Consider the following 57,671-nt stretch of genomic DNA (forward strand, 5'->3'; position numbering starts at 1 on the left):
CTACCTTCGCTTCATTCATCAGCTCTACTTCCGTATTGAATATGGTCTTCTGGGCCGTCAGCTTTACTTTGTCGCCTACATGCAGCCCTGTTGGTTGACTCGGATAGACGTAGATCCCGGCAGTTCCATCTTGCATGTAGAAGCCGGAACCGCCGAAGATGCCCGGCTCCGATGTCACAATTCCCTGGACGGTCACATACGTGTTATCACTTACTTTTCTTGCTTCAGATAGGGTCGTCAGGTCTGGAATGGGTACCTCAGGCGTTCCTTTTCCTGTACCATAGGATCCCGCTTTGTATGTAGCTGGATCATACCATTTGTATCCGGCTGCCGGACTTCCCCAAGGCTCGGTTCCTGGAATTTCAACAGATGTTACCGGGTTCTCCAGACCGCTAGCCAGTAATGGTGTAGGGGAATCAAGTGTAATGCCTTTATTCTCGAATGTTGTGTAATCCTCTTGGACAGCCAGCCATTTCACTGTCTGTACTAGGAAGACATTGTTCTGCCCTTCGCTCTTGAATCCATCGTAAGTGGTTTTCTTCGACCCATTATCTTCGCGTACATATCGTGGTGTGATATCTTCAACGGGCGAGGAATCCCCGATGAACGCTGCTTTCCCCTTCTCGAGCTTCGAGATCGCTGCGAACGGTCCTTCATCTACTCCGCCGCCTTTATATACGCCGCCATTCGGGAAGTTTACTGGATCGCTTTTCTCAACGGCATTATTCCAACCTGACGTTGTTTTCGGAATATAGACAAGCCCTTTGACACGTGTCGGATCCATCACGACCATCGTCGATCCTGCATGCATCTCGACATCATTAACGCCTGCCGTAATACCGAAGGATTGATCATATTTGACCGTATCGGTCTTCGTGAAGTCGCCTAATGCATTGTAACGGAACCGAACACCGAAGTTCTGACCGAGCCAATCGGTGCTTGTCACCCCTTGCATGGCTCCGGATGCGACTTCTGCTGTATTCATCCCTTTCGTCGGATTGCTATAAGCGCCACGACGATAACCGTTCATGACTTCAGAGGAATCCCAGCGGTTCAAATTCCGGTCGGCATTATAATGGTCTGAGATGAAGAAGATACTGCCGCCTTCCTTCACATATTGGAGCATCGCATCTTGCTCGGAAGATTTGAATGGGATATTCGCTTCGCCAATAATAAACACGTTGTACTGCTTCAGTTTATTCAGCGTAATTGTAGGGGTATCATATGCTTGCGAGGAGTAAGGAATGGTTCGTTCGAGTGCGTCAACTTGGAAGCCGGCAGACTTTAGTCCGTCAGCGAAATCCGAGAAAGCGCCATCGATGACCCAATCTGCTGCCCCGGCTGTCTGCGCATGGGATTGGTCGAATAGCACTTTTTTACCTGTCCCATCCGGCAGGGTTGTCGGGACACCGATGTTCTCGCTTCCTGGATCGGTCGGGTTAGGATTTCCACCGCCTGGCGTGCCGTCCAGTACGAAGCTCGTAGGACTTTTTACGCCATTCATACCACTATATGACGTTAGTGTGCCCGTCACTTGTACTTTTTTGCCGACATGTGTCGGGTTGCTCTTCAGACCGTATTCGCTTCGGTAACTCGCAGTAATCTGAACATCGATCAGTTTGGTTTTATCCGTCTCACTCGCCGTATCCGCAATTAAGAAGTTGAGATCATCCTGAAAATTAGAAAAAATGGGCTTGGAATTATAGACTTCACCTACGATATACCCTTCCACCGTCGCCGTCTCGCCATTGTTATTCTTCGCAATAGCCTCTGCAACGCTGATCGCCGAGGCAGCCGATGCTGTCCCTGACATGAAGTAAAACGCATTGCCGATTAACATCGAGAGTGCTAAGAAAATTACGCTAAGCCTTCTCATGTTCCTTCTGTTCCTCATCTTCCCTTGTCCCTTCCTTCATCTCAAATTAGTGGTTACAACGTCATTACTGTAGCATGTCTTGGTGTTTTGTAGTGTTAATGTTATGTAAAATATTGCCATAATCAGACACAAAAACAGAGGTTGTTGGTAGATACAATGGCAACCTCTGCTTGGCAATTCGTTGATTATATGACGTCTAGGACGTGTTTATGACCAGGAGGATGCGCGTTACGCTTGTGATATCACCTTCCATTATTTTTCGTTGTTCTACGATTCGCCATGTCAGATATAGATGTGATATAGGACATTGAAATTGACCAATGGAGGGTACAAAGAATGATGAAGAAAACAATGGCAATCGTGATGACCATGCTCATCGCAGCGAGCCTTGCTGCTTGCGGATCCAAGGATTCAAGCGCTTCCTATGTGCCGAAGGAGCTGAATGTTCAATTCGTTCCATCACAGAATGCTGATACGTTAGAATCCAAAACCAAACCGCTTGAGAAGCTGCTTGGTGACAGACTCGGAATTCCTGTGCACGTGACGGTATCGCCGGATTACAACACCATTGTCGAAGCCATGTCTTCCAAACAGGTCGATGTCGGCTTCTTGCCTCCGAACGCATACGTACTTGCCCACGATAATAAAAAAGCCGCAGATCTCCTCCTCCAAGCTCAGCGTTTTGGTGTCGAAGATGCGACAGGGAAAGCAACAACAGAGAAAGTGGATTTCTACAAAGCGATGATTGTGGTGCCAAAGGATTCACCGATCAAAACATTGGAGGATTTAAAAGGCAAAAAAATCGGCTGGCAAAATGTCACTTCCTCAGCGGGATACGTCTATCCTGCAGCAGAACTGAAAAAAGCCGGTGTCGACCCGGATAAAGACGTAACCGGCATTACGATCAAAGGCCATGATGCGGCATTAATGGCGTTATTGAACGGTCAGGTGGATGCTGTTGCGAATTTCCAAGACGCGCGGAATACCGTACTTAACGATGTGCCAGACATTTTTGAGAAGACACGCGTGCTGCATTACACAGCTAAGATACCAAATGATACAGTCTGCGTACGCAACGATATGGATCAAAGCTGGAGAGACAAAATCAGTCAAGCGTTTATCGATATTACGAATGATGCCGAAGGAGCCAAAATTATTAAAGACATTTACACCCATGTCGGTTATGTCAAAGGCGATGATAACAACTTTGATTCCGTACGTGAATATGCAAAGGCTGTAGGGCAAGAAATTAAGTAATCAGAGAGAGAGTTGGATATGTATGATTCAATTCCGCAATGTATCGAAAACCTATCCGAACGGTACCCTAGGCCTTCGCCACATTAATCTTGACATCAAGGAAGGCGAGCTTGTCGTCATCGTCGGTTCATCCGGAGCAGGGAAATCTACCCTGCTTCGGTCTATTAACCGATTGCATGATATAACCGAAGGCGAGATTCTTGTCGACGGCAAATCGATCACTTCTGCAAAAGACAAAGATCTGCGCCTGATCCGCCGGGATATCGGCATGATCTTTCAGAACTTTAACCTCATCAAACGTGCAACCGTCCTAAGTAATGTGCTATCAGGGCGGGTGGCCTATCATTCGACCTTCCGGACGATGCTCGGAATGTTCCCGCGAGAAGATATCGAACTCTCCCTACACGCCCTTGATCGGGTTAATATTCGGGAGAAAGCATACATCCGTGCCGATCAACTCTCCGGCGGCCAACAGCAGCGGGTATCCATCGCACGGGCTCTGGCACAGGAAGCGAAGATTATTCTTGCCGATGAGCCTGTCGCGTCGCTTGATCCTCTGACAACCCGTCAGGTCATGGATGATCTGAAGCGCATTAATCAAGAGATGCGTATTACGACCATCATCAATTTGCACTTTATTGATCTCGCTCGAGAATATGCGACCCGAATCATTGGTCTCCGTGCAGGAGAAGTCGTATTCGATGGTCCCCCTGAACAAGCGACAGACGAAGCCTTCGCAGAAATATACGGGCGATCCATCCGGCATGATGAGCTGTTGGGAGGCGAAGTATGAAGCCCGTTACGCCTGGATTCGGACCGAAATCCCCGCTCGATCAACAGCTTATCCGGGGACGATACAAACGAATCGCAACGTGGTTATTCATCATCGTCGTGCTTATCCTCTGTTCTGTACATATCGATGCGACCCCTTATAAACTGATGATCGGATTGCCGCAAATGGGCAGTCTGCTGCAAGAGATGATTCCTCCCGATTGGAGTTACTTACCGACCATCTGGCAACCGATGATGGAGACCATTCAGATCGCGATCGTAGGAACGACGTTCGGTGGAATCCTAGCGATTCCCGTTGCACTGTTATGTGCTTATAACATGATGCCGAACAAATGGGTGTCGATGCCAATGCGGGTCATCTTGAACTTGGTTCGTACGATCCCCGATTTACTCTTCGCCTCGATCTTCGTTGCCATGTTCGGGATTGGACCCTTCGCCGGCATGCTCGCCCTTCTTTTCTTCTCATTCGGAATCATTGCCAAGCTAACATTTGAATCCATTGAGGCCATCGATCCCGGCCCACTCGAAGCCATGACAGCTGTAGGCGCGAATCGCCTGCAAGTGATCAAGTTCGGCGTCGTTCCGCAAGCGTTTCCATACTTTGTCTCGTATTTTCTCTATACGTTTGAGGTGAATATTCGCGCCGCTTCGGTGCTTGGCTTGGTTGGCGCCGGCGGAATTGGCATCTTGCTTGATCGTGCTCTCGGACTCTTCCGTTACGATCGCGCAGCGATGATCATTTTATTTACACTCGTGATTGTTCTTGCTATTGATTATGGCAGTACGAGAATTCGGAGGAGCTTGCTATGAGAGACACAAGAGCCTTAAAACCTATGAGCGCCAGGCTTCGTAACGGGTTGATCATCATTGTCGTTCTTGCCGTCTATTATTGGGCATTTCAAGGTATGAACTTTGAAGGCGTTCAATCGACGACGAAGACGGTCTTGCTCTCCATTATCGATGGATTTCTGCATCCGGACTGGTCCTATGTCTATATCCCGGAAGGGGAAGATTTACTGCGTGGATTATTAGATACATTAATCATTTCGATCCTCGGTACATTTGTATCTGCTATCTTATGTATTCCTTTTGCTTTCTGGGCTTCGACGAATATGAGCAGACAGCTTGCCGTATCCGGCAGCGGTAAAATTCTGCTCAGCTTCATCCGTGTCTTTCCGGAGATTATCGTCGCTATTCTTTTCATCAAGGCTGTAGGACCGGGAGCATTCGCAGGCGTGCTCGCACTTGGCATCCATTCGATCGGGATGCTCGCCAAATTGTATTCCGAGACCATCGAGAGCATTGATCGCGGGCCTCAAGAGGCCCTGCTTGCCTGTGGTGCGAATCGCTTGCAAGTGCTGCGGTATGCGGTGATCCCGCAGGTTATTCCCCAATTCTTGTCCTACTCACTTTACCGATTTGAGATCAATATCCGCTCTGCCACAACGCTGGGTCTGGTCGGTGCAGGCGGGATCGGAACCCCGCTTATCTTTGCCCTGCAAGTAAGGAACTGGAATCGTGTCGGTGTCATTCTCCTTGGGATCGTTATCCTCATCACGCTGACCGATATCATTTCCGGGAAGTTGCGGAAACGGATTATTTAGTTTACTTCTCGAAAAAGGCTTTCGCATATTCTACTGTACCGTGGATATCCGCAAGTCCATCAGGAATGAGCTCGAGCGCCATGAAATGATCATCCGATACTTCGAAAGGCGCTTTAATTCCATATTGACTTGCTTTCTGATACCCGAACTTTGGATAATACTTGTCATGACCTAGAACAACGGAACCCTTATATCCGAGCTTCGCGGCGATGTTGTGGGCCTCCATTATCAGTATTCTCCCAATGCCTCGGCTCTGCATTTCCGGCGATACAGCTAACGGAGCAAGCGCGATCAGCGTATGGTCATCTACCTTGATTTCCGTGAACATGATATGACCCACAATTCGATCCCCATCCACTGCGACGAGGGATAATTCCGGGATGAAGTTGGCGCTTGAGCGTAGTCTGTTCACTAGGTTGTGTTCATCGTGATCCGTGTGCTCTTCACTTCGGAAAGCTGCTTCTACGACGTGATATACGTCATTCCAATCTTGATTTGTTTCATGTCGAATGATGATATTTTCCATCGCCATTAACCACCTTTATCAAATTTTAATTCATCATTACGGCTGGCTTCCAACGCGTTTCATAAATGCTATACAAAGGAAAAGTGGGTATAGTCTTAGACTATACCCACTTTTTATGCGCGATCAGGCATCTATTAGGAATACTCTACTCTGTATCGTTTAGGAGCCATACGGCGCGTCGAACTCGATGATATGGTGATCCACATCTAGAATGTAAATCTGAGCGAATCCTGCTACACTCTCCGGTCGTGCCTCATAGGGGATCCCTGCTTGCTCCAGCCATGCGACAGTATCACGGTAACTCTTCACCCACACTGCGAAGTGACTATCTTGGGTATGGATTGGCCCCTCACGCAACGTCTCTCCTTTAGGGCATTCAATCAAATGCAGCTGTTGATCACCGATTGCATACCAAGCCCCTTTGGACTGAAAAGGCGGGCGGGCGATTTCGCGTAGCTGCAGCACCTCCGAATAAAAATGTTTAGCTAGCTGTAAATCGCGTACGGCGAGACTTACATGATGAATGTTCAAATATTCAATCATTACATGTTCCCCTTTCTTTGGCATCATTTTACACAATATCTTATCGATCTTACCTTGATTCGTAATCGTTTACAATGCTTCGCGCGACGAAATCATGCTCAGAATGGAATGATTTCACAGCGGATGGAGCACATTAACACCATCTTACAATGAGAGGCGTTCACGATGAAATCTGGCACGAAATCCGTAACTTTTTTTCAAGCCTGCATGGTTATGGTTCTATCGACGGGGTTACTTAACCACGTAAATATTATACCTCTCCTGCTTCAATGCGCTGGGAATGATGGTTGGATAAGCATACTCCTTACGCTATGTATCGCTTTATTATGGATGCCCGTCTTCCTCTATGTCATGGAGCATAAAGGAACAAAGCCTATTTATTCCTGGCTGAAGGAACAATCCGGCGCGTTCATTGCTTGGGTCATTGTAGGCATTCTGCTCGTGTATTTGTTCTCCATTGCATTCGTCACCTTAAAAGATACAACGGATTGGACGAACACATCCTATCTAACCAAAACGCCTGTCTTTATGCTGGCAACCATCTTGATCATTATTTGCTCCCTTGCAGCATTAGCCGGGATTCGTTCGATTGCCATATGTGCTGGAGCCTTGCTGCCGCTCGTTATTATTCTTGGTTATTTCGTCATGGGATCGAACTTTCAATATAAAGACTATAGCTTAGTCCTGCCTATCCTCGAGAATGGTATCATTCCCGTTCTGCGCGGCATGTTCTACCCCGGTGCAGGGATGGTTGAGCTGTTCATGTTTTTCTTATTGCAGCACCATCTCTCCACGAAGGCAACGTATCGGGGTCTGGCCATTCTGGCAATTTGTCTGGCGGGACTTACGATTGGACCTTATCTTGGGTCCATCGCGAATTTTGGTCGTGAAATTGCCATCGATCTTCGTTTTCCTGTGTTTGAGCAATGGCGGCTCGTGACGATTGGCAAATATATTAATCATTTGGACTTTCTCTCGATCTACCAGTGGTTGTCAGGTGCATTTATTCGCATTTCGCTTGCGATTTTTTTCATATATGATCTAACGCCGATCCGGAAGAAACTGCCCAAGTTTATATTTTGCGTATCGGTATCTGTTGCATTGATCCTTCTTGTCCAATTTAGTATGAGCGATATGGCGTTCATGAATTGGTTGTACTGGTACTACTATCCGTTCATCACTATAGGCATCGTCGTCTTTTCCTTACTCCTATGGCTGCTGACTCGGATGCATCATGCGAACAGGAGGACGAATCATCATGACCCATCAACGCGATAATAGGCAAGCGCAGGCAAACAACTTAAATCCTACACCTGGTATGCCGTTAACCTATGATAATCTGAGACAGCGCTTAACCAACTGTGCAGATATCGTATACCATTCCCTCGTCTTCGGTACGGATTTAGCAGTCATGGAGATCCATCTGGTATGGTGCGAAGGCGTAACGGATCACACGCAAATCAATCAATTTATTATTCCGAAACTGTATCAGATGCTGCAAGACCACCAATGGACGGAAGCGTTGGAGCATAATCCGTTGCTTGCGCTTACTCGGGTTGATGAATCCAAAGGCGTTCATGAAGTGATCACCAAAATATTCAATGGCTACTTGCTCATTTGTGCGCCGCTTACCAATACGTACTATACACTTGATATCTCCGATGCACCGAATCGCACGCCAGAGGAGTCAAGTACTGAAATCTCGATAAAGGGGCCGAAGGACGGATTTACGGAGAGCTTGATCACCAATCTAGGCTTGATTCGTAAGCGTCTTAAGACCGAATCGCTTAAGATTGAGACGAGTATCCTTGGAAGACGCTCTCAGACGAATATTGCTCTCCTCTATTTGGAGGATGTTGCGAACAAAAAAATGATCGAAACCGTAAAGGAGAAACTATCTTCACTTGATCTAGATTCGGTCATCAGCAGCTCACAGCTAGGTGAAGCTCTTGGTGATTCCAAATTCTCCTTGTTCCCGTTACTCGATTATATCGGAAGACCTGACTATGTCGTGCAAAGCTTGGTTCGAGGCAGGTTTGCTATCGTTGTCGATACCGTTCCCATGGTTCTGATTGGCCCAGCAGACCTCTTATTAGAGCTGAAATCACCAGAGGACGTCCATTTCCCCTATTTCTTCGTTACTTTTCAACGTCTATTACGTGTGATCGGGCTTATCATTTCCATCTTTATCCCTGGATTCTGGTTAGCTTTATGCGCATTCAACGTTGAACAGCTGCCGCTGCCGCTATTAGCCACGGTGACCGTTGCAAGGCTCGGTCTTCCTTTTACAGCCGCGATGGAGTTGATTCTGATGCTTGGATTATTTGAAATATTCCGTGAAGCGGGGGCGCGCTTGCCGAAAGCCGTTGGTCAGACCGTTGCTGTCGTTGGGGGACTTATCGTAGGGGACGCAGCAATTCGGGCGGGCCTAGGTTCGCCAACGATGTTAGTAGTGGCAGCGGTTAATGCCGTTGCTACGTTTACACTCGTGAATCAATCCTTAAGCGGAACGGTTAGCATCTTGAAGTTCGGTGTACTACTTATGTCCAATTTTTTTGGCATGTTCGGGTTCTTCATTTCCCTAATGGGAATTCTGCTGTATTTATCCACCTTGGAGTCCTTCGGCATTCCCTATCTAGCCCCGATATCGCCGCCGTCCTTCCGAGATATGATGAAATCGATTGCCGCTTTTCCGCCTTCTAAGCAAGGAAAGCGCCCCCTCTATATCCATCCGAACGATGAGACGCGGCAAGGTGAAGAATCATGAAGTGGACAAATGGCTTACGAAGTGTATCCATCATCGGGATGTTCTTATTCATCACCATCGTCCTCACTGGTTGCTGGGATAAGAAGAATATTCAAGATATAAATTACGTTGCTGCACTCGGCATTGATTACGTGAATAACAAATATGTCGTCTATTCCCAATCGCTTGACTTTACAATTGTGGCCAAGCAAGAGGGAGCGAAAGCAAAAGAGCATGTACCCGTGTGGATTGGGCGAGGTGAAGGGGAAACGCTGGACTCGGCAGTAAATGACATCTTTACAGCCGCACAGCTGCCCATCATCTGGGAGCATATTAGTGCAATCGTCTTCCACGAACGTGCCTTGAAGCAGGATCTCCGTAAAATGACCGATACGCTGCTTCGATATCATGAAATTCGATTCATGCCTTGGGTGTACGGCACAAGGGAGTCATTGAAGGAATTGTTCGCAGCACCGAATACATTCAATTTGTCGCCGGTGAATTCCATTCTTCACCAGCCGGAAGATGTATATATGCAGCAATCCTACATCCAACCCATGACGTTAAGAGAAATGTTCATTCATTGGTTACGCCCTGGCTCTACATTGCTCCTGCCTTCCATTTCGATTACCAAGGATCATTGGTTCGAAGATATCAAACCCAGAGAGGCTTATCAGATTGATGGTATATTCGCAATGGAAAATGATCATTTTCATGGCTGGTGGGGTAAAAAAGAAATCTCAGGCCTCCGTTGGGCGATCAAAAATGTCGTACATACTGCCCTACAAATCGAACCGCACAAAAAAACAGTTGCGATGATATCGTTAAATGTGCCAGAGAGCAATATCAAAGTAAAGCTTGTCGGACAAGAACAGACGCCGAAGATCACCATTCGAATCTATATTGACGGATCAATCGAAGAGACGTTAACAGAAATGTCTCCTCATAAAATGGAATTATTGGCTGAAGAAAAAATTCGTAGTGAAGTTCAAAAAACGTTCCGTGATGGCCTACAGAAAAACGTCGATCTATTCTCTCTTCGCAGTGAAATCTACCAGCAACACGTGAAGTATTGGAACCGCCACCAGAAAGGCGAGACCATTCGACTTCACCCGGATATGATCAATCAAGTCGATGTGAGAGTGAAACTCAAGGATGCAGGTATGGTAAAGTTACGGCGTTAATCGTCTCTTCGCAAAAAGAAAGACTTCTGAAGGATTCCCCTTGCAAGGTATCAATCAGAAGTCTTACATATTACTTACTCAATTCATACCAGATGGCGTCCCCGTGCTGGTAATCTGTATTGGACTTGCCCAGGTCCGTATATTTGCGATCGATAGTCAATCCACACTGGTCCACGGTCACGTCGAAATCATTCGGTCCATACAGCTTCAGATGGAAATCCTCCGATTCCGATCGAACATACTGGCCCTCCACATAGAGCTCGTACGTTAGAAGCGAAGATTGAACACGGTTCTCTGGTTCATATACTGAATTACTGCCTTTCAAGACCACTTCGATAGAGCCTTGTTGCACGCTTCTGCCTTCCTGCTCTGAAGCAGATTCCGAATGGGATTTCGTGATCGGAGCGCTCCGATATGCGCGATCCGTCAGTACGCTAAGCACGATACGCCCATCTGGCTTCAGACATTGCTTCATGACCTGCAGAGCCTCCTTAATCATCGATTGATCTGTTAATAAGGAGAATGACCCGGCTGCAATAAAAATGAGATCATATGGCTCTCGATGACGATCAAATCCTGCAAAATCGCACAAATCGATGCGGGAAGCGGCATGCAGGGGTATCAACTTTTCTCTGCATCTAGCAATCATCGCTTCCGATAAGTCGAATCCATCAATCGAATAGCCTCGCTCTGCGAATGGGACAATAAATCGTCCCGAACCGCACATCGGTTCCAAGATCCTCATCCCTGGGCTTGCAAAAGATAATAACAATGCCAATTCATCCGGCGGCGCCGTTGGTTTATCGATATCATAATATAAGGCGCATAGATCGCCGTAGTAATGTTTATCCATTCGTTCAATCCCCCTCTTGTCGTGGCTTGATTGGCACGTAAATGTCCATCACGACATCCTTCAACCCATGGCAGCGCTCATCGTAGAACTCGAAATCCAGCTTAGACTCATCATACCGATAATCGCTGTTTGGGAACCATTCCTCGAAAATGTATTTCCAAGTCGCCTTCACCGCTGTCGATAATGGATCTGCATCGTTGGAAGCCGCTGCATCGATATTATCCACGGGCGGCGTCGTGAAGACAGCATACGCCGCTTCTGGAACATCCCAGGTCATCATGTCAGGTGTCACTTTCGTATAATCTTCAACAATCACGCCTAATAAGTAAATGACGTTCCCGTCATCTGTTGATGGAATGCAGATCCCTACCTCGCCATGGGCTGGCGGGTTCAACTGCGTATACATTTTGTTCTCTAAATTCTCTCCGATATACGTATCCCAATAGGCAGCAATATCACGCGTATACCCACTGGCTACATTGGTTCGAATGCCGTAGCCTGCCACCTTGAAGGCAGGTTTGTGGATGATCTTAGGAATCACTGGATAACCTCCTGTATCTGTCCAAGACTGGTTTGTTGTAAAATTATTGATCTTAATCATATAGACGGAAGGGCTGTAACCAAACTCCTTGCGAAATGCTTTAGAGAATCCGCTAGCCGTCTCGAATCCATAATCGAATGCAATATCGATAATCTTCCGACCATGGAGCAGCTCTCGCTTGGCCTGATTCAATCGTTTCCTGCGAACATAATCCATCAACGGGATTCCTTGAATCATGCTAAATACTCTGCAGAAGTGATATACAGAATATCCGATATGATCTGCGATGGCGTTCGGGTTCAAGTCCTTCTTCAGGTTCAATTCGATATAAGCGATGCTTCGCCGGATATCTTCGTGGTACTTCAATGCATCATCTTTCCTTTCTCCGCGCGGTGATGTCATTTGAGTTTAATTATAGCTGGCAATCCAAGCAGCTGCTGTTCCAATTTTGCTAATCTACACAAAAAAAGAAAGGCTTGAGATCTCAAGCCTTTCTTTTTGGTATAGAACCCCACTTGGTGAGAACGGATTACCGCTTAAGGATATAGTCCGACTTCCGCGATTTGTAGCTCTGCTCCACCGCTGTTTGACGTCACGTTCAACCGATAATATTGGTATGCGGTTGTGCTCGTGACGGAAAATGTCTTCGTCAAATAGCGACTTGCGAATGATTGATTCGAGCGTGTATCGATCGTCGTCCAGTTCGTTCCATCATTAGAACCGAGTAGACTCCAATTCTTTGGATCTCTCGCCTGGAAATCATTCGCAGACGTAATGGAATAAGAAGAAATCGCATGCGACGCGTTGTTGCCGAACTGATACTGAATCCATCCCGTGTTCGCAAAAATGAGCCACTTGGTCGCACTGCTGCCATCAAATGCCTTCTCCTTCTCTTCACCGGAAGGACTATTCGAGGAACTGGCGGAAGCTGTTCCACCCGTCGTGAGCGAACCATTACTTACGGGTGCTAATGCATTGTTGATGGCGGCGGCATAATCTGCCGCTGATCCGCCACTCGGATTATTCAGAATGGCATCATAGTACCAAATGAATCCTCCATTAATATTGGCTGATGCCTTCCAGTTGCTCATGCGACTGTTCACCTGACTCGGCGTATTCCCGCCGCTCGATGTTTTGCTGTCGAGCCCCGGCATGACGATCATACCGAGTTGACTGCTCCATGTTGCCGGATTGTTGCCAGCCCCTCCATCATATACTTGCAGATAAATCCGATCGACAAAGGAACCGAGCTGAGATTTAACGCTCTGCCAATAACTTACGTTCGTATAGGGACATAACGTTATTTTATAACCAAGGTTACCGAGCATGTTGCCGAACGCGACCGAAGAACTCACGTCATAGAGATCCTCGTTGTCGAAGCTGATGCCATCAATGCCAAGCTTACTCTTCAATGCGGAGAAGTTCTTGTACAAAATGCTGCTCGTACCCGTACCTTGAGATGCGACCAGATTCTTAATATTCTCAAAGTCTTTGACCCCCCAAGATCCTACGCTGATCTCAAGGCGTTTCACGGATGTCGGGGCTTGCTTGAGCGTCGCGAGTTCGCTTGGCCATAAGGATTTGCCAACATACGTACCGTTCGAGACAACCAATTGATCATTATAGACGAGATCGCCGTTGCTGTTGACATGAATCGTCCAGAGCATGACCGTCGTAAATCCAGACTGTCGTAGAATATCCATGGTTGGGGTTCCCCCGACATAGAACGGTCCACCGCCATAAATGACAGATTCCGGCGGGGTCTGAGCAGACGCTGTCCATGGAAAAATGCCCAATAGCATCATGCAGCACAAGATCACCAAGAATGGCCTTTTTCTCTTCATGTATTCACCTCGTGTACAAATTTCTTGAATCCCATTTGCGGGACCGAGAGCAATATCATGATATGTGACCTATACATGGTTTAGAATCTCACCCCTGGGACACACGAAGGTCTCTTGAATCACAGATTCATCGGTTCGCGATCATCCCGCCGATCATGGTCCATACCACATCATAGTTCTCATTCAGTAGGACCAAGTCCGCTTCGCAACCAACGTCAATGTGCCCGCTGTGCGACATGCCCAGAATCCGGGCAGGCGTCGTTGAAGCCATCTGTACCGCATCAGTTATCGATATCCCGTTCTCAACCGTTAAGCGCAGCGCTTCATTCATGGTAACCGTACTTGATGCCAATGTCCCGTCCACTAACCTTGCGACGCCTTCTGATACCGTAACCTGATGGCCACCGAATAGGTATTCCCCATCGCCCAGTCCCATCGCTTGCAGTGCATCCGTTATGAGAACCATTCCTTCCGGTCCTTTTATTCGATGCATCAGCCTGACGATTGCAGGATGCAAATGGACTTGATCGACGATCGCCTGCAAGCTGACATGCTCTTCCTCGAAGGCCGCGACGATCAGCCCCGGATCACGATGATGGATAGGGCGCATTCCGTTGAAACAATGCGTCACATGGCTTGCGCCTGCGCCAAAAGCTTCTTTGGCCTCTTCATAGGTCGCATCCGAGTGCGCAACAGCGATGACTACGCCTTGTTCTTTCAAATAAGAGATCAATTCGAGTCCGCCCGGCAGCTCTGGCGCAATCGTCACCATCTTGATAAGCGAGCCTGCTTCTTCGAAAATCAGCTTCATTTCCTCAAGATTCGGATGACGAAGATACTTCTCGTTCTGCATGCCTTTGCGCTTCGGATTCAGGTAGGGTCCTTCCAAGTGAATCCCTGCGATCTTCGCGCCTTCCTCACGACCAATAACCGATTTCACGCTTCGGATCATTTGCAGCAAATCTTCCATCGTGGAACTCACGGATGTTGCTAGAAATGACGTACATCCCGTTGCAGCGCATGCGCGAGAGACTTCCTGAATACTCTCCTCCGTGCCATCCATCATATCGCGGCCGTTCGCGCCATGAATATGAACATCGAGCATGCCAGGAATGAGCCATTGTCCCTGACCGTCAATACGTTCAACCTTATCATCTAGGACCTGTAATTCTTGCGAATCTGATGCGATCCGTTCAATCTTTCCGTCCGTCACCCATACGGCAGCGGAAGGCAGAATTTGCTGTGGTAGTACAACTTGTACATTGTGAATGAGTTTACGGTTCATGTTACTTCACTCCATCCTGAATAGGTTGATGAGAACATTCGATAATCGTTATATTGCGGTGATCGAGTATTTCCCGCAGTTCTTCCTTCAAGGGTTGATCGGTGACGATAATGTCTACATAGTCGAAATCCAGCTTGAATCTCGATTTGGCTCCGAACTTCGTATGATCTGCCACGAGAATCACTTGATCGGACTGCTTCGCCATCTCTTTCTTCACCCGAACATCTTCCTCATACGGATAATAGAAACCATCTGGTTGAATCGAGGTCGTCCCGATGAACGCCTTATCTGCCCGGATGTCGCTAATCTTGTCAATGACTGAAGGACCATAGAGCAGGCGATTCTGCGTATGCAGATATCCGCCCAACACATAGATACTCAGATCATCCCGCTTCGAGAGAATCCCAACATTATCAATGGAATGCGTTACCACCGTGATTCCCCTAGCTTCTACATGCTGCGCGACGAATTGGACCGTGGTCGATACGTCCATATAAACTGTCTCATGATCGCGGATCAGCATCGCGCCTTGCCTTCCGATTCGTTGCTTGCTGTCCGATTCCTCAATCATGCGATCTTGATAGGATGACAGCTCCTTCTGAAGCTCTGGCAGCGCAACCCCGCCATGCGTCCTTACCACGACGCCCTCCTGCACGAGTCTGACGATATCCCGCCGCGCTGTATCTCTCGAAACGTGGTAATGGGTACAGATATCTGCTACACTCATGGATTGATGAATTTTTAAATATTCAAGGATCTTCAATAATCTCTCTTCCTGAAACAAATTGGATACCCTCCTCACTTCATCCACTTTCCATTCTATGATTTAAGTATATATAAGTATTATGTTATTTTCAATAAGTATTTATAAGTAAATATAACAAAAGGATCACCGCAGTGCAGTGATCCCTCTTAAGTAATTACTCATTCAAATACGTCGTTGTACGATTCTGAATCAGCTTCGCTACTTCTTCTGCCGATTTCTGACCGGAGAAGTAGGATTTGGCCTCTTCCACAACTATTGATAGCAGCTTATCATCCGAGCTTGCGAAGCGATTTACTGATGCAACAAGTTGTCTGACTTGCTTGAAATGGCGATCAGTAATGCTGCTGGCATTTTCGCCCGTATACTCACTGCTCTTCACGAACTTCTCCATATCGGTAAGCAGCTTATCATTGACGGATTTCGATAACGAGAACCCTTCTCTCCCCTCCAAAGACTGTACTTCTTCCGACATCATGTAAGCGATGAATTTCCATGCTTCGTCTTTGACCGGCGAGTTTGCTTGAATCCCGAGCTGGTTCGGAACGATAAACGTTGTGCCGCCTGCATCACCCGGCGAATGCGGTGTAGGCAGCAATTTCCCATTTTTGTAGAATCGGAACCCTAAGTCATAGAAGTCTAGCGGAGAGTATAAATACGTATATGCAAATAGCTGGTTGCTTGGTTTTGCTTTGCTCGCGGATAGGATGTTGTCATCATACATTTTCTTCACCTGATGCAGCTGGTTAATAAATGCCGGCGAATCGAATTTCGCCTTTAACTTGGCCTGATCTATGTAATCAGCACTATTATTCTTCACGACTAGCTTTAAGAACTCCTCAGGCTTATAGTTGGCTAACGCATAACGGCCTCCTTCACGCCCCCCTTGCTGCATGAACTGATTCGATACATCAACGAACTGATCCCAAGTCCAATCGTTCTCGTCCACTTTGATCTTCTTGTCCAAGATATCCCCGTCGCTAATGAATGCCCCAACGAAGTAAGAAGATGGAATGGCATACAAGCCTCCGTTTTGTTTCATGCCGTCCAAAATATTCATGTTCAGATCGTTTTTGTTTACTGTCTGATCTGCTTCCAACGTATCGTACATATTCGCTATAAGATTCTTTTCAACATAATTGTTCACAGGCAGCATGCTCAACTCAATAATGTCCGCGCCTTTGCCGGACAGGATCGCAGCGTTCGTCGTTTTGAGATACTTCTCTATATCCGCTTCGGCTGCACCACTCTCACTGCTATCAAAGGCTTGAATTTGTAGGTCGATCTCGGGATACTTCTGTTCGAATTTCTTCTCAACGGCCTCGAAGTATGGGTTGGCGTACGTTGTACTAAGCGTAACAATCGTCTTCCCGTCTTTCGTTGTAGGCTTTTCCTTGCTCCCGCTATTTCCATTTTCACCGTTTCCGTCTCCACAACCGGTTAGCGCCGCTAATAATAAGCACATCATACCCATAAATACTTGTTTCCTCATCATATGATTCCTCTCTCCTAAGAACACTTTGTTATTTCAGTCGTACGCGATTACCGTCCAGCAGCGGTTCGCTGCTCTCCAGAATGACTAGGTCATCCATGTTGAACGTATTGGATACAATCATTGTCATTTTGTCATTGGATTCGCTGGATTGAATTTTGGCCTTGCGCACAATAAATTCATTTCCTAACGAACCTTTCTTCTCTTCAATGCGATAAATATATTTGCCGTCACGATCTTGATGGACCGCCTCGCTCGCAACGAGAAATCCCTGCTGCTCAGATTGTCTTGTCAGCTTGATCTCGGCTTGCTCACCTCCCTTCAATCCAGCATCCATGAGTTTCACACGAACCACTTTTTGTGCGATCGGTTTCCCAGATTCAGATGTTTCCGCGTCCACACGAGGCGGGGCATCAACAATCTCATAGACGCTTCCCTCCATTCCTAGCTTCTTCTGACCGGAATCTAACTGTACTGTCACGGGTATCTTCTCTTGCACGCCAATCCCGAGACTTGATATGAGAGACGCATCCACGAGGAACTCCAGCCGGTAGCCTTGAAGGGTATTCGCGAGATATACGTCCGCATCCCCGCCCGAGGTCATTCCGACGACAGCATTCACTTTGGTGACGACCCCATCGAAGGGGGCTGTCATTCTCTGATTGCTCGCAAGATTCGCTCGTAAGGCGGCAATTTTTCGTTCCTGTACACCAAGATCTAGCTTACGCATTTCAATATCACGCTTGGCGTTGCGCAATTTCGTCTCGTCCCCATCGGTTGCCGATACAATATAAGCTTCTTGACTATTCTGCAGATCGATTTCCTGTTTTGCCAATTGCGCGAGTTCATCGTCCAGTTCCCGTTCCGCAGATTTGCTGTCATATGTAACCAGCGTCTGTCCTTTCTTCACGCGAGCGCCTTCTTTCACATGAATGACCGTAACCTTCCATCCCGCAGGATTCGTCAGCTTCGCTTCCGTAATCGGCCGCACCGTGCTGATGCCTCCAAGCACATGTTCAATACTGCCGAATTCCACCCGCTCCGCTCGAACCTTCGGATACGACAACGATTGCAGCGTATTGCTGTATAGCGTAAAAAATAGCAGTATTACGACAAATAAAACGAATATGATCTGTATCGGTCGTTTGCTTTTACTTCTGTCTAATGCCTCCATCGACCCCATCCCCACTTTTACGATCCTCCTAATCAGTACTGCTAGCCCTTAATGCCTGACAATTGAATGCCTTCGATAAAATAAGATTCCGCATAGAGAAACAACAAGACCATCGGTGTCATGTAGAGCATGGAAGCTGCGAACGCAACACCTCGATCATCTTGATTAATGCGCGATAGAAATACCGATAACGGCTGCTTCAATGGTTCGTCCAAGAAGATCAACGGCTGCTCCACCATATTCCAATAATCCGCGAAGAGTAAGACAATTAGCGCTGCAATTCCTGGCTGAATCATCGGAATGATGATCGTGAAGAAGATCCGTACATGTCCTGCACCATCCATTTTCGCCGCTTCGATATAGGCATACGGAATGTTCATCGTGAACTGCCGAAGCATGAACACACCAAAAGCCGCGAAGATGCCAGGCAGAATAATGGCACTGGATGTATTCATTAGCCCAAGTCGATCCGCAATGATGTAATTGGGTACGAGCGTAACTTGGAACGGCATCAACATTGTCAGTACATACAAGAGGAACAACTTATCACGTCCGCGAAAATGCAGTTTGGCGAAAGCATACGCTGCGAAGGCGGCAACCAGCGTCTGTCCTGCGATAATCGGCATCACCATCCATACGGAATTCCAGAACATCATCAGGAACCGCGGACTCTCCACAAACACTTTGTAGTACTGCTCGAAGGACACGAGATCCGGCAGCAGCTTCAAATTGACAAAACCAGAGTCATCCATCCTCCCGATGGAACCATAGTTGATTCCGATTTCTCTAGCGGTCATGATGGAATTCGTAAACGTTATACCGATCGGAAATAACAAGCATACAGCCATACACGTCATCACAATCGTTAGAGATAATTTTTTCCAAGCTTTGATGTAATTCACTCGAATCTCCTCCTGCTATTCCATAAACTGTCGGAACCTTCGTTCTACCGCGAACAAACCAATGACGATCATCAAAATGCATCCGACCATCAGGGTTGCCGCCGCGGTAAGCTTCTGGATATCGAGCGACATGAATGTATTGTTCATGTAATGCTGTAGCATGTAGATACTGTCATGCGGATAATCCCCGGCAATTAAGTACGTTTCCCGGAATACCTTGAACGAATTTATAATCGACATGATCATGACGAAGAACATCGTAGACGTAAGATAGACGAGCGTAATGCCTGTGAACTGACGCAGCCGTCCAGCCCCCTCCAAATCGGCCGTCTCGTAGTAGTCCCTCGGAATTTGCTGCAGGCCAGCCAAGAATAAAATGATGTTATAGCCAACGTTCTTCCATAAGTAGACGACCATCACGACATATCGTGCTGCTTCCGTCTTCATCCAATCGACACGGTCGAGTCCGAAGTGACTGAGCCAAGCATTCAGCGAACCGTTCCAATCGAATAGAATCTGCCAAATGATGATGATCGAAGCAACGGGTACGACGAGCGGCAACACATAAGCCGTCCGAAGGACATTGCGAATGTACAGGTTCTGATTGAGCAGCATCGCGAGTCCAAGCGAGATCACGATGATGACTGGCACCGTCACGACCGTGAACCAGAATGTATTGATAGCCGCTTTCCGGAAGGAGTCGCTGGCTAACAGGGCATGGTAGTTATCCAATCCAACGAATTGACCGCCGACCGCACGATCCATCAAGGAGTAACCGACGCCGGCAGTGAACGGAATGAGATAGAATATCGCAAATCCGATCAAGCTTGGCGCGAGGAACATCCAGGCCGCGGGAGCGTCGCTACGGCGCCATCTTCGCACCTTGAACCATGATATATAGACATAACAAAAACCCCATTTCCTCTTCAATCGTTTGACCTCCCTTCAACGACAAGGATAGGAAAAACTGTTTAAAAAGAAATGGGGTATTCTTTAAATTTTTCTTAATTCGATACAGCTTGCGGCAATCGTACTTCAAATAGGGTGCGGATCAAGTTGCTATCTGCCGAGATGGTACCATTGTGCTGCGTCACGATGTTTTTAGATATAAATAGGCCAAGGCCCGTGCTGCCTTCGCGATGGGTTCGCGATTTATCGCCCGTGTAGAACATTTCGAATACATGTGGAATCTCTTCCGGCGGTATCACGTCTCCGTAATTGATGACTTGAACGACAACTTCTCCGGCTTCTAGATAGGCACGAATATCAACATACTTCCCTTCGCTGCCGTAACGAACCGCATTGGTCAATAGATTCTCGAATACGCGAGCCAGCAAATCGCCATCCGCCTCTATAATTAACGACGAGGCAAGATGCAGCCTGGATTCCAGATGGTTTTTCTCGAATAGAGGAAATAACTCTTCGTTCAGCTGTGTCAACAGCTCAGCTAAATCGATCGGGTGCTTTTCGCTCTTCAGCATCCCGTGACTCATTCGTGTAATCTCGAACAGCTCATCGATCAATCGCTCAAGACGTTGCGACTTGGCGAAGGCAATACTCGTGAAATGATGGACCTGCTCTTGCGTTAACGCCTTATCCTTGAGGATATAATCCAAATAACCGATCACCGATGTTAACGGTGTTCGCAGATCATGCGCCAGGTTCAACACGAGCTGATCCTTGCTACTCTCCGCAAAATCGCCTCTTGCGACGGCCTCCATCAGCTTCTCTCCCGCTGCATTAATATCCGCTGCAATTTCTCCGAATTCGTCATTCGTCGCCACCGTGACGCGCTTGTCAAATTCCCCATTGGCCAGGTTGCGAATGCCCTTCGAAATCTCATGGAAATAGTTCGCGTATCGTTTCGTTAACAGAAAGAAGAACAGGATGGCAAGCGGAACAAAAAAGATCAAGAAGAAATTGACATCGCCCACTTCTCGGATAAAATAGCGAATACGTCTCTCGTAGTCTTCAAATTTGACCTGAGAGTGATAATAGAGCTGAAGCATTTTGTATAATCCGAAAATAATGGCTCCGGCGAGGAGCATACTTAGGCCGAAAATTAAGATCATTTTGGAGCGGAAGCTGCGCAACATGCTACCCATTGAACGTATACCCCACCCCCCACACAGTCTTGATCAATTTGTTCTTGTGCATATCTTCGTTCAACTTCTTGCGCAAGCCGCGAATGTGAACCATCACCGTATTTCCGCTCTCATAATAGGCTTCGCCCCATACCTGCTGGAATATATTTTCCGCACTGAACACTTTCTTGGGATAGCTCGCGAGCAGGTACAGAATATCAAATTCTTTGGGCGTTAAATCAATTGATTCGCCATATAACGTGACGGTACGCTGCTCCGGATTAATCATAACGCCTCCAGCCTCGATCACAGACGGTCCGCCGACTGGGGCAAGCTGGTTCAAATGCTTGAATCGCCTCAACTGCGCATTCACGCGTGCGATGAGCTCCATCGGGTTGAACGGTTTCGTAACATAATCATCCGCCCCCCTGACGAGTCCTGTAATTTTGTCTAAATCCGATGTCTTGGCACTGACGAAGATGATCGGCATCGGGTTATGTTCGCGGATCTGACGAGTCACTTCGTATCCATCGAACTTCGGCATCATAATGTCCAATATCGCAAGGTCAATATGATGCGTTTGTACCGCTTGTATGGCTTCTTGACCATCCGATGCTTTGATGATGGCGTAGCCTTCTTTCTCCAAATGTAGACTAATCAAATCGACAATTTCCTTTTCATCATCCGCGATTAGAATCGTAATCTGTTTCATAGGATCATCCTCTGCGTATAGTAAGAATTGCATCATTATATCAAATTCGTTCCTTTTCTTCCAAGTATGTCGTCACAGGGTGATACGGGGAAAGACCGTAATTCATTCGAATAACGTTTATTATTTATTGTTAATCGATAAAAAATTATTGACGAACAGTGCTCCATCCATTAGAATCAGTGGTATGAAGTCAGGATTTGTCTATGGAACAGCATGAATCGTCCTGTGGAATACAGACATGAAGAACCAACAGGATTTAGACAAAGGAGTGTAACCGTATGAAACTCAAATATTGGCTAGCATCGATCCCATTCTGCATAAGTGTCATCTGCCTTGCGATCAGTGCGATGATCGGTTCAAGCATCGATCCGGACGGAATCTTACGTGAGCCCTTCTTCCTCATCCCGATCGCATACCTCTTCTTGTTCAGTGGCATCATCTCACTGCTATACATTGGCATTTCAACAGCGATCAGAAAAAAACGTACCTAAGATCATAAAAAGACGACAACCCTTTCCTCTGAGTGGTGTGTCGTCTTTTTCATCTTTCATTCGATTGTCCCTGTCCGGATCAGATTCACTTTGAATTGCGTCTCTACTTTCGCTTCAGGGTACATTTTCTCCCACTTTTTGCGTGTCAAATGTGCGTTCCGAACCGAACTTCGATACACATTGCCGAATCCGATGGCGTCTGATTTCATGCGCTGCAGCTTTTGAATCAACTGATTCGTTTCTTTCGTCATTTCCTCGCCGATTTTTTTCTGAAGGAGCCGAATCGCTTTGTCGTTACTGAAGTTATAGTGATCCGTAATTTCCTGCAATTCGACATCCATGTGGACACGGACTTTGAATTGGATAGGTTTCATGGAGGTGAGATCGATACGCACTTTCCTGCCAATATTGGAGAATACGATATGAACGTTCCCTTCCTCTTCATTCAGCAAGTAAGGCCTCAATTCGCTACGTTTAACATTGATTTCTTTCAAATACTCCTTCTGCTTGCCGCGCAGCAGCTTGAGCAAGTAGCCTTCACTCGGATCGATCTCGCCTACTGCCTTATCATCCCGAAATAAGACGAGCCCAGAGATCTCGACATTTTCATCTTTCTTCTTCAGGAGTGGAAGGACGGCATCGCCTCCAATGCTGTACATCGCACTGCGATAATCCTGAACCGTACAAGAAGGAACCCAATCATCTTGAATATGCTGTTGGATCATCTCATATAGGAATGTGCCAATATCGGGAATTTGCGGATAGGTATACGACAATAGCTCATTCGCCGATCCATCGCTCATAGCCAGATAAATACTGTCCCCAAGGAACGGATCACGGGTCAGATTCTCAACGACATCCGAGACGCCTTCCTTTGCGAGCTTTCTATCGAACATCACGACCCGAACTTGTCCGCTGACCGAGGAATGCGACAGCATGCTATTGATCCGAATTCGAGCTCCTTTGCCGCTGTTCGCGATCGTCGTGATCACTTCAGATTTCTTCGGGGATTCTGGCGTTGGATTGAGAATGACGGACGTCACGTTAAGCTTGTCATTCGGCAATCCGTCAAATCCAATAGCGACGCTTATGCCGAGTTTCTCAAGCACATTTGACTGTACGCATCCTGCGATCAGGGTAGAGCCTGCAAACATTAGCATAATCATTTTGCACTTCATTCTCATGATTTCTGGCTCCCCTTCTGATGCTTCCACCATTGACGAATGGAAGTCAAGATGAATAATAGGCACGGATAGTAATAGGAGACAATCACTGAATATTTTCCGATATAATCATTCAACGTGTTTATCTGCCGACGATTCTGGAAGCAAATCGAGGCGACAAGGATGATGATGGCAATCGCATAAATCAATAGCTTCTGATTCCAATGGAACAACCTCGTCGTCCCCCGTACAAGAATCCAAGTTAGCAGCATCAATCCCGGTACAATGACGAACATCCAGAATGGAATGGCGATAAATTCTATGCGTTCGAGAAACGGGTATTTAATGATTTTCAATAAGTTTATCGACCCCCAGATCGTCTTGGGCATTTGATTCTCGCTGAAATACACAATGGAGATGACCATAATGAAAAGATACAGCAAATTCGTGAACAGGATGCTGCCTTGCGCATACCGAAGCGCCTTTTCCTTATCTTTAACATGCGAGTATACGAAAAAAATCACCTCAAACCCTGCGATCGTAAACCCCATCTTCATCGCACCCGCCACCAGATGCTGCACGGTCGTATCATAGATCGGCAGAATCCGCCGCCAATCTGCGTATTGCAGCGGATAATAGAACAATAACGTCGTCGCAGAAATCAGAATGAAGCTCATAAAACACAACTGCAGAGCTGCGCGTATTCCCCCAAGACTGCCATATACCATCAGGATGACTAAGATTAAACTAAGTAACCAAGTTGGATAATCAGGAAAAATCCATGATTGTACGGCTTCAATATAGGTTCGAACGATCGCCGTCATATTCGTGAGGAAATAGAGCATGATCACAACATTCAAGCCGTTGCCGAACCATTTGCCGAACAGATTACGGTGTATATCATAAAGATCCTGATCATCGTGTTTCTTCATCGTCGTGATCATCATCCACATCATGAGATGCGTGACGAGTCCGGCGAGAATGACCGAGAGCCATGCGTCATGCCCAGATTCATTGTAAATGTACCGCTGAAAGCCGAAGACACCGACGCCAATTTGAACGCTTGGGATCAGAAACATCAGCATATACGCATTGAATTGGTATTTGGTTGATGCTTGTTCGGGATTAGACATGGTGCCTCCTTTACGCAAAGGTTAGTCGTCGATATTGCCCGTCCACAACGAAGATAGACGGAATGATTTCAAGAATTTACGGATGCTCTGTCCTGTCGCGGATAGACCCTTCGGCTCCGGCAATAGCAGGTCCTGACTTAACGTATTCGTTTGATGATTCGGATGAATGGGATAGAAATAAGGTTGCCCCAAACTAGTCTGACGAACTAAATGAATGGCCACGAGTACGGAGATCGATACGATTCCGATACTCCCCCATAAACCAGCAAAGATAACCATCGGATAGCGGACAAGTCTAAGCGTGCTGCTCATGAAATAATTCGGCGTTGCAAAAGAGCCGAGTGCGGCAAGCGCAACCAACATAATGAGAATATTGCTCGTAAAGCCTGCCTGAACCGCTGCTTGCCCGATGACAATACCGCCTACGATACCCATTGTCTGACCCACCTTCGTCGGCAACCTAGCGCCAGCTTCCCGCAGCAGTTCCATCGTAATCTCAAGAATAAGCGTCTCGAATAATGGTGGAAAAGGTACTTTTGATCTCGATTCAATAAGCGACACGAGCAAGGAGGATGGAATGATCTCATAGTGAAACGTCAAAGCAGCCACATAAGCAGGGGTTAAATAGACAGAGATGAACAATGCGAGCATCCGCAGGCAGCGGAGAAACGTCCCAATCCCCCACCCCATGTAGCGGTCTTCCGTGGATAAGAAAAAATCCGTGAATTCGCTCGGACCGATAATCGCTAACTGACTTCCATCGACGAGAATGATGATCTTGCCTTCCAGCAGAGAATGGCAAGCCAGATCAACCCGCTCCGTTAATAGCATTTGCGGAAATATGCTGCTGTCGTTGTCTTGAATGATATGCAGCAATTCGGCACTGCCTGTGACGTCATTATCTTGTAGACGCTCGATCCGCTGCCGCACCACGTTGATGCAGTGTTGTTCCACGCGATCAGACATGAACATCAGCCGAACCGATGTATGACGTTTGTTGCCGATCTTCAAATCCTCACTACTGAGTGTCGTGTCAGGGATGTTGGAACGCAGGAGCGCCGTACTCGTCTCCAGTGCTTCCGAGAAGGCGAGCATCGGCCCGAGGATCGTCGTCTCATTCTCCGGTGCGCTAATCTGCCGTTTGGGCAGGTTCGCCACGTTTGCCACGATGCCATACATGGGAGCAGCAATGTATGCCCATCCTTTCATGAGGAAAGGGACGGCAGCATCCATCGTATCTACTGACCGAACATCTCCAATCATCAACAAACGCATCACTTCTGCTTCATTTGTAAGCCATTTGGATTGCAGCAGCGGGCTTAAGACGAAATTGCTAAGGAGATCAATGTCTACCAGTTCGGGGATATAACACACGGCGGTATGGTTCGAAACAGCACGCAAGATGAAGTTCGTATGATCATGTAATCGCGAAGTCAATTCAGCCCTTAACGTCTCAACGAAATCCGTCATCGGTTACCACCCCTTTCCAGCCCAAATGGGAAAATCAGTTAAATTGTTCCCATCTCGATATGAAATCATGCAAGTCGTAGTTAGGGCAGCTAATTTACAATACGTTTAACATATGTTACTATTAACATAAATAATCAATCACATGGAGATGGAACGATGTCAATCAAGCATGCCATATTGGGAATTCTGAGCTGGAAGCCTTCAACGGGATATGAGTTAAAGAAAATCTTCGAAGACTCTACAACGATGTATTGGTCCGGCAACAACAATCAAATTTACAAATCGCTGGTTCAACTCTTGAATGAAGGTCTCGTAACGAATGAAGTCCAGCATCAAGAGAGCTCGCCGTCGAAGAAAATCTACAGCATTACGGAGGAAGGCCTTACGAGTCTGAGAGAATGGGTGCTTACGGAGCCCGAAGCGCCAGAGATCAAGAATAATTTCTTAATTCAACTCGCATGGGCCGATTTGTTAAGCGATGAAGAGCTGAACGAGCTATTCAGCGAATATGAGAATAAAATCAATCTCCAAATCGCTTACCAAAAGGAAAAAATGAGACGTGGCGAACATACACCCAATCGAAATCCACGCGAAGTCATGTTATGGAACAAAATATCCGAAAACCTGCTCTCTTCCTACTACAATGAATTGAATTGGGTGCAGGACATTCGGAAAGAGCTAGCAACAATACCAAGACAATAAGGTGGGATTTATCATGCAATACACCATAATTGAACATGCGAACAAAAAAATGGTGGAAGTTATCTCTTCCGATCCGCCGCTTCGAACTGAACAAGATGCGGTTGATGTGATTGCGGTAAACTTTGAACACGACACAACCCTTCTGCTGCTGCACTACCATGCGCTCGATGCAGATTTTTTCCAGCTTCGGACGAGGGTGGCCGGGGCGATGATTCAGAAGTGGATCAATTATCATGTGAAAACAGCGGCGATCATCCCTCAAGATCTTGTGAACCAAGGCAGGTTCCAAGAGATGGTCCTCGAGATGAACAAAAGAAGCAGCCAATTTCGCGTATTCGACTCCAGAGAAGATGCTGCGAATTGGTTGGCCAGCTAGAAATCAATGGATCACCAAATAACCCGCAAAGCCAGGGGCTTCACGGGTTATTTGGGTTGGCGAATGCTATAGTATATGCATCGATTCCAAACGGATCAATGACTATACGCAGTAGAGAGTTCGATACACGAATGGTGCCACCCCCGTACTCTTCGAAAATACGTGATTTTAATTAAGATCCGTTTGTACGTTGTTACGAATAAAACATCAAAAGGGCGCCCATACCACGCAAGGTATAGGCGCCTTTCGTGTCTGAATGGATACAGATTATTTGACCTTTACAGTGATCGCTCTGCTCGATGTCACGCCGGCTTCGTTCACAAGCTCGCATCGATATTCATATGTGCCCGCCGGTTTATCACGGATCTCTGTTACGGCCAATTGCGCTTGCGGCGTCTTAACTGTGAGCCTCTGGGTATCGATGAGCACGCCATTCTCATACAGCCGATACGTCGATCCATTCGTTCCCCACCACATGTTCATGCTCACGTTGAAGGTTCCATCTCCATCCCAGTTATCATGCGAGAGCACGGGGTAGCCCGGCTCGGCGTCGGTCACCCGTACAGTGAGTACGTTGCTTCGCGTGGTACCGAATGCATTTGTCAGTTCAGCGATATAGCGGTACGTGCCGTTTGCTTTGTATGTTACGGACGTGACAGTGGATTGGGCTTGAGGTGACGAATCTTTAAGTATTTGCGTATCGATGAGTTCATCATTCTCATACAATTTGTAAGTTGTACCGTTGTTTCCCCACCACAAGTTCATCTTTATTTCATAAGATCCATCCATTAATCCTGTATTATGGCCGTTATCACTTAATAGTACGGGCTTGCCTGGGACTCCGGTAGCGTTCGCCACGATGTTGCTCACCACCGCTGTCGCCGTACCCGTGTTCCCTGCTACATCGACGAATTTGAACGTGAAGCTTCCGTTCTCTACGAACGTGTAGCTGTCTGCTCCTCCGTTGTTCGTTATCGTAACCGGCTCGCTTGGCGTGATCGTGGCGATAACCGCCTGATTCGTAGGGTCCGACGTGCTATATGCTATCGTTGCCGTTGGCGCGGTCCTGTCTATGCGGAAGGTAATCGTCTGATCTGCCTCCACATTTCCTGCTCGGTCCGTCGATCGATACGTGATGGTATGTGTACCATCTTGTTCAAAGGTCAGAGGTATCGTGTACGGCAACCATATCTTCCCGTCGTCTAGGTTATATACCGTGGAAGCTACACCGGATTTATCATCGGTTGCGCTCAGTGTCGCCTGAACGCTACTCACATACCAACTGTTCCGTTCCGTCCCTTCGAGCGAAACGACCGTCGTCGGAGGGGTTACGTCAGTAACAATCCATTGCATGGAGCGAAACTTGGAAGATAGCTTCCCGTCTCCAATTCCTCCTCCCCATTCAATGAACCCTTTCCTACCGCTGCCGTCATTGTCATTGACCAGCAATGAGAAGCTGATGTTTCCATTCTTCTCCGGCTTAATCGGAGCGACTTCAGACCAAGGGAGGGATAATTCGTAAACGGTAACGTTCTGCTCTTGGTCTCTCTTAATGACTAGCTGACCATTCGTAATCGTCCCTTTCTTCACGCCCGGAGGTGCAATCCAGCTATAGATTTGTGGACCGTCTGGCGTTTGAGAAATTCCGAACTCGTACCAATACGGTTCTTCGCCCGGTAGGCCATTCGCAATGGCAAACTGAATGCTGTCGTTGTTCCAAATATCTGCCCCCGTAAGCGTCGATGAATGTACATTGTCCTTAACCTTCGCAGATAGATAGAGATGGTTCGCATCGTAGCTGAGCCAGACATTTCCGCTTAAATCTGCTGCCCCTTGATAGCCGGTCATTTTGACCGTACCCTTCGACAGATCGATCGGCGCTGCGCTGCCTGCCGTGTCCGGATCCAACACCCCATCAACCGTAACAGCCCTAAGGGGCACTGGATTGAATTCAGCAGTCCCTAAGTAGGTAAACGGATCGAAGCCATCGACATGAACTGTCACATTGATCGTGCTGCTAACGCCAAGGTTCATGGCAGCAAGGGGAAAAATCACGGAGGTAGATGCGTCGGCTGGAACCGAAGCATTCAGAACCTCCGATCCGGATTGGGTTCCGAACCGCCATTCTACTTTTTTAATCTGTATGGGTTTGGATTTGGATTCGTTCTTAATTGTAATCATGAGTGCTTTGCTGCTATCTGATTCATTAAGGATAGGTCGAACCTGAACGTTATACGATGGAAGTGTCGATGCCGAACTTCTCAACAGGCCGACTCTCTCGCTCCCATTCATCAATACGCCTGTAATAAGGCGAGTACCTGGTTCGTTACCACTCTGCACGCTGATCGTTTCCGTCGTTTTCTGACCGCTAGGCGTAGTCACCGAATAGTTCTGACCTTCTACAATGAGGTTGAAATCAAAGTCATCGGACATCTTGTTAACCGTCTCCAAGGCGAGTGACATCGAATCACCCGCGTGTGACGATTCACCTGTTAACGTAAATGTGGAATCCTTCTCAATGGCTGTAACTTCTCCGGTCACGTAATACGGTTCATTGCTTAATGTCACAAATACGTTACCGTTATACGGCGTGTATGTGTGCGTATTCCCCATCATATCTGTGATCTGAATCGGGCTTATCGTACGTATGACGACAGGAATCGATCCGCCTGTGGACCATACGGCCCGAACATCTTCACCGTTCTTGTCAAACCTGTAGCTTCGGATATCACTCTCCGTGGCATCCCGTGCAACGAACTGTGCGTTGTTCAACATCTTTGTCATAGTCGCAAAAGTCGTATAGGCGGGCTTCGGTGTTAGACTCCCTAACGGATCGTTCGGATTCCGCAAAAGGCCGAAATTATCTTCATTAATATTTTGTATCCCGTCATTGATCAGGTCATACCATACGACCTTCTCCACGCCGTTCGCGATTGCAACGACATAGGCGCGAAGCAAATAATTGGCTTGGGTCTTCTCATCCACGCCGCGGGCATCGAGCTCGGTTGGCCATCCGGTCTCATTAATCCAGATCGGCTTCAGATTCCCGTTATTGTACTTCCGAATCAAACTCTTCAAATCCGCAATCTGGATTTCATACCCTTCCGGCGCACCGGGATATAGATAGGGATGAATCGAGAACCCATCCATATATGACATGCCACCTAGCTTAAGCACATCTTCAACCCACTTGAGATTACCCACTGTCGATGTGCCAAGAACAGGCAATTCAGGGTACGCAGGTTTGATCGTCTCATACGTTTTCTTCAAAAGCGGAACATAGTATTCTGGTTTGGAATCGGCCGGCCCATTGCCGCGATCTCCAAAGCTGCCGTAAAATTCGTTGTATACTTCAACGGCATCCATCTGACTTTGGTAATGATCGACATATGCCTTCATGTAATTGGCGAATCCTGTCCGCCCGGCATCTGTATATGGGGTACTGTTATTGTCGTAATTGGGGTTCGTGTATCCGGATACGTATAGGAAATCAAAATCGTCTGCATCAAGCATATTCATGTAATAGTCCGGCTGAGATGTAAACGTGTAGATCCCCTGCTGTCGCTCGATGCCAGTCCACTCATAGCCGCCCCGCACCATGCGGATACCGGCATCCTTCATCAACTTCACGATATCAGGAGTCATGGACTGCGGAAAACGATGCAAATGCGTCGATACCCCGAACGGTGCATGCTCATTTCCTGATGCATCGCGAGGGGTGAGCACAGTGAACGGTGTCTTGATGAAAACGGGATCGCTACCCACCAGATCGGATCTGACATACAGCGTGAAATATCCATAAGTGGAATGCGGAACAGTCCATATCGCTTCATTCTGAACCGTCGGTGCCACGCCTTCCGTTACGAAAGATCCTTGATAATCGTAAACAGCCCATGTTACGGATGATCTTGCCGTCTGGACTTTGAACTGAATCGACTCACCGTTCGTATAGACATTCCCTGGACGGGTCTGTATCAGCTTCGTCGTTGGTGTCGTTGCTGTAACATACGGACCATCATTGCTCCATTGATTTTGAACGTTACCAGCCTCAACTTTGAACGTATATAGCTGACCAACCTGTAATCCCGTTACTGTATAAGAAGTCGTTGATCCATTCACCGATCCAATCAAGCTGCCATTGCGATAAACTTTATATCCTGTTACACCAGCTGAGTCGGTCGCGGCAGCCCAATCAAGTTGAAGACCATTCTCTGTCATGTTCGAGACGCTCACACCCACGCCGCCTTGCCAACTCGGCGCATTTGCATTCGCCCTGTTGGGAGAAATCTCTAGGTAGGGTTGGTTGACGATGTTCTCCTTGCTGTTGATGGAGACCGCATGGCCTTGCGCCGCCTGCTGAATCAAGGCTAGGCTTGCTATACCGTCCGCAGCCCTTTGCTGTTTGACGAAGGCTGTTACGTCCCATTCCTGCCAACTTGCCGTCTTGCCAACATTGGCAGATGCCAAGTAATGGTCGATGTTAGGTTTATTGTTCCAAGTCACCGTCTGCTCTTCCCAAGTATCGTCCTCCATGCCGTACGCTTGAACGCTGATCGTCGAATTCTCCGAATCGACGGCGTATAGCTTTAATTTGGCTGTGCCAATTTCCCCGGCAATGGAGCTAAGATCGAATTTCAAATAGGCTTGCCGATTTAAATTATTGTCTGCGTTAAAATTTTTGACAAGAAGCTGCGTTGAGGAACCAAAGTTCTTACTCGCATTCCCGCCAGCGTTGACGTATGTATCTTCGATCGGACTCAATTGGACTGCCGATAGAGCGGTAGCAGTATCGGCAATAGATGCCGCTGCGAACATCGGCGTATGCCATGGCAGAACAAGACTATGTAGTAGTGCTAACGACAAAGATAATCCCAAGATACGAATAGACGTTTTCACTGACCTATTATTGATCACCCTTCTCACCTCAATCGTGTATTGTTCATCAACTTGTTTTCACGTTCACAAACTTCGTTGTCAATTATATTGTAAACGCTTCCAAACGTGCTGATAATGATTACCCTTTGGTCCTTACGTCCTTCCTATTTCCTAGTTGTGAAATAACACATCCCGTGTTGCTGGCTTCTTCGTAAGTTTCAACGTGAGCGACTGGTCTGGCGACTCTAGCGACGATTGAACGGCATGTTCCGAGACAGTAACCGATGTGGCACGATCAAGACACTGGTCAGGACCGCAGAGCGTCAATGCAAACAAGAACAGAGCTTCCTCCATGGCATGGAAATCAATTTCTGCCGGTTCTCCTTCGTACAGGACATAATCCAAGCTGACAACCGGACCCTCCTCGATCAATTCCCAGTGGAACGCGCTGAATCCATCCATTGCGCCATACAATGCCTTGACTGATAAGGTCGTCTCCCCAAGGCTCATTTGGAATGCATCTTCGCCCATCTGCTTCCATGCAGGTACTTTACCGGTACTTCCAATTTCAATCCTGATTCGCAAGTCCGAAGCGGTCATCCATCCATGAATAGGATCCAAATTCACATGTGTATCTCCGCCGTCCAGTGCAAACTGAATGCCGTACAGTACGGAAACTTGCTCCTGCGAACTTGTATACACGGCCGAGCAAAAATCGTACCCGTCGTGCAGCACCCTTAGCTGGATATAACTCTGCTCCTGATTCCCGGTGTGAACGTAACCCAGTAGATTTCGGCACTGCTTCCACATCACATTATGATTGAACGTGCCAAGCGTGAACTCAGGAGTCATGTACGTATAAGCCGTCCGCGTCCGGAACTCGTGATATGGAGGCAAATCCTGTCTCAGCTCCCGCACATCGATGCTGGTGAACAGTCCATGGAGCCGCTTCGGACAGACGATGCCTTGCGCATACCATTCCAGCCCATATACGAACTCATCATCGCTCACAAATAGCACTTCACCTTTGCAAGCCATCTGAAGGAAAGATAGGTGCGAGCGCCCTAGAAACGTCTGATAGGAACGAGCATGCGGTCCGGACCACTGCTTCAGCTGCGGATGAAAATGTTCGGCAACCGTCAGCCATGTCGCATCTAACAGCTCATTCGCCAATCGCTTGGCCTCTACCGTGTTCGAATACGTCACGAGTGCGGATAGTTCCAGGATCGCCACCGTACTGTAAGCCGGACTATTATACTCCAGAAATGCGCCGGTCTGCGTGGAGTAATCGTACAGCCGCTGGAGACGATCTAAGCCATACTCGAAATAAGCACGATTCATTAATCGTTCGCCCGCGATCAACGTAACGAATGCCCCCATAATCGCGATATTCGTATAATCTGGACCCACATTGCGTTTGATGATGGCTTCGCAGCTATGACAGATCGCTTGGCTTGTTAATTGCTGAAGATCGGCCGGGAGTCGGTTGCTATGCCGCATCAACACCTGCAGCAGACGCCTTCCGATGAAATCGGCCCAGTTCCAATCGGGCGGTGACATCATGGACAACGGCTCTTCAAAGTACCAAGACCATATCCCGTAGGTAGGCGAATCCGCCTGTTGATCCTGAAGGATTAGGATGGTTCGCAGTATTTCGAATGCCCGATCGAGATAGGTGTCCTCATGGCTATCCAGAATGGCTAGGGCATAGTCAAGCGAATCTCGTATGGGGTGAACATATTCTACATTTCTAAGCTTCGTATGATACCCAGGACTCGTGAACGGTGTGCGAAGCATCTTGATGTCTTCATTGTAATTCACATGATTCGGTTCCAAAGCTTTCTTGAGGAAGGGAAGCCACTGGGTTTCCTCCTCGTATATGCTGCTGTAATTCGTGCTCGACATGTTTTTGCCTCCTTATCTTAACCTGGTTGCGGGATGCTTCTGGTCCTTTAAGGCATTCAGAAGCATACCTACCGGGTATTCCAACGGCATTTCTACTTCAGATTATCTTTGTTGGCGTCATACCACGCTTGCGCGAGTTTCTCCACATTATCGCCGCCAAGACGCTTCCATTCTTTCCGCAATTCGTTCAGACCTTGCTCAGGTGTCATCGAGCTTCCGCCGGTCACGACCTTAGCTTCAATCTGTTGTGCGATCGGATTAAATGTCGCGATTAATTGGGTCAATTCAGGGAAATCCGGATTAAACGGAATATCTCTGCGGTATTTATTTTTCATGACCAACTCTAGTGACTTCCCTTTTTCCTTGGCATAATTTTGAGAAATTTCATCTTTAGAGGCCATGGCGAGGAAAGTCTCCGGTTGCAACACGTTATCGATCATGATGGCATATTCAAACGCATAGGATACTTCCTTCTTGAATTTTTCTGGATCGATTTTCTGCCGGACGCCGTCTACCATGTTAAAGTGGACGTTTTCTTCGCCATACTTGAGCGGTACCCAGCCATCCTGCAGCATCCAATCGATAAATTGAATCGCTGATTTGATCTGCTCTTCATTCATCTTGCTGTTGAAAGCAGTGAATACGCTTGGCGGGGCCTCTTGGTACAATCCGTTTTTGCCGTATTTGCTGCTAAGCGATTCGAGGGGAACCAGCTTCGCTTTGGGATCGTTTTTCACCACGTTGTTATTCAACTCTTCGATATCCCAGTTACCAAAATAAATACCCGCTTTGCCTGTCGTCAGTAGTTGACTTGAGCGCTGGAAATTCGTATCTGTAATATATTCCTTATCGATCAATCCTTCGTCGAAGAGCTGCTTCTGGAAAGTTAACGTATCCACATAGCGGTCGAGCGTTCTACCGAATTGCAATTTGCCATCCTCGACGTACCATTGGTTCTCGCTTGTAAAAAAGAAAGCTTGATCAATCGAGTTGGCACTCACGCTTAATGCGATCGGCACGGTGTCTGCTTGACCATTGCCATCCGGGTCCCCATCCTTGAATTTGCGAGCCACATCGATAAATTCTTCCAGCGTTGTCGGCGCCTTCAGTCCGAGCTTATCCAGCCAGTCTTGACGAATCCACATCCCATGATTGGCAAGCGTCTCACGTACGAACGATACTGCATATACTTTCCCGTTAAACTTCAAGTAAGGCTGCAGCTCGGGATGCTTCTCCAGATACGCTTTGTACGTCGTGCTGTACTTGTCGATATAATCGCCAATGGGCTGGATTGCGCCTTGATTCGCCAACTGACTAATGTAATTCCGATCGTATTCCCAGATCAGATCAGGTGCCTCGCCGGCTGCGATTAACGCGTTCAGTTTCGGCTGAGCTTGGTTGCGTGCAACGGGTACCCATTTCACATTCACGGGAGATTTCTCATTAATCCACTTCGTCCAACGATTATTCTCGTACGTTCCTTCTTCTGTAGGTACTTTCCCGCGATCGAACATCGAAATGCTAATTTCCTTCTTAGATTCCGCATTGACCGTGGTAGGTGAGCCAGTCGAACTAACCGGCTGCTCCGATGCGGATTTGTTCGAGGTGCATGCGACCAGCATCGTCACAGACACTGTGATCACCATCAGGCTCGTCATGGCGTGTTTCAGCTTTTTCATCGTTTCATCCCCTTTATCATATTGATCTATATCAAGAGCCTTCGGCCCTGTGATATCTGCCGTCAGCCCTTGACCGACCCAATAAGTACACCTTTGACGAAATGCTTCTGGAGGAACGGATAAATGCACAGGATCGGCGTGACGACGATGACGACTGCTGCCGCCTTCAGTGCCTCTGGCGTCAGAAGAACCTGCTCCAACGCCTCATTCCCTCCCATATTGTTCAGTAGGTTACTGTCCACCAGACTGATCATCTGATACAGCTTAACCATGACGGTCAGCTTCGTCGATTCTGTGATATACAGCATCACGTTGAAGTAACTGTTCCACCATCCAACGGCATAGAACAGGGACAACGCCGCCAAAATCGGCTTACACAGCGGTAAATAGATTTGCAGCAGGATTCGCAAGTCACCAGCACCATCGATGGATGCCGACTCCTCAATTTCCTCCGGAAGTCCTTCCATGAACGTCTTCATCACAAACATGTTATACGTACTGATCAATCCCGGCAGCCAAATGGCCCAATACGAATTCATAAGCCCAAGTGATTTAATCAATATAAAATTAGGAATCAACCCTGCGACAAACAACATGGAAATCGTAATGCATAGGAGTAATCCATTTCGACCCACCAATCTTTTTCTTGAGAGCGGATAAGCCGCCATGATCGTCATGATCACGTTAAACAAGGTACCGACAATCGTAACGATAATGGTATTTCCCATCGCCATGATGAGCTGTCCATCATCGAACAGCCGACGATACGCAACCGTATTGAATTCGATCGGCCACAAAAACACTTCGCCGGACGTAATCGCCCTGCTGCTGCTGAGAGACGCCACGATTTCGTACCAGAACGGGAATAAGGTTAACAACGAAATACCACCTAGGATTGCGTAAGCGCTTACGATTGTGAGTTTATTGAAGATTCTTCTTTCGGTTCGTATCATCGAATCACCACAGCCCCCGTTCCCCGAAAAGTCGGATCAGGCGATTGACGCCGAGAACGAGAATGACGCCAATAACCGATTGGAACAAACCGATGGCCGTCGTGTAACTGTAGCTCATGTTCTGAAGTCCTACCCTGTACACATACGTACTAATGACATCCGCTACATCCAGTACGGAATTATTCTGATGGACAAGCGTCTGTTCCAAGCCGACGTCCATCATTTGTCCCATGCGGAGTATGAGCAAGATGGCAATCGTACCGCGGATGCCAGGCAACGTGATATGCCAGATTTGCCGCAGCTTGGCGGCACCGTCGATCTTGGCTGCTTCATAGAGCTGAGGATCAATTGAAGCCATCGCCGCCAGATATAGAATCGTTCCCCAGCCGGCTTCTCGCCAAATCCCTGCGATCGTATAGGCAATCGGCCACCAGAATGAATCGGCCATGAAATAGATGCTTTCTCCGCCGGTTATTTTCTTGAGCAGCAGATTCACGATCCCCGTACTCGGCGATAATGCGGCAATGACAATGCTGCCTAGCACCGCCCATGACATGAAGTGGGGAATGTAGAGCATATTTTGCACGATCCGCTTATACCAGTTCCGGCGAACTTCATTTAATAGAAGAGCGAGTATGATCGGAACGGGGAATCCGAACACCAGACTGTACAGGTTAAGCATGAGCGTGTTCCTCAGGATCCTCCAAAAATCCGAGCTAGCGAATATCATTTGAAAATGTTTGAATCCGACCCACGAACTGCCGAATACACCGTCCGAGAATCGATAGTCTTTAAAAGCAATGATCTCTCCGACAATCGGAACGTATTTAAAAAGAAAATAAAAACAGAAGACAGGCACAAGCATAAAATATAAATATTTGTCCCGCAGCATTCTCCTCCAGATCGGACGCCTGGATAGTCCATTACGTACGGCATGTGATCCGGTCTGCGATTCCGCTGTCGCTAACCTCCCTTTCATAAGTCCTCATCCTTTCGTATCATATCGCCTCACCATTTCACATGAAGACATGCGACTGATGTGTGCTACGATTCAAATTGTAGGAGAGGAAGCCTTAACCCAGAAAGAGACGCGTTATGCAATTAGTGACTTTTCTTACAAAATACCGGGTCGCATTTTTTATGATTTGTTCATTTTTATGCGATGTGATTCGTAAAAACCTTATTCTACCGCGATTTCGGTATTTGCACCTAGCACCCAATCCCGATGCTCCGAAGGCGTCATGCCTGTATATTTCTTAAATGCCCGCAAAAAGCTTCGCGTATTGTTATACCCAACCTCTTCGGCAATATCGTTGATTTTGCGATTCTTATCCATGAGCAAGGCAACGGCAGCTTTAACCCGTGTCTCAATCAAGTAATCGATGAAGTTCTTCTCGGTATGTTCTTTGAACAATTTGCTAATGTAAGTTGGAGTGAGTTCAAACTGATCAGCCAACTGCGCAAGTGAAAATTCGCTTTCTCGATAATGCTCCTCAATATAGATCAACATGTTCTCGATCAACTTATTACTGCCCCGCTGCTCCCGCTTCTCTTCTACTTTGCTCGCTATCTGCGTAAGCGCCTCCAGCACGATCTGCTCCAGCACCTTCCAATCATGGCAACGGTTCATGCGTTCGTGAAGATTGCCCATGCTATTCAGAACTTCGTCAGTATCAATACCCGTCGCAGCAATAGCCTGCAACGATTTCATCACCAGCTCATAGGATAGATGCCGGATGAGCTCCGGGGATAGACCGTCTCCAATCGCCTCCTGGTACAAGAGTGCTACGTTTTTCCTGATCTTCTCGATCTCCGTATGCCTCAGCGCTTCCATAATGCGTTCCGTCATCTTAATGAGACGATAATAATCCTGATTATCCGATCCGATCAAATCTTCAAATGAAATAACGGCATGGCTGCCGAGCACCATGCGATAGTGCAGTGCTTTTTGTGATTGGTCAAACGATGTGGGAATATCTTTCATGTCGGAATAACATCTACCTACACCGGCCGATACGCGTAGTCCGAACTGATGCTTCATAACATCCAGGATGAGTTCAAGAATCGTTAAGGCTTGCAGATGGTTCTGTTCCACATCCCCTTCCGCGAAGCTAAAAATAATGGCAGATCTACCTGATCCTAAATCGATTGCAACCCCGGCGGTCTCCATATGGATCAATTCTTCGGCGACATTACAGAGCACATAGGTATACAGCGTCTCATCCTTGGAGTTCATGCTGCCTTCCTTTTCAATCTCGGCCGTACAGACGACGAACATGCTTGGATGCAATGGAAACCCGGTAAATTCTAACTGGCGACTTACGGACGAATATTCGGTTCGATAACCCGCTAACATATCCATTACGATTCTCCATTTCAGAATCGGCTTGGAGTCCCGAACTCGCTGCTCCAGTTGTTCGCGATCCATGAACATTTGGTCGAACACCGTTTCCAAATAATCGAGTCTGGCAACCTGTCCCGGCTTCATCGGCTTGAATGCGCCTGTCATTTTGCTTACCAAGCGATCCAGCGGTCTAAAGGTTCGACGGTTCACGTAGAAGAGCACGGATAACGCGAGCACGACCATCAAGACGACAATGCCGATCATCAGATTTCGAATCGATTCCAACGGCTGGTACAACTGGGTCTCAGGAATAACGCTGACAATTCTCCACCCCGTATAATTGGACTTCGTATAGAAGATGGACTGCTTGCCTCCATTCCATTCGACTGCGAATTGCCCGCTACCCTTCGAGCCTAATATCCGGTTGATGTAAGGAATGTCCGTCATATTCTTATATAACTGCGATTTGTCGTCATGCGTCACGATGTTCCCTTTGTCATCGATGATGAACGTATGCATCCCCTCTTGATTGCCAGCGAACACGTCGCTAATCATGCGGTAGAGCATGTCCTCATTGATATTGACGGCTACAAGCCCCTTCCGATAACCTGGACTGCTAATTAACGGATAGGGACGGATGAGCGTGACGACATCCTGCATTTTCTCCCCATCCCATACTTTGTGCGTCGCGATCCATTTTGTGTAACCTGCCATATCCAAATAGCCGCTTAACCAATGGTCTTCTGATTCGTTTTTCTTAATAAAAGCTTTATCCGTCAATACATCGCCGCTAATGTTCGAGTAGACAAAGACGGAGGAGAATTGATCGTTGGCATGCACCATCGTCTTCAATTTGTTCGACAACCCGAAGAAGTTGACATACTTCTGAGAGACATCATCGAAGCTGTCATACATGAAATACACGTATTCCAGTTCTTCTGATAAGTTCAACAAGTCCTTCTCCGTCGAGTGAAACACGAGCTCGATCTTATCGTCGATCTGCTTGAGCAGCGCAATGTGCGTGTCTTTCAAATCGGTCTGCAGACGTCCTACCGTACCGAAATAAGACAAACTAAAGGTAATGATAATGATGATGATAAAAATCGATCCATAAATCATCATGACTTTCCCCGAAATACTTAAGCGCATAACTTCCCCCCCTTTAGATGTCTACTGGCTGTCCTTCATATTGTCGTGAGTTTACTATATCACTCAATGTTTTCCGTGAATATCACATGGATAGGAAAAATTCCCTTCTGTTCCATCGTTTCTCTCTAGTTAAGAGCCTTGATGGACAAAAGGGAATCTATCTTGATTACGAATACGTTATTAGCGTTGGCAGCTTACTTTACCAGTTCTATTTGACTACCGCCTTTCACTTCAATGACTTCACCATTCGCTTCCAGCCATATCGAATGATATGAGGGATTGTACACAAGATCCATCCCCGCCGAAAAACGGAGGCTCTGATACCTGCGCAAGTAATCCACGATTTCGATGTTCGTCGCGTACCATATGTCATCACGACCGCTAACCGATTCGCAAAAGCGCTCTATTACATCCCAGTTATTGTCGTGATCGAACTCGTAGCTGTGTCCCCAGACATACAGCATATGGAGATGCTGTCTTCGGCCTAGCTGCTTGAATGCCTCGGTCAATTCGAGCAGATTCTGATTGTGATGGCACGTGGGGTGCCATGCGAAGTAATCATCCGGCATTTGAAAATCGCCATGACTGAGAACCGTTCTAGCATAAGCGATCCCGAGGTGCGGAAGTATCTCTTGCATTTGACGATTGAATGTGCCGTTGGGATAGGAGAAACCTCTGACAGGGTAACCGGAGATACGTTCTAGCGACTTCCGATCTTCCATCAATTCACCTACGATTTGCTCCCTCGTACATCGGGTTAATGTTGGATGTGTCACCGAATGCGCTGCGATTTCATGGCCTTGATACAGGTTCTTCACTTCTTCTAGAGGAATTCGATCGTGATGTCCGGCCAAACCCGAATTGAGATGGAACGTTCCTCGGATGCCGTGCTGATTCAATGTGCGAACCAAGCGTCTATCGGCTGATCTTCCATCATCATAGCTCATCGTCAGTACTTTATGTTTCCCTTCGGGAAAGGTCAGTTGTACATTCGCCACTTCATCAACTCCGATCTACGTGTGCAAGAGATAGTAGAATTAGAGTTAGCCCTTGACCATATAGAGTCGGGATGCATGGAATTTCTTCATAAGCCGCGATGCTCGACATGACTGGCGTTCCTCCGGATACCCCGAGTACTGTTCCGTCAGGAGCAATCCGCTCAATCACGCCATGCAATGTCAGATCGATCGCTTCCTTGTAAGAGTCATCCAGCCAGCCCATACGCATACCGGCTAACCATCCCGCCGCAATGCCAGCGCTCCCAGATGTCTCCGCATAAAATTCAGGTTGGTCCATAACCGTGCTCCACAAGCCATCTTTCCGCTGGTAGTGTCTCAGACCTGCTGCAAGCTGTTGGTATCGTTCTATAATCTCATCCGAGAAAGGTGTTGTAGAACCAATCTCCTCCGCAATCCATGGACTTGCGAGGATGACCCATGCATTCGCGCGTGTCCACCTTGCAGCGGACATGTGATGCTGCTCCTCACAATTCCAACCGTGAAACATCACTCCTGATGATGGATCCTGCAGCAATCGTAAATGGGTAAGCAATTGAAATTCCGCTTCGATCGCGTATTTGCGATCCCCGGTTCGCTTCGCAAGTCTTGCCAGAAAGAGTACAGCCATAAATAAGGTATCCGCCCATACTTGTTCGGAAAACTGAACCTGTTCCGTGACCGTATGCTCAAAAGCGCCTTCCCGGGTCCGCGGTGCTTCCAACAGCATCCAATCCCCGATGCTAATCGCAGTATCCAGGTACCAACGTTCGCCGCTCACGCGATGCAACTCCGGATATATAGTATACGGAGCCATCGAATTGATCACATGCATCTGCTCGCTGAGGTGCTTATTACGCGCCGTCCATTGGAGCAAATATGTGACAGCTTCACGATTATTCATCAATTGACCGTATGCCAAGATCGAAATAACGCCGACGCCCGGTACCCAATCCCAGCTGTCCATATCCATTCCCCAGTCGTTCGCCGTCTCATCGATCATGCGGTGATAGACTCGCTTCGCAATACTTGCTACATCATCCATCTTCATCGTCCTCTCCCAGATCAAGATTTATTCCTTATGTTATTCCCATGCCAAATGTTCTATTGTAAATGTAATGGATAAATACCCTCTATACTTGGGCTTATGTTCAGTTTTTATGGGGATTTTTCCAAAAATACAAAAGACCATTGGGTTCGCTCATGGTAAAATGAACATACTGCTATCATTTCTTAAGGAACAGGAGACCGCGATCATGCATTCAAGTTCTATCTCTCTCAACTACCAAGTCGACGATATAACGAATCGATATCTAGATAATTTCCCGGTTCTTTGTTTCTTCCGTGATGGAATCATCGGCCAGCATAAGATCCATGCGCATCGGGGATACGAGTTCTATTATTGCCTGGAAGGGGAAGGCAAGCTGCTCGTTGCCGATCGCATGTACGCGTTAGTGCCAGGTACCCTGGCCATCATCAACCCGTATGTTCTGCATTTGCCATCCGTGATCGGAACGAAGCCCCTGCACCGCGTGATCCTCTCGCTTGACGAGCGGTATATGCAGGCTTTCAACAATTCCCCTGGTATGGATCTTTGTATGCGTAGGCTGCTGTCCGAACCACAGCCCTTCTGGCGACTATCTACCGAGACCATGGCAATTATACGAAATCTATTACAGCGGCTTGTGAGGGTAATGACCGATAAACCAGTCTATTATGAGGCATCAATGCACCATCTGCTAGCCGAATTGTTCGTCACGCTGGCAAGGGAGCCTTTTGATCCCATGGAGTCAGACAACCAAGTGAATGAAACCTCTCATCTCGCAGAGCGCATTATGCGTTATTTGACCGCGCATTACGCCGACACGATCGAAGTCAGTCGGTTGCATGAACGGTTCAATGTCTCTCGGTCGCATATGTACGATCATTTCAAACAGGCGACCGGCCACTCCTTGAACCGCTATTTGACGATTTATCGAATCAATCAAGCCAAAAGGCTCCTTATAGATACCCCGCTATCAGTCACAGAGATCGCTTCCGCGGTCGGCTATGGCGATCTCTCGCATTTCTTCCATACGTTCAAATCAGAAACGGGCATTACACCAAACGTTTTCCGTAAACAAACCGGGAACTGAAACAATGAATCCTAACGAAGCCTTTATTTCGGTAGCTTGGCCTCTGCAGCATATATGGCACTCCGAATGATCGTTTCCCATTCGTTTATTTTATTCTGTGATACATGAATTTGACTAAGAACACCAACGATTGATCGCAATTCTGCAGCTGTCTTCACGGCATCCCCTTGCTTGACAGCTGCTTTATAACGTTTGTCAGCCGCTATTCGTTGTTTATTGAACTCTATTATTTTTTTGCTCTCAGTTGTAATTTGTTTTTTTAGCGTTTGCACCGGTACTAAAATATCTTTTACTATTTTGGTTTTTTCGGAAGCGTGCTTCTTCGCAGTTGTTAGAGCATCTTTTTTCAACTTGATCTCCTGTCTTGCAGCAAGAACAGAAGCCTTCATACGATTCCGCTTGAGTTCAAACAGAAGAACAGATTTATGATCTTTACGTTTCCTAGCTTCTGTTACTTTCTTGCCAATGTCCTTGTATTCCGCAAGCAAAGGTGAGAATTTTTTCTGACTCTTGTCTGCTTCCGTTTTCAATCTGTCGAGTTTCACCTTGTCTATGAGCTGTACTTGAATATTGATTTCTTTTAGCTTCTCATTGTTTTGCTTGCGCAGGGCCTGAATTTGCTCTTTCTCCTGTTTGTTCGTTAATTCTAACGCGGAAAAGTTGTCATGCAATTGATCAATGCTTGTTAACGCACTATCCCACACAGGATCTGCTGCTCCTGCAATGGGTGGTCTAATCAGGAACAGCAAGAAACACACAATTAGAACCACAGGACCGATCTTATATCGGTTGGACGCTCTTCTTCTTTGCAACAAATCAATCATCTCCCTTATCGAATATGATCTTCAAAAGAAGCGCAAAAAAGCACCCCACAAGAAAGGCTTGATAGCCAATCCTGCGAGGTGCTTCTCCCGCACTCTTTCAACTTGAGAATAGTATATAGTCGATGAGATAGAATGTCAACCAACTTTTGGAACATGCGTTCTTGTGTCATTTACCGACAATCCTGTTATCTAAAGTTATCCCCAAACTGGACTGTTATCATTTACTTACTGTGATAACCGTCTTCTCACTGGATGTTGTTCCAGCATCATTTACAAGTTCACAACGATATTCATACGTTCCTATCTGTTTGCCATGAATGTCTGTAGTGGCTGATTGCGCGTTCGGCGTGTGATCATTAAGTATCTGTGTATCGATAAGTATCCCATTCTCATACAATCGATACACCGTACCATTGGTTCCCCACCACATATTCATGCTGACTTTATAGCTGCCATCGCCATCCCAGTTATCATGAGAGAGAACCGGTTGTGCGGGTTCTGCTTGTGTGACGGTTACCGTATACACGTTGCTTCTTGTTGAACCTGCGGCATTCGAGAGCTCTGCGACGTAACGGTAGGTACCGTTTTTACGATTCGATATCGATGTAACGGCGGTCTGGGCAAGCGGTGAATGATCTGTGAGGGATTGCGTATCGATGAGGACATCATTCTCATAGAGCCGATACGTGCTGCCATTATCCCCCCACCACATATTCATCGTGATCGTATACGTCCCGTCTTGGATTCCCGAGTCGTACCCATTATCGCCCGATAGGACAGGATGGCCGGGGATACGATCAGGATCGGGCTTCGATGCGGGCTTCACTGTCAATTGCCCATATCCCTCGCTGCTTAAGAAGTATGCCGTATCCTTCGGACTATAGAAGACTGTGATTGTGTAGATGGTCTCCTGATCCATATTGTTCTTTGTCTCAATCTTGTAAGGCAACGCAGCAACCCCATCCGTATCAGTTACCGCGTATCCAATCGGCTCACCGCCGTACACAGCATAAGATACGCTTGCTCCAGAAATGGCTCGACCCTGCTTATCATGCAGCGTCGACTTCAGGGACACGATATCGTTGCTATGCCCCTCTGCATTAGACAACTCTAGTACGGTGCTATGATAAAGCTTGAACGACAATTTCTGCTCGCTGAGCTTACCTCCCGGATCTCCTGCTTGCACAGTTAAGGTGTGGATGCCATTGGCTGTAATCGGCGTTCCAGATGTCCATGCTTCCCCATCCAACCAGATCCGTGGTGTCAAGATTTCACCATTTGCCGTCTCCGCCTTCACGACCGGAGCGACCTGATCGACATAGCTCTCTCCTTCCGCAACGCCTTGAATGGTAATCACGGGGGAGTATGGGTCTTGAACCCATTGCGCCGTTCTGAATTTTTTGGCATCCTTCACTTCGCCAATCCCGGATCCCCATTCGATATACCCTTTCCGCCCCAAGCCATCATTATCGTTCACAAGAAAAGACAGGCTTATCGCCTCGTTCGCGTCCGGTCTGATCGGAGTCAGCTCAGACCAGGGAAGCGCAAGTTCATAGAGCGTTTCCTTCCGCGCTTCATCTCTCTTCACCTGTAAGGACCCCTTCGTTATGATCCCCTTGGCACTGGTATCGGCTGACAACCAACGATAGATTTGCGGACCTTGGGGGGTATCAGATATGCCGATTTCATACCAACCCAAATTCTCACCAGGTATGCCATTCATCAAGGCGAACTGAATGCTATCATTCTTCCAGATTTCTTCCCCGCTTGCAGGCGTGGAATGAACATCATCTTTCACTTTCGCCGTCAAATAAAACGCATCTTGATCCCAATTGGCCCATATGCTGCCGTCCAAATCGGATGATCCAGCATAATTCTGCATCTTGATCGTTCCCCTCGACAACGAAACGAGCGGAGGTATCGCCATGATATTCGGGTCCGCCACACCGTCTATTTGCACGGTACTTCGAATCAATGGATTGAAGTCCAGCATGCCTTCATATTTATAGCTCTCTTTCCCATCGATAGATACCGTCGCTTGGGCCGGGTAACTGACACCATATTCAAATCCGCTCAACGGGATATCGAACGTCTCCAACGTATTCGGCGGGATCGCCTTATTCAAAGCCTCAGTTCCCGATTGCGTACCGAACTTCCAATCGACGTTACGAACAGAAAGTCCTTCCGTCTTGGAGCGATTTCGAATTTGTAATCGCAGTGCTTCGGTTTTCTTATTCATATCATGAATAACGGGGACAACCTTGGCGTCGTACGCTGAAGATGTTCGAACGGCATGTTGTAGCTTTCCGATCTGTTCACCATTTGCCGTCAAATCCGCCGTGACATAACGTTCTCCGATCTGCCCCCTTCCCGGTAAGGTAATCGATAAAGACGTCTTCTGACCAGATGCGGCGAACAGTGGATATACGGAATTTTCCACTTGTACAGATACATCAATCGGTGTGTCCATAATATTATCTGTCTCAACCTTCATCGTGACGGGTTCACCAGCGATGGCCTCTTCTGCAACAAGTGTAAAGGTTGAATCGACTGCAATGCCTTCGATCTCGCTCTTCACGTAAATCGGCTCGCCGGTTAGAGTCATATACACTTTGCCATGTAGCGGGGTGAAGGTGTCGGTATTCCCCATCATATCCGTGATTTGAATCGGATTATTGGTAAGAATAGCCGCCTGTACAGGCGTGTTCGCCCAGACAACGCGCAGGTTCTGGCCATTTTTATGGAATTGATAGCTTGAAATACCTGTACCGAACGAATCCTGCTGTATAAATTGCGCACCGATGAGCTCTCGCGTCATGCCTGCATAGGCCGCATAGCTTGGTTTTGGCGTAAACGCTCCCTTCGGATCATTCGAATTCCGCAGGATGCCAAAATTATTCTCATGATAGCTTGGATCCATGCCATCGTTCATGAGGTCATACCAGAACACTTTTTCGACGCCTTCCGCTAGAGCCAAGACATGTGTGCGCACGAGATAGTCTGCTTGTGTTTTTTCGCTGATGCCGATGCCTCCAATCGACGTTGGCCATCCAACCTCCGTGAACCAGATCGGTTTGAGCTGCCCCTGATTGTATTGACGAATCAAGTTCTTCGTACTTCGCACGTTATCTACTATGCCCTCAGGAGGCCGCTGGCTCTGGTAGGGATGAATGGAGATGGCATCCATATACTGAAGTCCCCCAAGCTTGAATACCTCTTCCATCCACCCGAGTGGCGTACCCGCCGTTGCCATGCCCACCACTGTAACATCGGGTCTCGCAGCTTTTATCGTCTCATAGGTCTTCTTCAGCAGTTGGTAATAGTACTCCGGTCGAGAATCCGCGGGACCGTTGCCACGATCTCCGAACCCGCCATTGAATTCGTTGTAGACTTCAACCCAAGGAATCTGATCTCCATACAGGTTCAATAAGGCTTTTCCGTAGTTGGCAAATCCTTGACGGCCTTGATCCGTATAAGGCGTGCTGTTCTGATCATAGAATGGATTGGTATAGTCAAGGATAATGAACGGCTTAAGTCCATCTTGCTGTGTGCGTTGCATGTAAGCATCGCGATTCGAAGGCTTGCGGTATTTACCTATCTCGTACTCAACGGCATCCCATGGAATCTCGTCGCGAAAGTTTTTGACGCCTGCTCGGTTCAGCAGTTCGCTTAACTCGGGTGTCCACCCTTGTGGTGTCTCCCATGCTAAGTGCGTCGACATGCCAAACGGTGAACTCGCCACAGTAGATGAGGCAGCACTAGAAAGACGAGCCAAGGTAACCTCTGAATTTTTGATGAGCTGTCCATTCTTCTTCGCTTCTATCCGTAATGAATAATAGCCGAATTGTTGTAAAGGGATAGACAATTTCAGTTGTCCACTCTGCACCCCACCCGTGCCAGCCAATACCTTATGATCCAGATGATCATACACACTCCAGCTTACTGAATCACCTTGCGTAGCGATGTCAAAGGCTACAGGCTCATTTTCCAAGAAAATATTGCCCATTCGCGTCTGTTGAATCGATAAATCGGGGAATGGCGCTGTTAACACAACGTTGTCCAGACGGATTTCACCGATGGATTTACCACCGTTCAATCCGGACTTCTCTAATAAGAATTCCATTTGCTGCGCAGGGCCGTGCCATTTGCCATCATTCGCTCCACCGAAATACAGGTAATTTTGTCCGCCGTCCAATTTATATATTTCGATCTTCTGCCAATTTGTTGTTGGTGATAGGGTGATTTTCTGCTGATGCACCTGTCCTGTCGCATCTTTTAATCGCAGGGAAATCGAGGTCGCATCCGCCGTTTTAATCCAAAATGCAATTTTTTGGATATCAATAGGTGAGAAACTTTTGCCTAGTGAAATATACTTGCCGCCAGCGCTGAAGTCCCCTCGCAGCTTGCCGGCATATAGTCCCGATTTGGGCTCCATCGTATCTCGCACATATTGACCGCTTGCGCCTGGAAAATCGGTTCCTAGACCCATTCGCCATAGATCGAAAGCCTTCTCGAAAGTTCCGATCTCGGCATCCCATAGCGGATCTTGCTGCGGAGCTATAGCAGATACGGCGTCAATCCACACATCCCCGCTCGTTTTACCACCAATTAACCCGGCTTTCTCCAGCAGAATACCGATGCCTTTTGCAGGACCATGCCACACGCCATCGTTAGCTCCATTGAAATGAAGATAATTCGTACCACCGTTGAATTGAGCGATTTCGATCTTCTGCCAATTCGCGATTGATGTTATGGCAATTTTCTGCTGATGCACCTGTCCCGTTGCGTCCGTCACGCGAAGGACGATCGCGGAGGCATCGGCTGATTTTACCCAAAACTCGAGCTTCTGCATATCGATCGAACTAAAATTTTTACCGATCCCAACATATTTCCCACCGACGTTAAAATCCCCATGCAGCTTACCGGCGTAAGTTCCTGATTTCGATACCGACGAATCCCGTACGAATTCGCCTACCGCTCCAGGAAACTCAGTACCCAAGCTGAAATTCCACACCTCTTCGTCGCTCTCGAAATCACCAATGGGCGTGTCGTGCAACGATTCCACTGCATACGCTGTATAATTTTCACTGATCAGAAGTCCGTTCATTGGCCAAGCACAGAGAAGTAGAACCAACATGAAGCATATCATCCGCTTTTTCAATCCCAATCCCATAACCTCCCGTATCGATCCAATTTCATACCTATTCAACACCACAAAAGTAAGCGTTTTCAATATGTGCATTCTCGAATATCCATAATGCCAACCCACAGCACGTCATCCGAATCGGAAAAGGTAAAGGTGATCTTGCGACTGTCTGGACTGAACGATGGGTGCGGATGTCCCGGGTGGGTCCCGCGGCAAGGCAGCTCGCACAGCAGCTTAGCGCGTGTCGTCTCCGTATCGATCAACACGATCTTCGACACACCGGGCTCTTGGGTGTCGCAGGCTGCGTACCGGCCGTCCGGACTAACGCCGACATGCCAGTACCTGTAATCGCCATTGATGAATTCTTGGTGCACGCCTTCCCGATCCACGAATAACAAACCTGACGGTTGATCCGGACTATGCGGATATTTCACGAAGTATAATCCGCTGCCATCGTATGCCCATATTTCGTGCCCCACGTACTCGACAAGCTGTCCGTACTTATCCTTTTTTTGCAGAAAAATATTCCGAGTTGTTCCACTGCGCATATCTATAGTCCATAAACGGTCCGAGATTTGCTCTGTTGCACCCTCATGCGAGTAGAATAGCAGCTCAGGGTTCACGGGGTTAATCATAGCATGATTCGCAATGGGGTAGGGTTCGTCGAAAATGGGACGTACCGCTTCACGAACTTCCCCTGTCACCGTATGAATGGTGCCGATCACCCAACATATTTCTCCTGATACGCATTCAGCTGAATCGTCTGGCGGATTATACTCCTGCCAATAGACACCTAGCACCCTGCCGTCATTCGTGATGGATAGCGGACCCATCAACGTGCAATGGGACGAGAGCCGACAAATCGTTCGCCGTTCACCACTCCAAACATCAATGGCATACAACTCATTCTTGTCGAACAAATATAAGATATCCTCGCAAGACACGACGCCGCGCCCCCAAGTCAATCCTTCCTCCAGCACCTCGGTATCACCGGTCTCCGAATCGACGCGCACCACGTTTCCCACCCCTGTTGTCGGATCAATCTCCGTGTGCACGATCAGATGCCGACTATCCGATAACCAGGTCATTGCCGTCATATAATGATGTGCCGTATCGCGACCTTCGCAGCCGATCGCAAGGATCGGCAGTCCTGTCGTTTGATCTGTAAAGGATTTTCTCGTGAGCATGCTGCTCCCTCCTATTCCATCAATCTATTGCTTGATCGCATAAACCTATTGAACAACAACCTTGGAGAGCACGTCCTCATCGAATTTCTTTGCGGTCATATCAAGTAATTTTTTGACATCCGCATCTTTGTTCGAAAATATTTCTTGCAGGACATTGGTTAATGCCGCGTAAGTCTCCTGCCCATTGTAGGATGGCTCCGGCACGCCTTTCATTACCTTGGTGACTTCCGGATCATATCGAAAGACGTTATCCGGATATTCATTCACCAAGGCTTCAATCTTCTTGCCATATTCTGAATCCGGTTTATAGTAAGCCGGCGCTCCGTACAGATATACTTGTCCTTTGGCTTTCCGATCTTCCAGAACCAGCTTCAGCTCATCGAGACCGCTATCTTTGAACAAATCGAATGTGACATAATTGAATGCCATTTGCTGGGTTTCAGGCGATTCTTGCGGATTAATGACATCGTAATTACCGCCAAGCACCCCCGTGTGATCGCCGCCTTTCTCCATCGAAGGGATTGGCAGAATAATCAAGTCTTCTTTCTTCATGCCGCCGTTATTGATCGCATCTTCAATACGATCGCCCAGCACCATCGCAGCACGTCCTTGCTTGAACAGATTGTATACGTCACCAAAGTTCAAGGCCCAGTTCTGCGGGAGCGCATTGCCTTCCCATCTTAATTTTTTCATGAACTCCATTGCTTTCACGCCCGCGTCGGAGTTGAAGGCCGATGTTACTTTGCCTGCAGCAACTTGCTGGGTGGTGCCTCCAGCGGCATATAAGAAATTCGTCCAGTTCCATCCTCCCTCATTGCCTTTGGCCATCATAGCAAATCCGGCAATGCCTTTGGCTGGATCGGCCGTCCCTTTCGCCGCCGCATAGAAATCATCCCAAGTCCAGTCCGGCGTCGGAACCGGGATATTCTTGGCTTCGAATAGCTTTTTATTTATCATCACCGCCATGATATACCCGTTCGCCGGAATCGCATACATTTTGCCGTCAATCATGAAGGGACTGGCCAATTTCTCGTTGAAGTCGTTCGCGTGATTGTAATTCGCGAGATAAGGCGTTAAATCCGTAAGCCATTGATGTTCCAGCAATACTTTTCCTTCCGTCGCAGGGGTTCGATAGAATGAAGGGGCCTGATGAGCCGCCATCTTGATTCCGATTTCATTCGGCGCATACTGCCAGTCATTCTTCTTTAGCGTGACATTCGGATACTGTGCCTTGAACCGGTCCATCCTTTTGTTAATGAACTCTATGCCTGTGAGATTATCCGACTTCGGGAACTGGACGGTCATCGTCACCGGCGCTTCCTTGGTCTCCGCTGTCGAGTTTGTCGCCGGTTCTTGTGAGCCCGCAGTTTCCTTGCTCCCCTCATTCCCCGTCGTACTGCTGCCGCAAGCGCTTACGATCATCGTTAAAGCTAGAATCGTGAGGAGAAGAACATTTTTTCTTTTTGTTTTCACTTGGTTTACCCCTTTCGGAATTGGATAAGGTCGATTACACGTTCATCATACAGGGTCACACCTGTTGGATCGATGATCGATTCTCGGATTGTGATGATGGATTCACTGGAACAACGCTATCCTTTGACACCTGATAGATTCAGGCCGTGCATAATATTTTTCTGGAAGAACAGAAAGAACAGAAGCGGCGGAAGCATGATCACCGTCAATACACTGAACTTCACATTCCACGTCAGATTGAAGGATTGAATAATGTTACGGTACACGACCGAAGCAAGCGGATATTTCTCCGGTGACGTCAAGACGAGCGACGGCCAATACCAATCGTTCCATGTCGACGTAAAAGCGAAGATCAGCAATGTTGAGAAGACAGGAATCGACATCGGAATCGCAAGCCGGTAAAAACAACGCAGTTCGGAAGCCCCGTCCATTCGTCCGGCTTCGAACAATTCTTTGTTAATGCCATCGAAGAAACTTCGCAGCAGCATAATGTTGAATGCGCTAGCCCCTGCCGGCAGCCAGAACGCCCAATAAGAGTCGATTAATCCGAGGCTCTGCAGATTCAAGAAGCTAGGAATCATATACGTCGCGCTAGGAATCATGAGTGTGCTCATGAAGAAGAGCGTGATCCCTTTGCGGAACGGCAGCTTCATCTGGGAGAGACTGAACGCCGCGAGACTGACGATCATGAGTGAAATAACGGCATTTCCGCCAAAAAGGATCAGCGTATTCATGAAGGGTCGGAACAATTCCACGTACTTGAATCCTTCCGCGTAATTGCTCCACTGGAATTGCTGTGGGAATAAGCTTGGCGGAAACATGAAGATTTCCTGATTGGTCTTGAACGAAGAGAAAATCGTCGTTGCAAAAGGATACAGCATCGTCACGGCGAGCACAAGCAGTGCAAGCAGCATGATCGAATATCCAATGCGAACCGAACCTTTCTTTAGATCAAATGATGACATAATACTGCGTTCGGGTTGGCTCATACTTTTTTGCTCCTTCCTTGAAAATAGTAGAGTACGGTCGACAAGGAAGTCAGCACGAGGAACATCAGAACGCCCATCGCCGATGCCCTGCCGTAATTCAAGTTCGTGAACGCTTCATTAATGATCTGATACATGTACGTCAGCGTCGCGTTGTTCGGACCGCCGCCAGTCAAGGCCATATGTGTCATGAAACCCTGAGATGTGCTGATCAGCTGCAAGATGAACATCAGCACATACAGATGACGTATGCCTGGAATCGTAATGTGGCGAATGCGCTGTAGCACACCGGCACCATCAATTTCGGCCGCCTCGTATAAATCTTTCGGAATGCCAACGATCCCTGCCAAATAGATCAACGTTGCACCGCCAAAGGCCTGCCACGTCTCGGCAATCACGATCGAGATCATGGCGATGCTCTTATCGGTTAACCACATCAATTGATGATCCCCGAACCAAGATGCGATTTGGTTCACGGGTCCTAACGGATCGTATAACCATTGCCACATGCCATAGAGGACAACGGCTGGCACAATATGCGGCAAATATACGATTAATCGCATGACGCCTTGAAACCGTCTTAACTCAGAGATAGCAATGGCGACAATGCTCGGCACCCAGAAGCCAAGCAGTACACACAAGAACATATAGTAGATGGTGTTCCAGATCGTCATTCCCATGTCACTGTTCGCAATGACCTCACGATAGTTCTTCAGGCCAACATAGTTACTACCGTTAATGAAGTCGACATGCATGAAGCTGTACACCACCCCCTTGGCAATAGGCGTCCAGAGAAATAGACAAAAGACGATGATCGCTGGCAGTATAAAGAGAACTCCCCATAAATAATCCTTGCTTTTCTTGATCAGCGGGTGAACCGGTTGTCTTCCCTTGACCCTCGCGGTTTGTGTGGACACCCCCTCACATCCTTTCTTTCATTGGTATATCATTTATTGTATTGAAAACGATAGACAGAGCCCATGACGGCTCCTCCGCACTCTATGATGGATTCTATGCATTAGAAAAACCGCCTCAGCGGGCGGTTCCATGTGGATTATGCAATATAGACGGCGAGTTCTTGCTGGGACCGAATAACAGGAAGTCGGATTGTGACTTTCGTGCCACCGTCTTGTCGCACGAAATACGATAAGCCATAGTCATCTCCAAACCTTAATTGGATCCGTTTATGTACATTGCGAATGCCAAAACCTTTGTCCGGGTCTGCCGTTCCTGTGAGAATCGCTTGTACCTTCGCTAGATCGAGTGCACGAAACCCGTTATCTTCGACGGATATGAGCAAGGTGTCTTCCGAAGCATGGATATTGATCCATAGCTCCCCCTCCCCATCCATTTTACCAATACCATGGAGAATGCTATTCTCAACGAGAGGTTGAATGATGACTTTTGGCAACAAGCAGTCTTCCGTGCCCTCTTCGATTTGAATGTGGAATTTGAATGAATGATGATAACGCTTCTCCTGTAAATGCAGATACGCTTCGACGTGGTTCAGTTCTTCCCTTATCGTAATGATTTCTTTGCCACGGCTTAGGCCGATTCGTAGCATCGTCGACAAATCTCTAACCATGTCAGCGACCTCCGGCACGCCTCCGCGGATTCCATACCAATAGACAGAATCCAGCGTGTTGTATAGCAAATGCGGCGTGATCTGGGAATGCATCAAGTTAAGCTCAGACTCTTTTTGCTTGATTTCCATCACGTATTTTTCTTTGACCAATTGATTCAACCGCTCCGTCATCAAATAGAAAGAACGGTAAGACGTACCAATTTCATCGTCTCGATCTTCTTCGGCGTATCTTTTCATTTCTTTTCCCGGTTCATAAGATCGCGTAAGACTGGCGAGTCTTGCCATCGGCCTTAAGACAGACTTCCCGAGATACAAGAGGAACAACAGAATAACGATAAAGTAGCCTATCGCAATCGTTCGAATAATCCGCTGGACCTCATTATAAGAACCTAATAACGCGTTAAGCGGGATCTCATAGATGAGTCGATCGGCATACGAGACACTGTCATGATAGACATACATGTGACTATCCGTAACCCACACGTTAGTCAGCAATTCCGAACCGTGATCTGGAATAACGAAAGTTGATGCCTGGGGATCTGATCCGACAAGGACCGTACCTTTCGCATCGGTTAAGAAGACTCTGGCATGATCCGGCAGCGTAATGGCATTCATTTCACTCATCAGCAGTTTTTCGATCTCTGTGGCTACGACGACGCTGATGGGTTTTCCTCCGTGGGAAAGATCCGAAACAGCTCGTATTAATGCGATGGTCTTGCGTCCATCTGGATTGAAGCCGAATTGGTCGATGCGCTCTACTAAGCCTCTTCCGTCCGCTGCCATCGCTTTTTCAATCCAATCGCTTGCGACAAGATCTTCTATAAAAAACACACCAGCACTCGATACACTTGTAGAAGGGGCAAAATCATAGTTCTCTGGTTGTTGCGTTCGTACGAACAAAGAATAATTCGCATTCGTCGAATAGGTGCTTAGCAGATTCTCGGTTGCAATGTATTTCTGCAGACTTTGTTCCGCATGGAATGCCGTGTCATCCCGCCATTGTTGAATGAGATTCGAGCTCATGATGGTTACAAGCTTCTGGTCGACGGCATCCATCACCCGGTCCAACGTCGCATGATTTTGTTTATTCAATTCGGAAAGGGCAGCTCCCACTTGCATTTTAATAGAATAAGAAGCTCGATTGGAACCGAACCAGAAAATAAGGAGCATGGGAATAAAAATGAATACGATGACAAACAGCACAGCCTTCTTCGTTAAGCGTTGCGATTGTGTAGTTCTGAACAATGAGCCTTCACCCCAATCCGTCTGAATATCTGTCTAACATTCCTTCTCCTGGCTCATGACTCACGTACCGCATTCGGGCTTTCGCCATAATAGCGCTTGAATACGCGGCTGAAATGCTCTGGCGATTCATAGCCGACCTCATCCGCGATTTCATATCGCTTCTTGTGTGTATTCACCAGCAAGTACCTGGCCTCCTCTAATCGCAATCGGGTCACGAATTCCCACACCGTTTCGGCTACCATTTGCTTGAATATGTAGCTCAGATAATTGGGACTGAGATGTACATGGTCAGCAATATCCTGGATTTTCAGCCCTTTATGCCGATAATTCTGCTTGATATAAGCAATGGATTGCTGGATGATCGCTTGATCATGGTCTGCCATGGATGCATGAATAAGCTCCGCCGCATCTGTTAGAAATTCCGCCAGACGATGCTGGATTTCTATACCTGATAATGGAAATTGGAAGAATCGGATCGGTTCTAGCAGCGTATAGCGCTCTCCGACCGTTTCCTTCATTTCAAGCAGCGTGGCGTAGATCCGATAAGCGATGCTCAATGGAATACCAGCCGTCGAATCATCACGCTCAAAAATCGGTGAAATATCAGCGATGAACCGTTCGATGACACCCAGAATATCTTCCTGGCTTTTCCCTGTCTTGATCCGTTCGACGAAATGCTCCGTTCTCGACTGCCAATCTACCTGCACTGAAGCTTCCTTCAACGAAAAGTCTTCGGCATAAAAGACGGTGTGATTCTCATATAACGCATGCCATTTAACGGCTTTGGCCGCCTCTCGGTAACACGCTGGGAGTGCTGGAAGTCCAAACTGAATCGGGCTGATGCCAACAACCGCGTCTATATGAAGGTAACCTTGAATATTAGTTACGAGCGTCCTCCCGATCAAATGGAGCCGGGAGATATGGTCTGTTTTCCGGTCTGTATGCTCGGATGAATCAAACTGTAGGATCGTGACAATCTGATGACCTTGACCATAAAAGGTCACCGCATTCAAATCTGACAACGTCTCCTCAACAATATTGATTGCCGCATATTTCAGCAGATTACGGTCTCGAAGTGAATGAATGGTTCGATGCGAAGCGCCAGACCGTTCCCAAGAAAGTTCGATGAGAAGTACCAAATAGTACGGGCCTTCAAATTTGAGTCCAATCTGCTCGAAGATAAACAAATAATCGTCGGCATTCACGAGCGACCCTGTAATCACTTCATTCAAGATATAGGAGCGCAAAGATAACATGCCAGTCATCGAAAATTTGAGCTTGATCGATTCTTCCAGCAACCGTTTATATTTATCATTCCGTTCGGACAGTTCCGAGCCCACGACTTGGATCAGCTGCTGCAGCTGCACTGGTTTGATCAAGTAATCCCTTGCGCCTAGCCGTATGCATTTCTGTGCATATTCAAATTGATCATATGCCGAGATGACAACGACGGGAATATCCGGCTTTTCGGATAATATGGACTCCATCAGTTCAATGCCATTCATGCCGTCCATCTGGATATCGGTCAGTACGAGGTCAATCGATTCCATCCGCAAGTAATCCAAGGCTTCGTAACCGTTCGATGCGGTCCATACTTGCGTAATGTTCAGCCCAGACATCTCCAAAAACTCCTTAATCCCTTGGCACACAATGGCTTCATCGTCTACAACCAATACC

At 47.4% G+C, this 57,671-nt stretch carries 43 protein-coding genes and 2 pseudogenes (2 of these 45 cut by a window edge); 11 read left to right on the top strand and 34 right to left on the bottom strand.

Features of this window, described 5'->3' with window-relative positions:
* Positions 1-1,876: the 5' portion of a DUF6359 domain-containing protein gene (locus GCU39_RS10290; RefSeq protein WP_193726860.1), read on the bottom strand. The gene continues 1,733 nt to the left of window position 1, outside the view; 1,876 of the gene's 3,609 nt are visible here — the first part of the coding sequence; it begins with the start codon at positions 1,874-1,876; its stop codon lies off the left edge, out of view.
* 336 nt (positions 1,877-2,212) lie between these two features.
* Between GCU39_RS10290 and phnD the strand changes: the two genes are divergently transcribed.
* From phnD to phnE (GCU39_RS10310), 4 genes are read left to right on the top strand one after another with little or no spacing between them, the layout of a single operon-like run.
* A complete protein-coding gene (gene phnD / locus GCU39_RS10295) occupies positions 2,213-3,133 on the top strand; it encodes a phosphate/phosphite/phosphonate ABC transporter substrate-binding protein (protein ID WP_152393426.1) in 921 nt (306 codons plus the stop codon).
* 22 nt (positions 3,134-3,155) lie between these two features.
* Entirely contained in the window at positions 3,156-3,926 is a 771-nt protein-coding gene (phnC, locus tag GCU39_RS10300) for a phosphonate ABC transporter ATP-binding protein (RefSeq protein ID WP_152393427.1), read from the top strand.
* Entirely contained in the window at positions 3,923-4,735 is an 813-nt protein-coding gene (gene phnE / locus GCU39_RS10305; protein ID WP_152393428.1) for a phosphonate ABC transporter, permease protein PhnE, read from the top strand. The genes phnC and phnE (GCU39_RS10305) overlap by 4 nt, the downstream gene beginning before the upstream one ends.
* A 23-nt stretch (positions 4,736-4,758) precedes the next feature.
* Positions 4,759-5,529 carry a phosphonate ABC transporter, permease protein PhnE gene (gene phnE / locus GCU39_RS10310; RefSeq protein ID WP_407671703.1) on the top strand — a complete coding sequence of 257 codons (771 nt, stop codon included), beginning with the start codon at positions 4,759-4,761 and terminating at the stop codon, positions 5,527-5,529.
* A gap of 1 nt (position 5,530) precedes the next feature.
* Here phnE (GCU39_RS10310) and GCU39_RS10315 read toward each other — a convergent pair whose 3' ends face one another.
* Positions 5,531-6,055: a GNAT family N-acetyltransferase gene (locus GCU39_RS10315; protein ID WP_227793524.1), complete on the bottom strand. Its 525-nt coding sequence runs from the start codon at positions 6,053-6,055 to the stop codon at positions 5,531-5,533.
* A gap of 159 nt (positions 6,056-6,214) precedes the next feature.
* Positions 6,215-6,598 (bottom strand): VOC family protein, encoded by a 384-nt coding sequence (locus GCU39_RS10320; protein ID WP_152393430.1) that lies wholly within the window; start codon positions 6,596-6,598, stop codon positions 6,215-6,217.
* 165 nt (positions 6,599-6,763) lie between these two features.
* Here GCU39_RS10320 and GCU39_RS10325 point away from each other — a divergent pair, with 165 nt between their 5' ends.
* Genes GCU39_RS10325 through GCU39_RS10335 form a run of 3 tightly spaced genes read left to right on the top strand, consistent with a single transcriptional unit; the run spans position 6,764 to position 10,528 of the window.
* Positions 6,764-7,876 carry an endospore germination permease gene (locus GCU39_RS10325; protein ID WP_152393431.1) on the top strand — a complete coding sequence of 371 codons (1,113 nt, stop codon included), beginning with the start codon at positions 6,764-6,766 and terminating at the stop codon, positions 7,874-7,876.
* The gene (locus GCU39_RS10330; protein ID WP_152393432.1) at positions 7,857-9,365 is read left to right on the top strand and encodes a spore germination protein; all 1,509 of its coding nucleotides are present in this window, start codon (positions 7,857-7,859) and stop codon (positions 9,363-9,365) included. Before GCU39_RS10325 ends, GCU39_RS10330 begins: the two co-directional genes overlap by 20 nt.
* A complete protein-coding gene (locus GCU39_RS10335) occupies positions 9,362-10,528 on the top strand; it encodes a Ger(x)C family spore germination protein (protein ID WP_152393433.1) in 1,167 nt (388 codons plus the stop codon). The genes GCU39_RS10330 and GCU39_RS10335 overlap by 4 nt, the downstream gene beginning before the upstream one ends.
* A gap of 70 nt (positions 10,529-10,598) precedes the next feature.
* Here GCU39_RS10335 and GCU39_RS10340 read toward each other — a convergent pair whose 3' ends face one another.
* From GCU39_RS10340 to GCU39_RS10390, 11 genes are all read right to left on the bottom strand, one after another.
* Positions 10,599-11,381, bottom strand: a complete 783-nt coding sequence (locus GCU39_RS10340; protein WP_227793525.1) for a class I SAM-dependent methyltransferase — start codon at positions 11,379-11,381, stop codon at positions 10,599-10,601.
* 4 nt (positions 11,382-11,385) lie between these two features.
* A complete protein-coding gene (locus GCU39_RS10345) occupies positions 11,386-12,288 on the bottom strand; it encodes an AraC family transcriptional regulator (protein ID WP_152397178.1) in 903 nt (300 codons plus the stop codon).
* A 170-nt stretch (positions 12,289-12,458) separates the two neighbouring features.
* Positions 12,459-13,766: a discoidin domain-containing protein gene (locus GCU39_RS31935; protein WP_227793526.1), complete on the bottom strand. Its 1,308-nt coding sequence runs from the start codon at positions 13,764-13,766 to the stop codon at positions 12,459-12,461.
* 127 nt (positions 13,767-13,893) lie between these two features.
* A complete protein-coding gene (gene nagA, locus GCU39_RS10355; RefSeq protein WP_152393435.1) occupies positions 13,894-15,051 on the bottom strand; it encodes an N-acetylglucosamine-6-phosphate deacetylase in 1,158 nt (385 codons plus the stop codon).
* Between the two features lies 1 nt (position 15,052).
* Positions 15,053-15,778 carry a DeoR/GlpR family DNA-binding transcription regulator gene (locus GCU39_RS10360; protein WP_265333510.1) on the bottom strand — a complete coding sequence of 242 codons (726 nt, stop codon included), beginning with the start codon at positions 15,776-15,778 and terminating at the stop codon, positions 15,053-15,055.
* Between the two features lie 193 nt (positions 15,779-15,971).
* Entirely contained in the window at positions 15,972-17,309 is a 1,338-nt protein-coding gene (locus GCU39_RS10365; protein ID WP_152393437.1) for an ABC transporter substrate-binding protein, read from the bottom strand.
* A gap of 28 nt (positions 17,310-17,337) precedes the next feature.
* The gene (locus GCU39_RS10370; protein WP_152397179.1) at positions 17,338-18,489 is read right to left on the bottom strand and encodes an efflux RND transporter periplasmic adaptor subunit; all 1,152 of its coding nucleotides are present in this window, start codon (positions 18,487-18,489) and stop codon (positions 17,338-17,340) included.
* A 32-nt stretch (positions 18,490-18,521) separates the two neighbouring features.
* Positions 18,522-19,337, bottom strand: a complete 816-nt coding sequence (locus tag GCU39_RS10375) for a carbohydrate ABC transporter permease (RefSeq protein WP_152397180.1) — start codon at positions 19,335-19,337, stop codon at positions 18,522-18,524.
* Positions 19,338-19,397: 60 nt separating this feature from the next.
* Positions 19,398-20,225 carry a carbohydrate ABC transporter permease gene (locus tag GCU39_RS10380; RefSeq protein ID WP_193726974.1) on the bottom strand — a complete coding sequence of 276 codons (828 nt, stop codon included), beginning with the start codon at positions 20,223-20,225 and terminating at the stop codon, positions 19,398-19,400.
* Between the two features lie 161 nt (positions 20,226-20,386).
* A complete protein-coding gene (locus GCU39_RS10385; protein ID WP_152393438.1) occupies positions 20,387-21,487 on the bottom strand; it encodes a HAMP domain-containing sensor histidine kinase in 1,101 nt (366 codons plus the stop codon).
* Positions 21,480-22,178: a response regulator transcription factor gene (locus tag GCU39_RS10390; RefSeq protein ID WP_152393439.1), complete on the bottom strand. Its 699-nt coding sequence runs from the start codon at positions 22,176-22,178 to the stop codon at positions 21,480-21,482. Before GCU39_RS10390 ends, GCU39_RS10385 begins: the two co-directional genes overlap by 8 nt.
* A 278-nt stretch (positions 22,179-22,456) precedes the next feature.
* Here GCU39_RS10390 and GCU39_RS10395 point away from each other — a divergent pair, with 278 nt between their 5' ends.
* Positions 22,457-22,669, top strand: coding sequence for a DUF3955 domain-containing protein (locus GCU39_RS10395; RefSeq protein WP_152393440.1), 213 nt, complete (start codon positions 22,457-22,459; stop codon positions 22,667-22,669).
* Between the two features lie 56 nt (positions 22,670-22,725).
* On the opposite strand, the gene GCU39_RS10400 is transcribed toward GCU39_RS10395, so the two are convergent.
* Genes GCU39_RS10400 through GCU39_RS10410 form a run of 3 tightly spaced genes read right to left on the bottom strand, consistent with a single transcriptional unit; the run spans position 22,726 to position 26,435 of the window.
* Entirely contained in the window at positions 22,726-23,853 is a 1,128-nt protein-coding gene (locus tag GCU39_RS10400) for a Ger(x)C family spore germination protein (protein ID WP_152393441.1), read from the bottom strand.
* On the bottom strand, positions 23,850-24,965 hold the full coding sequence (locus GCU39_RS10405; RefSeq protein ID WP_152393442.1) for a GerAB/ArcD/ProY family transporter: 1,116 nt from the start codon (positions 24,963-24,965) through the stop codon (positions 23,850-23,852). The genes GCU39_RS10400 and GCU39_RS10405 overlap by 4 nt, the downstream gene beginning before the upstream one ends.
* Before the next feature lie 21 nt (positions 24,966-24,986).
* Positions 24,987-26,435: a spore germination protein gene (locus tag GCU39_RS10410; protein WP_152393443.1), complete on the bottom strand. Its 1,449-nt coding sequence runs from the start codon at positions 26,433-26,435 to the stop codon at positions 24,987-24,989.
* Positions 26,436-26,591: 156 nt separating this feature from the next.
* Here GCU39_RS10410 and GCU39_RS31940 point away from each other — a divergent pair, with 156 nt between their 5' ends.
* Positions 26,592-27,137, top strand: a complete 546-nt coding sequence (locus GCU39_RS31940; protein ID WP_227793528.1) for a PadR family transcriptional regulator — start codon at positions 26,592-26,594, stop codon at positions 27,135-27,137.
* Positions 27,138-27,150: 13 nt separating this feature from the next.
* On the top strand, positions 27,151-27,513 hold the full coding sequence (locus GCU39_RS31945) for a DUF4180 domain-containing protein (RefSeq protein WP_227793529.1): 363 nt from the start codon (positions 27,151-27,153) through the stop codon (positions 27,511-27,513).
* A 267-nt stretch (positions 27,514-27,780) separates the two neighbouring features.
* Here GCU39_RS31945 and GCU39_RS32580 read toward each other — a convergent pair.
* From GCU39_RS32580 to GCU39_RS10455, 9 genes and pseudogenes are all read right to left on the bottom strand, one after another.
* Positions 27,781-28,359: pseudogene (locus GCU39_RS32580) on the bottom strand (chitinase N-terminal domain-containing protein); the annotation flags it as partial.
* A gap of 285 nt (positions 28,360-28,644) precedes the next feature.
* Positions 28,645-32,328, bottom strand: a pseudogene (locus GCU39_RS10420) (CBM96 family carbohydrate-binding protein); the annotation flags it as partial.
* A 231-nt stretch (positions 32,329-32,559) separates the two neighbouring features.
* Positions 32,560-34,293 (bottom strand): DUF8769 domain-containing protein, encoded by a 1,734-nt coding sequence (locus GCU39_RS10425; protein ID WP_152393445.1) that lies wholly within the window; start codon positions 34,291-34,293, stop codon positions 32,560-32,562.
* A 92-nt stretch (positions 34,294-34,385) separates the two neighbouring features.
* Complete coding sequence (locus GCU39_RS10430) at positions 34,386-35,972, bottom strand: extracellular solute-binding protein (protein WP_152393446.1); 1,587 nt, start codon at positions 35,970-35,972, stop codon at positions 34,386-34,388.
* Positions 35,973-36,034: 62 nt separating this feature from the next.
* The gene (locus GCU39_RS10435; protein WP_227793530.1) at positions 36,035-36,850 is read right to left on the bottom strand and encodes a carbohydrate ABC transporter permease; all 816 of its coding nucleotides are present in this window, start codon (positions 36,848-36,850) and stop codon (positions 36,035-36,037) included.
* Positions 36,851-36,929: 79 nt separating this feature from the next.
* Positions 36,930-37,904 (bottom strand): ABC transporter permease, encoded by a 975-nt coding sequence (locus GCU39_RS10440; protein ID WP_152393448.1) that lies wholly within the window; start codon positions 37,902-37,904, stop codon positions 36,930-36,932.
* 201 nt (positions 37,905-38,105) lie between these two features.
* Complete coding sequence (locus GCU39_RS10445; protein ID WP_152393449.1) at positions 38,106-40,418, bottom strand: helix-turn-helix domain-containing protein; 2,313 nt, start codon at positions 40,416-40,418, stop codon at positions 38,106-38,108.
* A 194-nt stretch (positions 40,419-40,612) separates the two neighbouring features.
* Positions 40,613-41,416: a polysaccharide deacetylase family protein gene (locus tag GCU39_RS10450; protein ID WP_152393450.1), complete on the bottom strand. Its 804-nt coding sequence runs from the start codon at positions 41,414-41,416 to the stop codon at positions 40,613-40,615.
* Positions 41,417-41,420: 4 nt separating this feature from the next.
* The gene (locus tag GCU39_RS10455) at positions 41,421-42,464 is read right to left on the bottom strand and encodes a glycoside hydrolase family 88/105 protein (RefSeq protein ID WP_227793531.1); all 1,044 of its coding nucleotides are present in this window, start codon (positions 42,462-42,464) and stop codon (positions 41,421-41,423) included.
* Between the two features lie 205 nt (positions 42,465-42,669).
* On the opposite strand from GCU39_RS10455, the gene GCU39_RS10460 reads away from it, so the two are divergent.
* A complete protein-coding gene (locus GCU39_RS10460) occupies positions 42,670-43,548 on the top strand; it encodes an AraC family transcriptional regulator (protein WP_193726862.1) in 879 nt (292 codons plus the stop codon).
* A 23-nt stretch (positions 43,549-43,571) separates the two neighbouring features.
* On the opposite strand, the gene GCU39_RS10465 is transcribed toward GCU39_RS10460, so the two are convergent.
* From GCU39_RS10465 to GCU39_RS10500, 8 genes are all read right to left on the bottom strand, one after another.
* Complete coding sequence (locus GCU39_RS10465; RefSeq protein ID WP_193726863.1) at positions 43,572-44,318, bottom strand: hypothetical protein; 747 nt, start codon at positions 44,316-44,318, stop codon at positions 43,572-43,574.
* A gap of 271 nt (positions 44,319-44,589) precedes the next feature.
* The gene (locus GCU39_RS10470; RefSeq protein ID WP_193726864.1) at positions 44,590-49,509 is read right to left on the bottom strand and encodes a sugar-binding protein; all 4,920 of its coding nucleotides are present in this window, start codon (positions 49,507-49,509) and stop codon (positions 44,590-44,592) included.
* Between the two features lie 92 nt (positions 49,510-49,601).
* Complete coding sequence (locus tag GCU39_RS10475; protein ID WP_152393454.1) at positions 49,602-50,705, bottom strand: TolB family protein; 1,104 nt, start codon at positions 50,703-50,705, stop codon at positions 49,602-49,604.
* Between the two features lie 45 nt (positions 50,706-50,750).
* A complete protein-coding gene (locus GCU39_RS10480) occupies positions 50,751-52,178 on the bottom strand; it encodes an ABC transporter substrate-binding protein (RefSeq protein ID WP_227793532.1) in 1,428 nt (475 codons plus the stop codon).
* A 116-nt stretch (positions 52,179-52,294) separates the two neighbouring features.
* On the bottom strand, positions 52,295-53,167 hold the full coding sequence (locus tag GCU39_RS10485) for a carbohydrate ABC transporter permease (protein WP_152393455.1): 873 nt from the start codon (positions 53,165-53,167) through the stop codon (positions 52,295-52,297).
* Positions 53,164-54,081, bottom strand: a complete 918-nt coding sequence (locus GCU39_RS10490; RefSeq protein ID WP_227793533.1) for a carbohydrate ABC transporter permease — start codon at positions 54,079-54,081, stop codon at positions 53,164-53,166. The genes GCU39_RS10485 and GCU39_RS10490 overlap by 4 nt, the downstream gene beginning before the upstream one ends.
* 137 nt (positions 54,082-54,218) lie before the next feature.
* The gene (locus GCU39_RS10495) at positions 54,219-55,994 is read right to left on the bottom strand and encodes a cache domain-containing sensor histidine kinase (protein ID WP_152393456.1); all 1,776 of its coding nucleotides are present in this window, start codon (positions 55,992-55,994) and stop codon (positions 54,219-54,221) included.
* A 53-nt stretch (positions 55,995-56,047) separates the two neighbouring features.
* Positions 56,048-57,671, bottom strand: partial view of a response regulator gene (locus GCU39_RS10500; protein ID WP_152393457.1) — the 3' portion only. The gene runs 8 nt beyond the window's last position; 1,624 of the gene's 1,632 nt are visible here — the last part of the coding sequence; the start codon falls outside the window, past its right edge; its stop codon occupies positions 56,048-56,050.

This window comes from Paenibacillus guangzhouensis (assembly GCF_009363075.1).
Lineage (GTDB): Bacteria > Bacillota > Bacilli > Paenibacillales > Paenibacillaceae > Paenibacillus_K > Paenibacillus_K guangzhouensis.

Coding starts and splice junctions, on each gene's coding strand:
- GCU39_RS10470 (WP_193726864.1), bottom strand. CDS start 49,509: ATGTTGGTTCTACTTCTCTGTGCTTGGCCAATGAACGGACTTCTGATC.
- phnD (WP_152393426.1), top strand. CDS start 2,213: ATGATGAAGAAAACAATGGCAATCGTGATGACCATGCTCATCGCAGCG.
- nagA (WP_152393435.1), bottom strand. CDS start 15,051: ATGAACCGTAAACTCATTCACAATGTACAAGTTGTACTACCACAGCAA.
- GCU39_RS10380 (WP_193726974.1), bottom strand. CDS start 20,225: ATGTTCCTCGCGCCAAGCTTGATCGGATTTGCGATATTCTATCTCATT.
- GCU39_RS10320 (WP_152393430.1), bottom strand. CDS start 6,598: ATGATTGAATATTTGAACATTCATCATGTAAGTCTCGCCGTACGCGAT.
- phnE (WP_407671703.1), top strand. CDS start 4,759: ATGAGCGCCAGGCTTCGTAACGGGTTGATCATCATTGTCGTTCTTGCC.
- GCU39_RS10315 (WP_227793524.1), bottom strand. CDS start 6,055: ATGGAAAATATCATCATTCGACATGAAACAAATCAAGATTGGAATGAC.
- GCU39_RS10445 (WP_152393449.1), bottom strand. CDS start 40,418: ATGCGCTTAAGTATTTCGGGGAAAGTCATGATGATTTATGGATCGATT.
- GCU39_RS10475 (WP_152393454.1), bottom strand. CDS start 50,705: ATGCTCACGAGAAAATCCTTTACAGATCAAACGACAGGACTGCCGATC.
- GCU39_RS10375 (WP_152397180.1), bottom strand. CDS start 19,337: ATGACGTGTATGGCTGTATGCTTGTTATTTCCGATCGGTATAACGTTT.
- GCU39_RS31935 (WP_227793526.1), bottom strand. CDS start 13,766: ATGAAGAGAAAAAGGCCATTCTTGGTGATCTTGTGCTGCATGATGCTA.
- GCU39_RS10395 (WP_152393440.1), top strand. CDS start 22,457: ATGAAACTCAAATATTGGCTAGCATCGATCCCATTCTGCATAAGTGTC.
- GCU39_RS10325 (WP_152393431.1), top strand. CDS start 6,764: ATGAAATCTGGCACGAAATCCGTAACTTTTTTTCAAGCCTGCATGGTT.
- phnC (WP_152393427.1), top strand. CDS start 3,156: ATGATTCAATTCCGCAATGTATCGAAAACCTATCCGAACGGTACCCTA.
- GCU39_RS10425 (WP_152393445.1), bottom strand. CDS start 34,293: ATGTCGAGCACGAATTACAGCAGCATATACGAGGAGGAAACCCAGTGG.
- GCU39_RS10370 (WP_152397179.1), bottom strand. CDS start 18,489: ATGGGGTCGATGGAGGCATTAGACAGAAGTAAAAGCAAACGACCGATA.
- GCU39_RS10390 (WP_152393439.1), bottom strand. CDS start 22,178: ATGAAACAGATTACGATTCTAATCGCGGATGATGAAAAGGAAATTGTC.
- GCU39_RS10335 (WP_152393433.1), top strand. CDS start 9,362: ATGAAGTGGACAAATGGCTTACGAAGTGTATCCATCATCGGGATGTTC.
- GCU39_RS10460 (WP_193726862.1), top strand. CDS start 42,670: ATGCATTCAAGTTCTATCTCTCTCAACTACCAAGTCGACGATATAACG.
- GCU39_RS10330 (WP_152393432.1), top strand. CDS start 7,857: ATGACCCATCAACGCGATAATAGGCAAGCGCAGGCAAACAACTTAAAT.
- GCU39_RS10360 (WP_265333510.1), bottom strand. CDS start 15,778: ATGAGTGTAGCAGATATCTGTACCCATTACCACGTTTCGAGAGATACA.
- GCU39_RS10400 (WP_152393441.1), bottom strand. CDS start 23,853: ATGAGAATGAAGTGCAAAATGATTATGCTAATGTTTGCAGGCTCTACC.
- GCU39_RS10365 (WP_152393437.1), bottom strand. CDS start 17,309: ATGATGAGGAAACAAGTATTTATGGGTATGATGTGCTTATTATTAGCG.
- phnE (WP_152393428.1), top strand. CDS start 3,923: ATGAAGCCCGTTACGCCTGGATTCGGACCGAAATCCCCGCTCGATCAA.
- GCU39_RS10405 (WP_152393442.1), bottom strand. CDS start 24,965: ATGTCTAATCCCGAACAAGCATCAACCAAATACCAATTCAATGCGTAT.
- GCU39_RS10485 (WP_152393455.1), bottom strand. CDS start 53,167: ATGAGCCAACCCGAACGCAGTATTATGTCATCATTTGATCTAAAGAAA.
- GCU39_RS10410 (WP_152393443.1), bottom strand. CDS start 26,435: ATGACGGATTTCGTTGAGACGTTAAGGGCTGAATTGACTTCGCGATTA.
- GCU39_RS31940 (WP_227793528.1), top strand. CDS start 26,592: ATGTCAATCAAGCATGCCATATTGGGAATTCTGAGCTGGAAGCCTTCA.
- GCU39_RS10385 (WP_152393438.1), bottom strand. CDS start 21,487: ATGGGTAGCATGTTGCGCAGCTTCCGCTCCAAAATGATCTTAATTTTC.
- GCU39_RS10430 (WP_152393446.1), bottom strand. CDS start 35,972: ATGAAAAAGCTGAAACACGCCATGACGAGCCTGATGGTGATCACAGTG.
- GCU39_RS31945 (WP_227793529.1), top strand. CDS start 27,151: ATGCAATACACCATAATTGAACATGCGAACAAAAAAATGGTGGAAGTT.
- GCU39_RS10440 (WP_152393448.1), bottom strand. CDS start 37,904: ATGAAAGGGAGGTTAGCGACAGCGGAATCGCAGACCGGATCACATGCC.
- GCU39_RS10455 (WP_227793531.1), bottom strand. CDS start 42,464: ATGAAGATGGATGATGTAGCAAGTATTGCGAAGCGAGTCTATCACCGC.
- GCU39_RS10340 (WP_227793525.1), bottom strand. CDS start 11,381: ATGGATAAACATTACTACGGCGATCTATGCGCCTTATATTATGATATC.